General features: G+C 29.5%; 52 protein-coding genes and 1 tRNA gene. 12 read left to right on the top strand and 41 right to left on the bottom strand.

Going from position 1 to position 57,671, the window contains the following annotated elements; genetic code table 11:
- Window positions 1-13 precede the first annotated feature (13 nt).
- The gene (locus ABI549_RS02655; protein ID WP_348074902.1) at window positions 14-361 is read left to right on the top strand and encodes a membrane-binding protein; all 348 of its coding nucleotides are present in this window, start codon (window positions 14-16) and stop codon (window positions 359-361) included.
- Window positions 362-404: 43 nt separating this feature from the next.
- Here the strand turns inward: ABI549_RS02655 and ABI549_RS02650 are convergent, their stop codons facing one another.
- The 4 genes from ABI549_RS02650 to ABI549_RS02635 form a co-directional block, all read right to left on the bottom strand.
- The gene (locus ABI549_RS02650; protein WP_348074901.1) at window positions 405-2,987 is read right to left on the bottom strand and encodes a CHAT domain-containing tetratricopeptide repeat protein; all 2,583 of its coding nucleotides are present in this window, start codon (window positions 2,985-2,987) and stop codon (window positions 405-407) included.
- 10 nt (window positions 2,988-2,997) lie between these two features.
- Window positions 2,998-4,956 carry a PKD domain-containing protein gene (locus ABI549_RS02645; RefSeq protein ID WP_348074900.1) on the bottom strand — a complete coding sequence of 653 codons (1,959 nt, stop codon included), beginning with the start codon at window positions 4,954-4,956 and terminating at the stop codon, window positions 2,998-3,000.
- A 249-nt stretch (window positions 4,957-5,205) separates the two neighbouring features.
- Window positions 5,206-6,189 carry a hypothetical protein gene (locus ABI549_RS02640; RefSeq protein WP_348074899.1) on the bottom strand — a complete coding sequence of 328 codons (984 nt, stop codon included), beginning with the start codon at window positions 6,187-6,189 and terminating at the stop codon, window positions 5,206-5,208.
- A 90-nt stretch (window positions 6,190-6,279) separates the two neighbouring features.
- Complete coding sequence (locus ABI549_RS02635; protein WP_348074898.1) at window positions 6,280-6,891, bottom strand: hypothetical protein; 612 nt, start codon at window positions 6,889-6,891, stop codon at window positions 6,280-6,282.
- 102 nt (window positions 6,892-6,993) lie between these two features.
- Here ABI549_RS02635 and ABI549_RS02630 point away from each other — a divergent pair, with 102 nt between their 5' ends.
- Window positions 6,994-7,605: a sigma-70 family RNA polymerase sigma factor gene (locus ABI549_RS02630; RefSeq protein WP_348074897.1), complete on the top strand. Its 612-nt coding sequence runs from the start codon at window positions 6,994-6,996 to the stop codon at window positions 7,603-7,605.
- A gap of 3 nt (window positions 7,606-7,608) precedes the next feature.
- Window positions 7,609-8,334 (top strand): tetratricopeptide repeat protein, encoded by a 726-nt coding sequence (locus ABI549_RS02625; RefSeq protein WP_348074896.1) that lies wholly within the window; start codon window positions 7,609-7,611, stop codon window positions 8,332-8,334.
- Between the two features lie 8 nt (window positions 8,335-8,342).
- On the opposite strand, the gene ABI549_RS02620 is transcribed toward ABI549_RS02625, so the two are convergent.
- Window positions 8,343-10,760 carry an efflux RND transporter permease subunit gene (locus ABI549_RS02620; RefSeq protein WP_348074895.1) on the bottom strand — a complete coding sequence of 806 codons (2,418 nt, stop codon included), beginning with the start codon at window positions 10,758-10,760 and terminating at the stop codon, window positions 8,343-8,345.
- Window positions 10,761-10,942: 182 nt separating this feature from the next.
- On the opposite strand from ABI549_RS02620, the gene ABI549_RS02615 reads away from it, so the two are divergent.
- Window positions 10,943-13,213, top strand: coding sequence for a cation:proton antiporter (locus tag ABI549_RS02615; protein WP_348074894.1), 2,271 nt, complete (start codon window positions 10,943-10,945; stop codon window positions 13,211-13,213).
- Window positions 13,214-13,216: 3 nt separating this feature from the next.
- Here the strand turns inward: ABI549_RS02615 and ABI549_RS02610 are convergent, their stop codons facing one another.
- The 34 genes from ABI549_RS02610 to ABI549_RS02445 form a co-directional block, all read right to left on the bottom strand.
- On the bottom strand, window positions 13,217-15,394 hold the full coding sequence (locus tag ABI549_RS02610; protein ID WP_348074893.1) for a DUF5686 family protein: 2,178 nt from the start codon (window positions 15,392-15,394) through the stop codon (window positions 13,217-13,219).
- Between the two features lie 165 nt (window positions 15,395-15,559).
- Complete coding sequence (locus ABI549_RS02605; RefSeq protein ID WP_348074892.1) at window positions 15,560-16,447, bottom strand: hypothetical protein; 888 nt, start codon at window positions 16,445-16,447, stop codon at window positions 15,560-15,562.
- A gap of 7 nt (window positions 16,448-16,454) precedes the next feature.
- The gene (locus ABI549_RS02600) at window positions 16,455-17,744 is read right to left on the bottom strand and encodes an MFS transporter (protein WP_348074891.1); all 1,290 of its coding nucleotides are present in this window, start codon (window positions 17,742-17,744) and stop codon (window positions 16,455-16,457) included.
- Between the two features lie 77 nt (window positions 17,745-17,821).
- Window positions 17,822-18,904: an exopolyphosphatase gene (locus ABI549_RS02595; RefSeq protein WP_348074890.1), complete on the bottom strand. Its 1,083-nt coding sequence runs from the start codon at window positions 18,902-18,904 to the stop codon at window positions 17,822-17,824.
- Between the two features lie 156 nt (window positions 18,905-19,060).
- Window positions 19,061-19,624, bottom strand: a complete 564-nt coding sequence (gene frr, locus ABI549_RS02590) for a ribosome recycling factor (protein WP_348074889.1) — start codon at window positions 19,622-19,624, stop codon at window positions 19,061-19,063.
- A 71-nt stretch (window positions 19,625-19,695) separates the two neighbouring features.
- A complete protein-coding gene (gene pyrH, locus ABI549_RS02585; RefSeq protein WP_348074888.1) occupies window positions 19,696-20,403 on the bottom strand; it encodes a UMP kinase in 708 nt (235 codons plus the stop codon).
- Window positions 20,404-20,800: 397 nt separating this feature from the next.
- Window positions 20,801-20,885, bottom strand: a tRNA-Ser gene (locus tag ABI549_RS02580).
- Between the two features lie 55 nt (window positions 20,886-20,940).
- Entirely contained in the window at window positions 20,941-21,969 is a 1,029-nt protein-coding gene (locus ABI549_RS02575; RefSeq protein WP_348074914.1) for an asparaginase, read from the bottom strand.
- Window positions 21,959-23,092, bottom strand: coding sequence for a 1-acyl-sn-glycerol-3-phosphate acyltransferase (locus ABI549_RS02570; protein WP_348074887.1), 1,134 nt, complete (start codon window positions 23,090-23,092; stop codon window positions 21,959-21,961). Before ABI549_RS02570 ends, ABI549_RS02575 begins: the two co-directional genes overlap by 11 nt.
- Window positions 23,093-23,143: 51 nt before the next feature.
- The gene (locus ABI549_RS02565) at window positions 23,144-23,914 is read right to left on the bottom strand and encodes a TatD family hydrolase (RefSeq protein ID WP_348074886.1); all 771 of its coding nucleotides are present in this window, start codon (window positions 23,912-23,914) and stop codon (window positions 23,144-23,146) included.
- 173 nt (window positions 23,915-24,087) lie between these two features.
- The gene (locus ABI549_RS02560; protein ID WP_348074885.1) at window positions 24,088-24,258 is read right to left on the bottom strand and encodes a hypothetical protein; all 171 of its coding nucleotides are present in this window, start codon (window positions 24,256-24,258) and stop codon (window positions 24,088-24,090) included.
- A 117-nt stretch (window positions 24,259-24,375) separates the two neighbouring features.
- Window positions 24,376-25,707 carry a HAMP domain-containing sensor histidine kinase gene (locus ABI549_RS02555; protein WP_348074884.1) on the bottom strand — a complete coding sequence of 444 codons (1,332 nt, stop codon included), beginning with the start codon at window positions 25,705-25,707 and terminating at the stop codon, window positions 24,376-24,378.
- Window positions 25,708-25,710: 3 nt separating this feature from the next.
- The gene (locus ABI549_RS02550; RefSeq protein WP_348074883.1) at window positions 25,711-26,385 is read right to left on the bottom strand and encodes a response regulator transcription factor; all 675 of its coding nucleotides are present in this window, start codon (window positions 26,383-26,385) and stop codon (window positions 25,711-25,713) included.
- Complete coding sequence (locus ABI549_RS02545) at window positions 26,382-26,918, bottom strand: DUF1003 domain-containing protein (RefSeq protein ID WP_348074882.1); 537 nt, start codon at window positions 26,916-26,918, stop codon at window positions 26,382-26,384. The genes ABI549_RS02550 and ABI549_RS02545 overlap by 4 nt, the downstream gene beginning before the upstream one ends.
- 177 nt (window positions 26,919-27,095) lie before the next feature.
- A complete protein-coding gene (locus ABI549_RS02540; RefSeq protein WP_348074881.1) occupies window positions 27,096-27,263 on the bottom strand; it encodes a hypothetical protein in 168 nt (55 codons plus the stop codon).
- Window positions 27,264-27,885: 622 nt separating this feature from the next.
- Window positions 27,886-28,491: a hypothetical protein gene (locus tag ABI549_RS02535; RefSeq protein WP_348074880.1), complete on the bottom strand. Its 606-nt coding sequence runs from the start codon at window positions 28,489-28,491 to the stop codon at window positions 27,886-27,888.
- An 8-nt stretch (window positions 28,492-28,499) separates the two neighbouring features.
- The gene (locus tag ABI549_RS02530) at window positions 28,500-29,270 is read right to left on the bottom strand and encodes a hypothetical protein (RefSeq protein ID WP_348074879.1); all 771 of its coding nucleotides are present in this window, start codon (window positions 29,268-29,270) and stop codon (window positions 28,500-28,502) included.
- Between the two features lie 49 nt (window positions 29,271-29,319).
- Window positions 29,320-30,255, bottom strand: coding sequence for a hypothetical protein (locus ABI549_RS02525; protein ID WP_348074878.1), 936 nt, complete (start codon window positions 30,253-30,255; stop codon window positions 29,320-29,322).
- Window positions 30,256-30,565: 310 nt separating this feature from the next.
- Complete coding sequence (locus tag ABI549_RS02520) at window positions 30,566-31,387, bottom strand: hypothetical protein (protein ID WP_348074877.1); 822 nt, start codon at window positions 31,385-31,387, stop codon at window positions 30,566-30,568.
- Between the two features lie 219 nt (window positions 31,388-31,606).
- Window positions 31,607-32,491, bottom strand: a complete 885-nt coding sequence (locus tag ABI549_RS02515) for a DUF3828 domain-containing protein (protein WP_348074876.1) — start codon at window positions 32,489-32,491, stop codon at window positions 31,607-31,609.
- A 9-nt stretch (window positions 32,492-32,500) separates the two neighbouring features.
- Complete coding sequence (locus ABI549_RS02510; protein WP_348074875.1) at window positions 32,501-35,167, bottom strand: hypothetical protein; 2,667 nt, start codon at window positions 35,165-35,167, stop codon at window positions 32,501-32,503.
- 2 nt (window positions 35,168-35,169) lie between these two features.
- Window positions 35,170-35,646 (bottom strand): DUF4280 domain-containing protein, encoded by a 477-nt coding sequence (locus ABI549_RS02505; protein ID WP_348074874.1) that lies wholly within the window; start codon window positions 35,644-35,646, stop codon window positions 35,170-35,172.
- A 45-nt stretch (window positions 35,647-35,691) separates the two neighbouring features.
- A complete protein-coding gene (locus ABI549_RS02500; RefSeq protein ID WP_348074873.1) occupies window positions 35,692-36,483 on the bottom strand; it encodes a hypothetical protein in 792 nt (263 codons plus the stop codon).
- A 217-nt stretch (window positions 36,484-36,700) separates the two neighbouring features.
- Window positions 36,701-37,282: a CHAP domain-containing protein gene (locus ABI549_RS02495; protein ID WP_348074872.1), complete on the bottom strand. Its 582-nt coding sequence runs from the start codon at window positions 37,280-37,282 to the stop codon at window positions 36,701-36,703.
- Window positions 37,283-37,723: 441 nt separating this feature from the next.
- Window positions 37,724-39,052: a hypothetical protein gene (locus ABI549_RS02490; RefSeq protein WP_348074871.1), complete on the bottom strand. Its 1,329-nt coding sequence runs from the start codon at window positions 39,050-39,052 to the stop codon at window positions 37,724-37,726.
- A 2-nt stretch (window positions 39,053-39,054) separates the two neighbouring features.
- Window positions 39,055-40,902, bottom strand: a complete 1,848-nt coding sequence (locus ABI549_RS02485; protein ID WP_348074870.1) for a phage baseplate assembly protein V — start codon at window positions 40,900-40,902, stop codon at window positions 39,055-39,057.
- A 67-nt stretch (window positions 40,903-40,969) separates the two neighbouring features.
- Window positions 40,970-41,680, bottom strand: a complete 711-nt coding sequence (locus tag ABI549_RS02480) for a tetratricopeptide repeat protein (RefSeq protein ID WP_348074869.1) — start codon at window positions 41,678-41,680, stop codon at window positions 40,970-40,972.
- A 32-nt stretch (window positions 41,681-41,712) separates the two neighbouring features.
- The gene (locus tag ABI549_RS02475) at window positions 41,713-42,285 is read right to left on the bottom strand and encodes a hypothetical protein (RefSeq protein ID WP_348074868.1); all 573 of its coding nucleotides are present in this window, start codon (window positions 42,283-42,285) and stop codon (window positions 41,713-41,715) included.
- Entirely contained in the window at window positions 42,285-43,217 is a 933-nt protein-coding gene (locus ABI549_RS02470) for a polymorphic toxin type 23 domain-containing protein (protein WP_348074867.1), read from the bottom strand. Before ABI549_RS02470 ends, ABI549_RS02475 begins: the two co-directional genes overlap by 1 nt.
- Window positions 43,218-43,223: 6 nt before the next feature.
- A complete protein-coding gene (tssD, locus tag ABI549_RS02465; protein WP_348074866.1) occupies window positions 43,224-43,619 on the bottom strand; it encodes a type VI secretion system tube protein TssD in 396 nt (131 codons plus the stop codon).
- A gap of 106 nt (window positions 43,620-43,725) precedes the next feature.
- Window positions 43,726-44,115, bottom strand: coding sequence for a type VI secretion system tube protein TssD (gene tssD / locus ABI549_RS02460; RefSeq protein WP_348074865.1), 390 nt, complete (start codon window positions 44,113-44,115; stop codon window positions 43,726-43,728).
- A gap of 152 nt (window positions 44,116-44,267) precedes the next feature.
- Window positions 44,268-45,632, bottom strand: coding sequence for a DUF5458 family protein (locus tag ABI549_RS02455; RefSeq protein ID WP_348074864.1), 1,365 nt, complete (start codon window positions 45,630-45,632; stop codon window positions 44,268-44,270).
- 5 nt (window positions 45,633-45,637) lie between these two features.
- Window positions 45,638-46,108, bottom strand: coding sequence for a hypothetical protein (locus ABI549_RS02450; RefSeq protein ID WP_348074863.1), 471 nt, complete (start codon window positions 46,106-46,108; stop codon window positions 45,638-45,640).
- A 34-nt stretch (window positions 46,109-46,142) separates the two neighbouring features.
- The gene (locus ABI549_RS02445) at window positions 46,143-47,081 is read right to left on the bottom strand and encodes a PKD domain-containing protein (protein WP_348074862.1); all 939 of its coding nucleotides are present in this window, start codon (window positions 47,079-47,081) and stop codon (window positions 46,143-46,145) included.
- 237 nt (window positions 47,082-47,318) lie between these two features.
- On the opposite strand from ABI549_RS02445, the gene ABI549_RS02440 reads away from it, so the two are divergent.
- Genes ABI549_RS02440 through ABI549_RS02405 form a run of 8 tightly spaced genes read left to right on the top strand, consistent with a single transcriptional unit; the run spans window position 47,319 to window position 56,201 of the window.
- Complete coding sequence (locus ABI549_RS02440) at window positions 47,319-47,894, top strand: C40 family peptidase (protein ID WP_348074861.1); 576 nt, start codon at window positions 47,319-47,321, stop codon at window positions 47,892-47,894.
- 6 nt (window positions 47,895-47,900) lie between these two features.
- Window positions 47,901-48,827 carry a hypothetical protein gene (locus tag ABI549_RS02435; RefSeq protein ID WP_348074860.1) on the top strand — a complete coding sequence of 309 codons (927 nt, stop codon included), beginning with the start codon at window positions 47,901-47,903 and terminating at the stop codon, window positions 48,825-48,827.
- Between the two features lies 1 nt (window position 48,828).
- Entirely contained in the window at window positions 48,829-49,692 is an 864-nt protein-coding gene (locus ABI549_RS02430; protein WP_348074859.1) for a TssN family type VI secretion system protein, read from the top strand.
- Window positions 49,693-49,705: 13 nt separating this feature from the next.
- Complete coding sequence (locus tag ABI549_RS02425; protein ID WP_348074858.1) at window positions 49,706-50,884, top strand: hypothetical protein; 1,179 nt, start codon at window positions 49,706-49,708, stop codon at window positions 50,882-50,884.
- Window positions 50,885-50,891: 7 nt separating this feature from the next.
- A complete protein-coding gene (tssO, locus tag ABI549_RS02420) occupies window positions 50,892-51,395 on the top strand; it encodes a type VI secretion system TssO (RefSeq protein ID WP_348074857.1) in 504 nt (167 codons plus the stop codon).
- Window positions 51,396-51,450: 55 nt separating this feature from the next.
- Window positions 51,451-53,913, top strand: a complete 2,463-nt coding sequence (locus tag ABI549_RS02415; RefSeq protein ID WP_348074856.1) for an ATP-dependent Clp protease ATP-binding subunit — start codon at window positions 51,451-51,453, stop codon at window positions 53,911-53,913.
- Window positions 53,894-54,325, top strand: a complete 432-nt coding sequence (locus ABI549_RS02410) for a GPW/gp25 family protein (protein WP_348074855.1) — start codon at window positions 53,894-53,896, stop codon at window positions 54,323-54,325. Before ABI549_RS02415 ends, ABI549_RS02410 begins: the two co-directional genes overlap by 20 nt.
- A gap of 7 nt (window positions 54,326-54,332) precedes the next feature.
- A complete protein-coding gene (locus ABI549_RS02405) occupies window positions 54,333-56,201 on the top strand; it encodes a hypothetical protein (protein WP_348074854.1) in 1,869 nt (622 codons plus the stop codon).
- Window positions 56,202-56,375: 174 nt separating this feature from the next.
- Here the strand turns inward: ABI549_RS02405 and tsf are convergent, their stop codons facing one another.
- A complete protein-coding gene (gene tsf, locus ABI549_RS02400; protein ID WP_348074853.1) occupies window positions 56,376-57,200 on the bottom strand; it encodes a translation elongation factor Ts in 825 nt (274 codons plus the stop codon).
- 100 nt (window positions 57,201-57,300) lie between these two features.
- A partial coding sequence (rpsB, locus tag ABI549_RS02395; RefSeq protein WP_348074852.1) for a 30S ribosomal protein S2 occupies window positions 57,301-57,671 on the bottom strand: 371 nt, incomplete at its 5' end.

Here is a 57,671-nt window from a genome sequence, read left to right as displayed (position 1 = left end):
AAAACCCAAAGCTATGAAAAAGTATATAATGTTAACTGTTTTGATGTTGTCAGGAGTTATTTTTGCTCAACCTATTGAACCAAAATATGAAATCGAAGGAAATCTAGTTAAGGTCACTTATTATCATGATAATGGTCAAATAAAACAAACAGGTTTTTACAAAGATGGAAAAGTTCAAGGAAAATGGGTTTCATTTACTGAGATTGGAGAAAAACTATCACAAGGTGAATATAACCAAGGTGTAAAAACTGGTAAATGGTTTTTTTGGAATCAAAATACATTAAACGAAGTTGATTACTCTAATAATCAAATCGCTGAAGTAAAAAAATGGTCTAAAGAATCATTAGTTCAAAGGAACTAATAGCTAATTTTATACAACATATAGATTTTTATTCTTTACTAACTCACATATTAAAGTTCAATTTTTTTCTATATAAAAACCAGAATAAAAAAACAATCAATATTCCAACCACTGAAATCCAAATCCAGTAATTTGTTGTATTTACATTTTCTAAAGTGCCATAATAAATCATAGCGCTCCAATAATAAGGGGATTTTTTAGCATTTGAAATAGATTTATCCTTTAGGAAATCTAATTTTGCTTGCTGGTTAGATCCAAAATAAGAATTCCCTTTTTTTATGTTTTTATAAAATTTATCCATAAAAAGAGAAGTCGTATAATCATTTACTTTCCATAACGAAAATAATATATTTTGAGATCCTGCAAACTGGAAGCCTCTTGCGACACTCATCGCTCCTTCAGATTTATATAGTTTTCCCAAACCCGTTTCGCAAGCGCTAAGCACAACTAAATTAGGGTTAATATTTAAATTATATAACTCAGAATACAATATCTCCTGATCATAAAATCGTATACTTGCAGGTTCATCAACATTACCAGACGATGCATGTGTTGAAAGATGAAGGATAGAAAAATGTGATGCATTAGCCTTAAAATTTTTAAATGTAGCCTCACTTTTTTCTAAATATTTACCTTCAAAACCGTTTTTTAGATTCTCTAATTCCTTTTTCGAAAAAGACAACTCTAAATTTGAGTTTTCAAAAATTGGAAAAACACCTAAAATAGTTTCTTTTGGATATTGAAATGGTTTCTCATCTAAGTAAAATGAAACCGAATTGTTATACCCAATAACAAAATCATTGAGCAAATAATGCATTTTAGCAAAATTTGTGGTAGTACTTTTTTCTGTTATCATTGCTTCAAAAGGAAAGAAATTTAGAATTCCGTCAGGAATAATTATTAGGTTTTTGTCTTCTGATTTTTGTGGTAATTTCAGATATTTATAAACCTGATTTCCCAAATTATTATAACCGCTAACATCATTTGTTATTGCGTTTGCATCACTAAAATAAGTAATAAACCTTCTAATCGAAGAATTAGATTGGTTTGCATTCTCTATTTTTTGAAGTTTTATTTTATGATTTTGCAAAGTAAACGAATACATGTTTTCTGCACCTGAAAAATAAGAAATTAGAATCGCTTTGTCTTTATCCAATTTTTGAAACAGACTTATCAAATTTATATTTTCCTTCGATGAATTTCTATATTTAGACTTAATAGATTTTAACAAAAGCATCAATTCATTCTGCTTTTTTATAGCAAAATTTATTTTTGAAATATCTGCCAATCCTAGTTTTTGTTGTTCTCTTACAATTGTATTATTCCAATTTTGAAGTTGTTCTAAAATAACTTTTTCTTCTTTGGAAATGGTTTTACCTTGACTAATGTAATTTTTTAAAACAATCGATTTCGTTTTTTCAGACAACAAAAAAGCTTTTTCTACATAACTGCCATTTTTTTCTTTTTGATACAAATAATCATAAATCTCAATACATTTTTCGGCTCGACTTCTAATTCTTGTTTGAGATATAATTTTAGAATTCTCATACACTAATAATGACTGAAACAAATCTTCTATGTAAAAAGAAAGCATATAACTCTCTAATGCTGTTTTAGGCTTATTTTCTTTTAGTAAGATTACAGCTTGTAGGTCTAAAACATCTAGTAAAAGAGTTTCGGCATAAAGTGATTTCTGGTTGGGTAAAATATTTTTGCTATTATAATTGGGAATTAAAACTTTATAAACTTCATTAATAGAAAGTTTTGCATCATTAATCCTATTTTGTTCAAAAAACAACAATGCCTTTTCATAAAAAAGTTTGGCTATTTTTCGAGGTTCTTGATTTTTAGTTTTTATGAATTCGGATTGGGCTTTTTCAAAATAAGAATTAGCTAATACAAAGTTTTTTTCTTGACTGTAAATTTGAGATAAATTCCTAAAGGCATTCGATAAATTTTGCGATTGTAATTTATTCCCACTTAATAACTTTATTGATGTTTCTAAAGCCTTTTTAGCTTTCTCATTATTTTTAGTTATTAGATAATTTGTTCCTAGATTATTTAATAACATTCCTTTTTGGCTTGGTGTTAGCTTTTCTGTTTTAAGTGTTTTTTCTATTAATATAATGGCTAAATCACTTTTTCCAGAACTTTGGTATACATTAGATAAATTAAGGATTGCGCTGATTTTTTGTTGCTGATTTTCATCGATATTTGCAATGAAGAAGTATTGTTTTATCGTGTTTTCCGCACTATCATAGTCGCCAATAATGGTATAGAGATTTCCTAAAGGTTTCAAACAATATTCAGTAATATCATAATTAGAAAGCTTATTTTTCTGGTATAGTTGCCAAGCTTTTTCGTATGTTGAAATAGCTTTATTGGTCAAACTAAATTGATTCTCGAAATATGCTTTATTACAGTTTAATATTACTAAAGCTAGAAATTCAGGTTTTGTTTTTGCGTTAAAAAAGTTTTCTTCAATTTCTAGTTTCCTTAAATTTTCAGCATTTGGATTTGCTACAAAAACATCGACAGCATTATAAATTTTATCTTCTAAAGTAACCTGAGAAACTTGAGAAAAAGCCATTTGAGTAAATAAAAAAAGAAGGTGAAAAAATCTCATTTAGATGTGTTTAGAATTTCCAAATTCCATAAAATTGTAAATAGTTAAAATTTTTCTCGAGACTTAAATTATATCTAACACCTAAACTTGGACCTATTCTAGAAAAACCAGCTGTAAAATCTAATAAAACTCCCGATTTATAATTAGAAAAAGATTGTTTTCCCTCAGTTATTTTGTTGTTTTCTTTAAGTAAAACATTGGTATTAGCCCCTTCATAAAGCTTAACATTTGTTAGTAAACTTTGTTTCTCAGAAATATTTATTCCATTTTGTATTCCCACTCCAAAACCAAAATAATTATTAATATTATACTTTATTAAAACTGGTATTTCCATGACTAAATTATCAAAACTTGTCGTTAATGTTGTTTGTTGGAGTTGTAATACAGTACCATTAGGATTTACTAGTTCATTGTTTTTCAATGATTTAGAATCGTATTTATGAAAATTATTTTGCCATTCGATTTGCCAATACCAACGATAGGATTTGTAAGGCGAAATTGTAGCGGCAACAAAATAACTCTTAGAGTTTTCTAAATTTGTAAATAAATTATATCCAGTTTTTGCTCCAATAGAAATACCTGGCAAAAATCTTGTTGTTGCATAATTTGTAATTACAGGTTCGTTTTTATCGAAAATAATAGCAGTTTTACTTCGGGTATTTTGCTTATGAAAATCTTTATTAAAACTCATCGTATATTTTACAAAACCTTTTGTACTATCTTTTTCTGTCACATTTTTTTGTGTACTTCCTGGAAGATAAACATTCTTGAAAGTAAAATATATTTGTTTCTGCTTGATAATAGTGTCTAAACAACTATAATTCACTTCATTTCCTTTTGGACAAATAGGACATTTTGGATAGGAATCAACAATTTGTAATGTTTTTTTGTCAAACATATCAGGAATATCGGTTTCCAATCGAATCGTTCTCGCTGGACCTTCTCCATCATTTTGAAAACGCGTTTTAAAATTTATCTTTTTAAATCTCACCAACCTATAGTTCATAAATGCTGCATTACTAGACATTTTATTTGGATCATGAGAAGTTACAATTTCCATTTCGAGTGTTTTCGTTTTATGATTTTTGTAATTTCTGTCAGGGACATAAACACCTCGCATTTTTACAGTTGCCGAAGTATCTTTGATCATTTCTGGAGTTGTTTTGAATGTGAAAAATAGGTTACGAGTTTCATTAGCATTCATATTATCAAACTCTAAAATTTTTACATTTCTAAATAATGTTTTAGATTCTAACAATGTCAAATCTAGGTTTTCTTCTATTAAAAATGAATTTATAAATGTTGGTATTGAAATTGTAGAAGCTACATTCTCATAAGAATTATTGATTTCGTCCGAACAAGCAAAACCGTCTTCTATTACTTCTTTTTCTCCAAAATGGGTTCTGGTTTCTAGCAATTCGAAATTATTATTTTTAAATTCCTTATCGTTATAAAAGAAATATAATTTTCCGTTAGTTACATAATTTAAGGGATTTTTGTAACTAACAACAATAACCATTTCTTCTTCTGGAACTGGTTCGCGATTATTGAATATTTTATATTGTGTGGTATCTTGTAATGAAGCAATTTCAGAAAATTCTGTATTGCTTATGTCATTTACTACAACTGTTCTAGGTCGAGTTTTGGGTGGCTTTCCGTTGTCATAATTATTCGTAACTGAAAGGTTTACCTTATACTCTCCTTTTTTTTTGTAAACATGTTTGGGCGTTACTTCTTTGCTATAATTTCCGTCTCCCATTTCCCATAAATAGGAATAGCTTGCTTTTGGCGCACCAGCTATTTGTATTAGCGGCGGTGTTTCAGGCTTTAGAGATACTTGATTTCCGTTCTTGTCGTATCCAATAGTTGCTCTACGAGTTATAGTATCTTTTACTTTTGTTTGTCCTTTAGCGAGTTCAGGAAAACAAAAAAATAGTATAAGAATGGTGATTGATAGAAACTGTTTCATAATAACTCATTTTTTTCAGCCCTAATTACTTCACTTATATCTCTATTACCAAAGGAGTTCAGTGAACTTCGTTTGAAGTGAAAATCCTTTTTTGAGGTTTTTCTCCGAAAAAAAGATTGCAACGCATTGCTTCGCCAGTTCGCACTTTCAGGCTCGTGTGCAGGAAATAGCATCAAATTATTTATAAATGTAAGAAAAAGTGACAGAGAAACCATCACTTTTTCTAAATTAACCAAGCAAACTAAACTTTTATTGTATTGCATTTATGGCCGCAATCATTTGGGCTTCAGTTCCTACCGTTGTTTCGGCAAGTGAGAATGAATAAACGGCTCCTGCTGTTGTAGTTACTGCTTTTATACCGTATCTCCATTGTCCGCTTTCTTCGGTTACAAAAATGACATGACATAATAACCCAATCGGAATTTGACCATAATGTTCGCTAAACTGATGTGTTGTTGCATTGTATGTATCAAATTTTGCTAATTGATTTTGACCTTCACCATCTACAGATAAGTAAATAGAGCTATTTGTATTATCATATCCTGCCGGAACAGTAGCTAGTATTTGAGTTTTTGGTCTAGGGTCGTTATAAAAACGGTCTATATTTGTCCAACCGAAGTTTCCAAAAGACATATTGTAACTATTTTGATTGAATCCCACAGCTCCACCTTGAACTCCTGTTGCTGCTCCTGCATCTCTTTTCCAAACTAAATTATCGGCATCTGTTGTATCTCCTGTCCAAAACATCATTGTGTTATCTAGAGGGTCTCCTGATAGGCTATTTGGTACATTTAGCTGTATCGATGACAGTGTTGCTAATTGTACTCCACCTTGTGTTGCATTTATGTAAAATTCTCCACCCGAAATTAGAATTCCTTTATCACCACTTGGCATAACTCCCATTGTCGGTTTGTTTGTTACTAACATAGTTCCTTTGTCGAAAAGTTCTATAAACTTTATATCGAAACTTCCTGTTACAGGATTACCATTTTTTGTAAGATTGTTTCCGTTTAGAGTTATTGTAACTCCTTTTGCCGATGTTAATGTAATAACTCCTGTTCCTGCCGTTGCAGTAAAAGATTGTGTTTGATGTTGCAAAGCTGTTTCTCTAATTCCTTGAAATTCTTGAGATGATGGTGGTAATTCTTGAATAGGTTCATCATCATTCTTACTACAACTTATTAATGACGCTGTTGCTAATACTGCTAGTGAAATGTTTTTAAAATTTTTCATGATTTCTAATGTTTTAATATTGTTATTATTTGTTTGTATAGTTATATCAATTATGGTTTGATATTGTTACCTCTTTTTTAAATTATTTTTTTATTGAAATACAATGTCTATACAAGGAATTCCGTAATTAGGTACTGGACCTCCACTTCCATAAAAATTAGAAGCCGTAATAGTCAATACACCATTAGTAGCAGGATATTGGTTTGGACCAGCGTTTTTTCTGCAAATTCTACCTATTGTGTTTCCAATGTTTCCAAGATAGTTATTAGCATTTCGTCTAATTGTGTAGCTATTTCCAGCAACAAGAGGCGTTGGCGTAATAGGTTGATAATCGGTCGAGGCAGAATTAAAGACAATGTTTCCAGAATAAACCATAGTACTAGTTGTATTATTATAAATCTCCATCGTGTAAGGAATACTACTCGCAAAAAGAGTTGCGTTCCCTTGATATCCAAGTGTACAAACAGTTTTATTTGTACTAACTGTAAAAGTATATTCGTGAGTAACTAAATCCATTGTGAGATAATTATCATAAAGAGCATTGCTTGCTAGAGTTGCAGCATACAAGTTTTGAAAATCTGTTCCTACCGTATTACAAGCCGAAGGAGGAGGAAGTGGCAATGGTGGATTACTTGGTGAGCAACTTGCTAATGTAATGGCTAATAAAGCTAATGTTCCTACTTTTTTAATTTCTAATTTCATGATTTCTAGTTTTTGATGTTGTTATTCATCGTTTATATATTCATATCAACAGAGTATTTATTTTGTTACCTTTTTTTTTATTATTTTCGAAAAAAGTTTTTTATGCCAAACAACACTATTACTCCGTCTGGTTCTCTTTCAGGTTCTAGCCATGAGGATCAGCTTTATGTTGACGGCCTTGCCAATAACAATTCAGTTGTAATTCAATCTATATATAAAAAATTTACGCCTAAAGTAATTTACTATATCAAAACAAATTCTGGAGATGAAGATCGTGCCCAAGATGTCATTCAAGATGTACTGATTACAATTTATAATCAAGCAAAAACTAAAGGATTACAACTCACATGTCCTTTTGATGCTTATTTTTTCTTATTGTGTAAAAGGCGTTGGCTTAACGAAATAAAAAAAGCTACAAATAAAGAGGTAACAATAAGTGATGATAGTGTATATAAAGATGAATCGACAGCAGAAATGGCAAACCAAACTGAAATTTTTGAAGAGAAACAATCATTATTTGAAGAAATGTTTGGAAAATTAGGAGAAAAATGCCAAGAAGTACTCAAGCTAAGTTTTGTAACAAAAACAATGGAAGAAGTAGCGCAAAAGCTAAATGTTACCTATGGCTATGTGCGCAAGAAAAAATCACTTTGCACAGGACAACTTACAGAAATGATTCAGCAATCAAATAAATACAAATCATTAAAATCCTAAATCATGAACGAAGAATTATACCTGTCATTTGAAAATTATCTTAGTAACGAATTTTCATCGGAAGAGATAATAATATTTGAAAATCGACTTCAAAATGATATAGATTTTAAAGAAAAATTTGAAACCTACAAAGAATCAAATCGGTTTTTAAAAATTAAATTTTCGCCAGAAACAGTTGCATTCAAAGAAAACTTGAAGGCGATTGCTAAAGAATCATTAGTAGAAAATAAATCTAAAAAAGGTAAAACAATTCAATTAAGAACTTATATATATGCTATTGCAGCAGTTTTTGTTTTATTTTTTGGTTTACACCTTTTTCAAAATGACAATCCGGAATATGGAGATTTTAATAAACATGAAGAAGCTCATTTTACAGAACGCGGTGATCTTGTTAAATCACTAAAGCTAGCACAAGATGCTTTTAACAAAAAAGACTATAAAAAAGCAATTATTAATTTTGAGTTGGTTATAAAAGAATATCCAAGACCAGAAATTAAATATTTTTATGCCATTTCATTACTTGAAGAAAATCGATTTGCAGATTCTGAAATAGTTTTAAATGACATTATAAATGGGAAATCTATTTATAAAAATACTGCAACTTGGTATTTAGCATTATCTAAACTTAAACAAAAAGATTATAAGTCTTGTAAAGCAATCTTACTAACAATTCCTTCAGATTATGAAGATTATACTCAAGTTGAAAAGCTATTAAAATCCTTAGATTAGGTGAAAATTTACTTTTTTCTTTCTAACTCATCAATTTCTTCATCGGTATGTTCCAAAACATCGATTCTAGGTTTTATGAATTCTTGTTCGTTTGCTAATCGTTTATTTAATGTTAGAACTAAAGCTGGTAGTAACATCAAGTTAGACAACATTCCGAATCCTAAAGTCATGGCGATTAATCCACCTAATGCAATTGTTCCTCCAAAACTAGATAGCATAAAAACTGAAAAACCAGAAAATAATACGACTGAAGTATAAAACATACTAACACCAGCTTCTTTTAAAGTAGCATAAACTGATTTTTTTATTTTCCAGTTGTGATGGTTTAATTCTTGACGGTATTGTGCCAAAAAGTGTATTGTGTCATCTACAGAAAGTCCAAAAGCGATACTAAATACTAATATTGTTGATGGTTTTAATGGAATTCCAAAATATCCCATTAAACCAGCAGTGATTACTAGAGGTAAAATATTTGGAATTAACGAAACTACTACCATTTTGAAAGAGCGAAACATAAAAACCATTAACATGGCGATAAGGAAAATGGCAAAAAGTAAAGAAGTAACCAAATTGTCTAATAAATATTTCGTTCCTTTTTCAAATACAGATGCTTTTCCGGTAATGTGTACTGTAAATCTATCTGGAGGAAAAACCTGATTTATTTTCTTCCAAAGTTTGTTTTCAATTTTGGCCATATTTCCTGTGCCAATATCTCTCATAAAAGTAGTTATTCGAGCCGTTTGACCACCTTTGTCAACATAGCTTTTCATGATATCTTTTTTGTTTCCTTTAAAAGTATTTTTGGCATAACTCGCTATAAATGCTTGCTCTTGCGAGGAAGGCAATTCGTAATATTCTGGATTTCCGTTGTAATAGGCTTGTTTGGAATATTTAACCAAATTTAAAATAGAAATGGGTTTGGATAGTTCTGGAATTTCTTCGATTGTTTTTTGAAGCTCATCCATTTTTCGCAAGGTAGAAAGTTTTAAAACCCCTTGTTTTCTTTTGGTGTCAATGGTTATTTCTAAAGGCATCACTCCATCAAATTCTTTTTCGAAGAAAACAATGTCTCTAAAAAAATCAGTCTTTTTAGGCATGTCTTCAATTAAACTTCCAGAGGTTTTTATTTGTAAAGCGCCAAAAGTACTTACGAAAAACAAAGTTATGGACACAATATAGATTTGTGTTCTTTTATACTTAACCGTTTTTTCAATCCATGACATGAAAGCACGAGTATAATTTCGGTTTAAATGTTCTAAATGTTTGGGTTGAGGAGCTGGTTGATAACTATAGAAAATAGGAATGATACTCAAACACAAGAAGAATAATGCGATGATACTAATAGAAGAAATGATACCAAATTCTTTTAAAATTTCACTATTGGTAATAATAAATGTAGCAAATCCAGCAGCTGTCGTTAGATTTGTCATTAAAGTTGCTGTTCCTACTTTTGTAATAACGCGTTGCAAAGCACGTCCTTTGTTGCCATGATTTTGATATTCTTGTTGGTATTTATTGGTGAGAAAAATACAATTTGGGATTCCAATAATAATAACCAAAGAAGGAATTACGGCGGTTAAAACTGTGATTTGATAATTTAATAATCCCAATAACCCAAAAGTCCACATCACGCCAATAATTACAATCAATACTGATATTAATGTGGCTCGAAGTGATCTGAAAAAGAAAAAGAAAATTAATGATGTTATAAATAATGCTGCGCCAACAAATAAACCAATTTCGTCAACAATACTTTGTGCATTCAAGGTTCTAATGTAAGGCATTCCAGAAACACGAAGATCAACTCCTGTTTCTTTTTCGAAAGCTTTTATTTTAGGGATAAACTTATCTAAAACATATTCTTTTCGGATAATGGTATTTACAATTTTTTTATCTAAATATATGGCTGAACGAATAGACCCGCTTTTTTTGTTATAAAGCAATCCTTCGTAAAAAGGCATTTTTTGAAATAATTCATTTTTTATATCCCGCAGGTATTTTTTATCTAACGTTTGTAATGGATTAATGAAAGGAACCAGTTCAAACGATTTTCTAGTTTCGTTTTTTTGAAGCTTTTTTAAATCATTTACAGAAACAACGAGCTCTACTTCTTTGTCGTTTTGTAATTCGGTCATTAATTTATTCCAAGCCTTAAATACTTTTGGAGTAAAAAAAGTTGTGTCTTTTACGCCAACAACAATAAGATTTCCTTCTTCGCCAAATTTATCAAGAAAGGCTTTGTATTCAATGTTAACTGGATGATCATCAGGCAAGAGATTCGCTTCTGAATGAGTAAATTTGATGTTTTTCCATTGCATAGCAAACAGAACAGTAATAATTACAATTCCTGATAAAAAAACAATTCTATTTCTGAGGATTACTCTGGCAATAAACTCCCAAAATCCTATACTTAACATTTTTTTCATAAAGCTTAAAAAAGAATGCAAAGGTAATTAAAAGCACTAAAATTTAGTTAAATAAAACAAAACTTTTATTTAGATCATTATCTAACAATAAATTTACATGATTAATCTAATTTATGTTTTTATTTGTATGGTAATTTCGTCATCTTTGTAGAATATAAAGCTGATAATTGTCTTATTTTTTTATGAAAAATTTAAAAAATGCATTGTTCTATTTTACCGTTACTGGTGTTTTTACAGCTTTAATTTATTGGGTTGTTGGTCAAGGTAAAAACCTTGAAATTGGGAGAAGCGTTATAGCTCCTACATCAAAAAACACCCAATGGAATCAGTTTTTAGAGTCACTCACTCACAATCTTCATCATCCTTTAGCTATTTTATTAGGTCAAATAATCACCATAATTATTGTCGCTCGTTTTTTTGGTTGGATTTTCAAAAAAATTGGTCAACCATCTGTAATTGGAGAAATAATTGCAGGTATTTTTCTAGGTCCATCCGTTGTAGGAATGTACTTTCCTGGGTTTTCATTGGCATTATTTCCAGCAGAATCACTTGGAAACCTTCAATTCTTAAGCCAAATTGGGTTAATCCTTTTTATGTTTGTCATAGGAATGGAGTTAGACCTAAAAGTACTAAAAAATAAAGCTAATGAAGCTGTCGTTATAAGTCATGCTAGTATAGTTATTCCGTTTGCACTGGGAATCTCACTAGCCTATTTTGTTTATTATAAGTTTGCACCACAAGGTGTCGAATTTCTTTCTTTTAGTTTATTTATGGGGATTTCTATGAGTATCACTGCATTTCCTGTTTTGGCAAGAATTGTACAAGAAAGAGGCATTCATAAAACAAAATTAGGCAGTATCGTTATTACTTGCGCTGCAGCCGATGACATTACTGCTTGGTGTTTGCTTGCTGCAGTTATTGCCATTGTAAAAGCAGGAACATTTATAAGCTCTCTTTATGTTATAGGTTTAGCTATACTTTATGTTTTACTCATGTTATTTATTGTAAAACCTTTTTTTAAAAGAGTTGGAGATTTATATTCCAATAATGAAAATCTAAGCAAACCAGTTGTAGCTATTTTTTTTCTAACACTTATCCTGTCCTCTTATTGCACTGAAGTAATTGGAATTCATGCACTTTTCGGAGCTTTTATGACAGGTGTTATTATGCCGGACGTATCTAAATTTAGAAATGTATTTATCGAAAAAGTTGAAGATGTGGCCTTGATTCTTTTGCTTCCATTGTTTTTTGTTTTTACAGGATTGCGCACACAAATAGGATTAATTAATGATCCATATTTATGGGAAATTACGGGATTTATTATTTTAGTTGCAGTTGTCGGGAAATTTTTAGGAAGCGCACTTGCTGCAAAATTTGTAGGGCAAAACTGGAAAGATAGTTTAACCATTGGCGCATTAATGAACACACGTGGACTAATGGAACTAGTGGTTCTAAATATTGGATATGATTTGGGTGTTCTAAATTCAGAAATATTTACCATGATGGTCATTATGGCATTAGTTACTACATTTATGACTGGACCTGCACTAGATTTGATAAATTATATTTTTAAATCTAAAAACCTACTAACTAATGAAGAAGATATTGATTCTAATAAATATAAGATCCTTATATCTTTTGGAAACTACGAAAAAGGAAAATCATTACTTCGATTAGCAAATAGTTTAATTAAAAAACAAAAAGATGTATCTACCATAACGGCTATGCATTTATCTGTAAGTGATGAAATGCATGGCTTTAATCTTGAGGAATACGAGGAAGAAACCTTCATTCCTATTCTTGAAGAATCTAAATTATTAAACCAAGACATAAACACCATCTTTAAAGCTACAACAGATATTGAAACCGATATTGCTGAAATAGCAAATCAAGGAGACTATGATTTACTTTTGGTAGGTTTAGGAAAGTCTATTTTTGAAGGAACTTTGCTCGGAAAAGTACTAGGATTTACAACAAGAATCATAAATCCAGATAGATTACTTGACAAAATAACAGGAAAAGAAGGCTTATTTACTAATTCAATTTTTGACGAAAGAACACGTCAAATTATTGCTAAAAACAAAATGCCGTTAGGTATTCTTGTGGATAATGAATTAAGCTATACTGATAAAATTTTCGTCCCATTTTTCGGAAATGAAGATGCTTTTTTAGTAGACTATATTCAAAAGTTTATTTATAATAATAATTCTAAAATCAAGATTATTGATGTAAACAATCAGATTAAAAATAATTTTTTAGTAAAAAATGCTATCGAAACCTTAGAAGTGACCTATCCAGATAACATTACTTTAGTTAGTGATTATCAAATTTTAAAACCATTCTTAATCAAACAAGATTTAATGATGATTAGTCTTGATAGCTGGAAAAAACTAGTTGATTCTCAGAGCGTCTGGCTAAGTAACTTACCATCTGTACTAATTATAAAGCCTTAATTACTAAAGACCTAAATCTATTTTAACACTTAGTTTTATTGCTATATTGTCTTCAAAATTTGGCAATTGATTAGGTCCGTATCTGTAAAAAGCTACAAATCCCAAGCCTCTATAAATCTGGTTTAACTCAAATCCAGATTCCATATAACCTTTTTCTAGGGTTTTAAAGTTTATGTTTAGATGTCTCTCTGGATTATCTAGACTTCCAATACCATATTTAGTAATAAGAGAGAAAACTGGCTTTATTCTTTTAGTAATTTCGAATTTAGGAAATTGATGTTCTAATTGAAAAAAGGCATACTTATTAGAGAAAAATTCATTAAAATACATTGTTTCAAAACTATCTCTCCCTGCAAAAGTAATTCGTTGTATAATCTTGTCTTTTAATAAATTATTTGGCGAATGATTATAAACATGTGTAATTGGAATGTCTCCAAAAGCATAACCCCCTTCAAAAAGAAACTTTAATTTATGGTTTGAGTTAATTTTTTTTTGATAATCAAATCTAAAATCTACTTTACCAAAATCGAAATCATTATTCCATAATTTAGGTATTGTTTTTGAAAACTGAAAAGTAAATTTTGGATATCTTTTATTTATTTCGATTGTTTTATTTGGTGTTTGCATGTATTTACTAAACGGACTCCATTGTAAGGAAACTGTTAGTAAAGTAGATTTGAAATTTGTATATAAATTATCGTTTAGTTTGTAATTATAATCGAATCTGGGAGTTATATCGCTTTGTGTAATTTGCCAAATACTTTCGGTTTTTGGAATAATTTTAGTTTCTACAAATCCTTTCCACGTAACATGATTATAAAAAGTACTTAGATTAAGTGGTCTTGGATCGTAAATTTTGAAAGTTGGTTTGTCTATCTCAAAAGATGTGCTTGCAATTTCACTTACATCGTCTTTATATGATAAACCCAACCAAGTTTCCGAACGATTATCTACTCGAAATGAATTAGAAATAAAACCTTTAAAAAAACCATCTTTTGTTCCGTAAACATAATATCCTTCTAGCTTATAATTCTTGGCTAATTTTTCGTTAGTTACACCTCCCAATCCTAATCTAAATCCTTCGTAATTGTTATAACGAAAAATATAACGCAAATCGACATCGAAAAAACCAATAGGATAATAGCCTTTTAGTACTTTTCTACCAATTTTAATCTTTTTTTCGTACTTTCTTTTCTGAATTAAACTATCTAATGAAAAATAGGTTGCGCTACTTCTCACGTCTGTCGAATCATTAAAATAATTGTACCAAAGTGATTCATTTTTTGAAATAGCATTTTCGCTTATTGTTATAGCAATATCTGGATGTTTTATTTTTGATACTTTGTTGAATTTTGGATCAAAATAGTTTGTATTAGATCTTATCTCAACAAAATCTGAGGCATATTTTTTGCCCTCGGGATTTAACTTTGAATCTGTTCCTTCAAAAGTAATTGTTTCTCCAAGTATTTTTATTGGCGCTTTACTGTTCCCTTTTCTTATAGAAAGATTACTTTTTATTGGAAACCAATTATCTAGTTCTTTATTATACTCAAAATAATGATTGGATTTTATTTGTATTAATCCCGAAATTCTTAACTCAACTTTAGCGATACTAAATTTTTCTGCATCAATAAAAAAAGTACCCGTCAACTGGTCAGTTTTAGATTTTTGTTTTGGCAAGAATGAAATTTTATAAACCTTTCTATTTTCTAAAAAAGAATTTCCTAAAAAAGTGTAATTGTATTTTTTCAATCCTTTTGCAGAAATTGGACTTACATATTCTTTTTCTACCAGCGAATAATTATCATCATAAACAGAAAAAGGTTGTAATTGAAGCGCAAAATATTCAAAAATAGGCTCTCTAAAACCTGCCATTTTTGTAGTTAGAATCCTTTCTTTCCGTTGGTTATTAATTATTTGATATTTTGATGTTTTTTCTACCTGATATAAGTGCTGCTTCGAGACAATTCTTTTAAAATTATAATCGGAAGAATCTATTCTAGATAAAATTTTCTTATCTCGTTTAGTAATAAAAATAGAGTCTATCCTTCCTTGTATTAAGTCAGGGTTTGCAGTTATAATGAGTTTATTATAGGCTATAATTTCATAGTTTTTGGCTTCATTATCAGATTTATAAAGATTTACTTTTTTGATAATACTATCGCCCGTAGATGAACTCACTTGTCCAGTAGTTTTTATATTAACAAAGAGCGTAATAAAAAAGCATATAAAAGGAAGCTGTCTTTTTAAGATCATAATTTTTTAATCCCTTTTTTGAAGGAATGTACAAATATAGTTGTATTAAATAATAAATAGAAATAGTTATGTGATTTTAAAAAAAACTTGTTACGATAGTGTAACAGTGGATTTCAGGATTAACTTAGATTTATCGAAAACATTAATAAATAAGACCCCTTCATTTAAATTTGTTACAGGTATTTCCCCTTCAACTTTTATAGTTTTATTCTCATACTTAACTTTTAATAAAGCACTGTAAGTTAAAATGTCATCTCCAAATTTTTGAATATTTTTATCCCCCAAAACATTGCTTTTACTATCTATTATTTGCACATAAAAATCTTTGGTAGTGGATTTACTCAAATCATTTTCTGCAATCATAAAACTAATTTTTATTAGATTTACCCTACTTGCTTTATCTGTTTCGGTTTGTTTTCCAGAGCTTTTTAATTTTAGAAATACTGTTTGTAAATTATAAAAATACAATTTTGTTGCATCGGTAATTTTCTTTGTTAATTTTTTATTAGAAACCACCAGTGTATCATTTTTTATTTTCTCTTTAATTAAAACAACATTAGTTTTATTTAACACAAGGTTTGTACTATCTATTTTATCTTTATAAGAGTCTATTTCATTAAGTAGTGACTTAATCCTATTATCTATATCGCTTGTACTTTGTTTATAATCTATAATTGTTTTCTCAGTAACTTCTTTCTTCTGTAAATTGATTATAAGTTGTTGTACTTTATTTTGTTCTGAGAGTAATTTTCCTGATAATGATTTATTTGAAGTGATTACTTGTTTTAAAAATAATTGAGATTTTTCTAAATCATTGAGCATATTTGCTTTTTCTTCTCTAAGCTCTATAATAGTTCTTTTAGACTTGCTAGATAATTTAGAAATATAAAAAAGACTTCCAAGCATTGATAAAGCTAGTAAAATTATTATGATTTTAAAGCTTTTATTATTCTGACTTTTTTTGACTTTTTTTGACATTCTTTTTTTATGCTATTTTTTTGATATTGTTATTTAAATCACTAATTAATGTAGGCTTTTGAAGATCTTTAGCAATTCTTTCAAATTTAATATTTTTATCTAATTTATAATAGAGAGAGATCGCTATTAATCCTATAAAACCCATTAATAGCCAATTTGACAAATAACTAAATTTTTCAATTACACTAAATCCTACTTTTGGACTTAATATTTGCGCAGCACTAAAACTCATAGCGTAAAAAGCCATATATTTTCCTTCCTTTCCTTGAACAGCTCTACTAAATGCAAAAGTATTAGAAAATGAAAAAAGCAATATCTGTCCCAAAGTTATGAGAAAAATACTTATAACTAACACCGGTACAGACTTAGAAAAAAGTAAAAAGAAGAATCCAGAAGTCATAAATACAGACCCAAATAAAATAATTTTAGTTGGTTGAGCAGTAGTTTTTTCTAGGAAACCAATGAGTGGCATTTCAAAAAGAAAGATCAACAACCCATTTAAAGCTAAAAGCAATCCTATTTGAAACTCATCAAGTTTTAGCTTATCAGAGTTATATAGTGGAATTGTTGTAAATAACTGAAAGAATAAAAAGGCAGTTAAAAAACTAGCAAATAAGAAAATTATAAAACTTATATCTGCTTTTCTATTTATTTCTATTACTCCTTCTTTTTCCCTGTCTCTATTTATTTTTTTTCTGGCTTTGTATATTTTACTTTCATCTATTACTAACATAAAAATAGAAATTGCAAGCACACAAGTTAAACCATCTATCCAAAAAAGCATATCATAGTTATCTTTTTGTATAACTAGTCCTGCAATAATTGGTCCTGAAACTATACCTAAGTTTACTGCTAATCTTACTAGTGTTAGCGCTCTAGTTCTATTTTTTTTATTTGTAAAATTTGACACAGCAACATACATTGCTGGTTTATACATATCGGCAATAGCTGTTACTATAAATAGACCAACGCATATTTCTACAAAATCATATAAGAACATTAGCGAAATAATACCAAAACCCGTTAGAAAAAGACTCGCTAACATGATTGTATAAAACCCTAATCGATCTGTTAGCTTTCCTCCTAGCCAGTTCCCAAACAAAGCCCCAACTCCTATACAAACGAGCATCCATCCTATTTGATTTAGGCTAAAAAAAAGATTTTCGTGCATATATTTTGTCAAAAACAACATAACCATTGCGCCTGCACGATTTATGAAAGTAATTAACGTTAAAACCCAGACTTCTCTCGAAAATCCTCTAAAGTTATCAAAGTAGGTATTTAAATAACTTTTCATGTTATTTGTTTTTTTATCAATTAGACATTATGGGGACTCTGTCTATACTGATGTTTTTTTGTTATAATTTAATCAATTTAGTAAATTTTTTTAATTTTCTTAGACCTGTCGGCAATATAAGATACTAACCATGCTATCTGGCCTTCTTTAGCAAAATATAACTTTTTATCATTGATCTCTGGAATTGCTTCCAGACAAACTAGAAGAATATTACTTCCTGAGATTAAATATTTTTGCGAATAGGTTTTTAAAACACGCTCTGCATCTTTGTCAGTTTTTGCTAATTCTTCAAATTTTCTAAAATTATTTTTTAAAATCGCATCGTAATTAAGAACATCCTCTAGATTAAATTTATTAAAGGTTTCTTTAGCAACACCATTATAAAGCGTGTAAAAAGCCCACACTGCACCACCGGACATGAATACTTTTTCTTTCTCTAAAGCTACCGGACTAGTGCCATACATGGCATTTATCTGATCTCTTAATGTAGGAAGAAATCCAAATGATTTTTCATTATATTCTGAAATGTCATCTTTTCTTGTTTTTTTTATTACCGCTTCTGTTAATGTTATGGTTCCGTAACTTACACTTAATGGAAAAAATACAAAAGCATCATTATTTCTTACATCGATATATCCTCCTTTAGTATTTCCTCCACCTATATCCAAAATCATAGAATCTTTATAGTCTGAAGGTGGCACACAACCTTTTAGCAGCATTTTTCCTTCTGTCTGCGCATCAATAAAATCTAATGTTTTATTCGTTAATAATTTTATCTTATCAGCTAATTCTTGAGTATTTTTTGCCATTGCAACTCCAGAAGATCCAACTATAAAAATATTTTCGTCAGTTACTTTAAAATCATTTTTAATTTTTGAATAATTAGATAAAACTACTAATGCCGTCTTTTCAATATCTTCTTTAGCTAAATTACCATCTATAGCTATTCCTCGTGCAATACCAACATTTTCAGACCAATAAGACTTAATGACAAAATCCCCTCTTTTAATATTTTTGACATCTAAAACGGACATTTTTATACCTTTACTACCAATTTCGATTCCTGCAAATAAGTTTTCGGTAGTTTCTTGCGAGAATAATGCGCTTTGAAAAAAGAATAATAAAAAAAGAGCATTAAGAAGTATTTTTTTTACATTCATCGTAGGTGAATTTTAAAAATCAAAAATAGATTTATGTTGTAAGGATATCAAAAATATTAAAAATATCAATACAAAACCATTATTTTCTATTTAATATAAAAATACCGTTAAGTTTTTTCAAACTTAACGGTATTTTGTACTAATTGTTAGTAAAAGTTAAACCTTCATTATCTCTGTTTCTTTAACAACTAATAATTCATCTATTTTTCTGATAAAGGTATCGGTTAGTTTCTGAACGCTTTCTTCGGCTGTTTTACAAATATCCTCAGATGTTCCGTCTTTTTCTAATTTTTTGATATCCGAATTAGCGTCTTTACGAACGTTACGAACACCTATTTTAGCATCTTCGGCTTCAGTTTTAGCCTGTTTTGCTAATTCACGTCTTCTTTCTTCAGTTAGTGGCGGAACACTAATTATGATAACATCTCCATTATTCATTGGATTGAAGCCAATATTGGCTATCATAATTGCTTTTTCAATTACTTGTAACATATTTTTTTCAAAAGGTTGCAATGTAATTGTTCTAGCATCTGGCACACTAATTTTTGCTACTTGCGAAAGTGGTGTTGCCGAGCCATAATAATCTACAAAAACACTTCCTAACATAGCTGGAGAAGCTTTTCCTGCGCGAATATTTAAAAACTCTTTTTCTAAATGAGCAATAGAACCTTCCATAGATTCTTTTGTACTATCTAGTATAAATTCAATTTCTTCAGTCATTTTATTTTGTTGGATTTTTGGATTGTTAAATTTTTTGAAAAATCGAATTCTCTAATAATCTAATAATTGTATTATATATTTACTACTGTTCCTATATTGTCTCCCTTGCAAATTTTAAGTAAATTCCCTTCTTTATTCATATCAAAAACAATAATAGGTAATTTATTTTCTTGACTTAAGGTAAATGCCGTGGTATCCATTACATTTAAACCTTTTTTGATTACATCTTCAAATGAAATGTAATCAAATTTCACGGCGTCTTTGTTTTTTTCTGGGTCTTCAGAATAAATACCATCTACACGAGTTCCTTTGAGGATGACATCTGCATTTACCTCAACACCTCTTAAAACTGCCGCTGTATCGGTTGTGAAATAAGGATTTCCTGTTCCTGCTCCAAAAATTACAATTCTATTTTTTTCTAAATGTCTTACTGCTCTTCTTTTGATGTAAGGTTCAGCAATGGCTTCGATTTTTAAAGCTGTTTGCAAACGAGTAAGCATACCTTTTTCTTCGAGTGCCCCTTGCAAAGCCATACCGTTTATAACCGTAGCAAGCATTCCCATATAATCTCCCTGAACTCTATCCATGCCATTACTAGCACCTGCAATACCTCTAAAAATATTTCCTCCTCCAATAACTATAGCTATTTGAACTCCTAAATCATGAATTTGTTTTATTTCATCAGCATATTCTGCTAAACGTTTTGGATCTATTCCATATTGACGGTCGCCCATTAGCGCTTCGCCGCTTAATTTTAGAAGAATTCTTTTGTATTTCATTGCGGTTTTGTACTTGTTTAGTCTTGCAAATATAAAGATATTCTTCCATTTTATAAAATTGGTTTTTATTATTTACCAATCTTTCGAAATATGCTTTTTTATTACATCATGTGCTAAATAAATGACTAGATTTAAAGCAATTGATCAGGGTATATTCCTTCCAAAACAACAAGAAAAGCTCTCTTTTATTTTTGAACATAAATTGATATTTTATCAAAGTTAAAAAATTTTAAATAAAATAGATTGATATTGTTCAAATAGCTACACCTAACTGATTAATTAAAAATTTTATTTCATTTAGTTTTAACTCGATAACTCAAATTTACAATCCATACCCATAAATAGAATAAGTATGAAAAAACAAAAAAACCTAAACTTACATTTAGGTTTTTTTTAGCAGAGGAGATGGGATTCGAACCCACGATATGTTGCCATATACACGCTTTCCAAGCGTGCGCCTTCAGCCACTCGGCCACCCCTCTCTTTATATTTTGCAAATAAAAGAATAAATTTCTTGAGAAGTAAACAATTATTGTATTAATTCATCTCGCCACGCAAAGAAGTTTCAAATATGGTTTTGAATACATTTGGCGCTACTTTTTGTCCTAACAAATACATGAGTTTTGTAATAGCTGCTTCGGTAGTGATATCTTTTCCCGAGACAACACCAATTTGTTTGAGTTGTGAACTAGTTTCGTACTGACCCATATTGACACTTCCACCTGAACATTGGGTTACATTTATAATATACAATCCGTTTTTGATGGCGTTTTCAAGTAAATTGATAAACCATTTTTCGGTGGGAGCATTGCCTGAACCATAGGTTTCTAATACGATTCCTTTTAGATTTGAAATGGATAAAATAGTTTGAATCACTTTTTCATTAATACCGGGGAAAACTTTAATAATGACTACATTGTCATCAAAATTGGTGTTTACTTTTAGTTTTTTAGTAGATGTATTTTTTAATAAAATATTTTCATTAACATTCAAATGAACCCCAGATTCTGCTAATGCTTGGAAATTTGGCGAAGCAAAAGCACTAAAATGTTCGGCACTTATTTTTGTGGTTCTATTGCCACGATACAATTTGTATTCGAAATACAAACAAACCTCATTGATGATTGACTTGTTTTTGTTTTTTAGCGATGCAACTTGAATAGCTGTGATTAGATTTTCTTTAGCATCAGTTCTTAAATCTCCAATAGGCAATTGAGAACCTGTAAAAACAACTGGTTTGTTTAGGTTTTCTAACATAAAACTTAATGCTGATGCGGAATATGACATGGTGTCTGATCCGTGTAAAACAACAAAACCATCATAATTATCATAATTGTCTTTGATAATAATCGCTATTTTTTTCCACTTCTCAATATTCATATTCGAAGAATCGATAGGCTTGTCGAACGAAACTGTTGCGATATTACAGTCTAATAATTTGAGTTCGGGAATGTTTTTTAGTAATTTCTTAAAATTGAACGCCTTGAGAACACCAGTTTCAAAATCCTTTACCATTCCTATGGTTCCGCCCGTATATATGAGAAGTATATTGGCTTTAGACAGCATCATTATATTTCATTTTGTTCACTACAGGATTGGCATACATAGCAAGGAAACTTTCTACCATTTGTGTGTTTTTAGCATCTATTTTTAGCTCTAAACGACGTTCAAATAATGATTTTTCATTTTCGGTATAATGGTTCGAAAATTCGTCTGTTTTATATAATATATCGTAAGCTATAAAATTTGTTGTCCACAATTTATAAGACTTCAAAATCGATTCGTCAACAATTTGTGTCAAAGCCTGAATTTGCTTATTTGTATTTGAAAATTCTTCTTTAATTATATCTAATTCAGCATCTAAAATATCCCCAATATGTATGTGAATTCGTTTTTTCTGACCCAGAATGCCGCTCAAAATATTTTGAAAATCTTCATTCCCACTTTTAACGTAGGTTTCCTGATTGGCTTCTGCCATAAGTTGTGGCATTTTTAGTGCATCGGTAGGGTCATATTCGTAAGAAATAGAAACGGGAACTATTTTTATTTCCTTACAATAATCCATAGCATCTTTATTGGAAGCCATCGTTAGCATTTTTAGCACGCCAGAATTGGTTGCATCATTACCATCTTTTGTTCTTCCTTCACGTTGCGCAATCCAGACAGAACGGTTTTCGTGTAATAATAATCGCTCAATATATTCCGACATTAAATGTGAACTTTGCAGCAATTCTCTTGGTGATAATCCTCTTTGAACAATAAAATTTCGATTTAATCTTGAAAGTGATTTCAAAAAATCTTTCTTTACTAAATTGTCTCCAATTGCAGATGCTGTCATAACTAATTCATGTTCGAAAAGCGCGGCATTTAGCAAAGAAGTATCCAAAATTATATCGCGATGGTTTGATATAAAAAGGTAAGCTGTATTTTTTTCTAATTTCTCGAAACCTGACGTAGAAAGACCTTCGGAACTTTTTTCAAGTACTTTTTGAATAGTTTCGTATATAAAATTACATTGAAAATCTCTTATAGAATGCGTTTTACGAAGTTGATTTTTCCAGACTTCATCATCAACTCCTGGAAAAGCAAAATTCATCATTGCTTTAAGCATAGGATGTTTTAAAGATGCTTGTAAAGCTTGGTTTACTTCGGCATCATAATAAGGACGAATATTATCAAATTTTGACATGTTGTAACTTAAATTATTCCTACAAAGAACGGATTTTTTTTTCAAATATAATTAACAGTTTCTAAAAATGGACAAAGCATTTTTAGTCGTAATTCTAGCAATTTCTTCTACTGGAAGATTGTAAATTCCCGATAATTTCTCGGCAACCAAAGTTACATAAGCGCTTTCATTTCGTTTTCCACGAAAAGGAGCGGGTGCAAGATAAGGAGAATCGGTTTCTAGAACGATATTTTCAATGTCTATTTGATGTAAAAACTGATCTATTTTTCCGTTTTTGAAAGTGACAACACCCCCAATTCCGAGTTTCATATTATAAGAAATAGCTTTTAAAGCTTGTTCGTAATCTCCTGAAAAACAATGAAAAATCCCAAACAAATCGTCACTTTTTTCAAGTTCAAGGACTTCGAAAATTTCATCGAAAGCATCGCGTCCATGAATATTTATCGGTAATTTATACTTTTTTGCCAATTGTATTTGGTACTGAAAAGCTTTTTTCTGAATATCTAAAGTGGTTTTGTCCCAATATAAGTCTATACCAATTTCGCCAATAGCAGAAAATTTTCTTTTCGTTAATTCAGTTTCTATATGTTGCAATTCTTCGAGATAATTTTCTTTTACATAACACGGATGCAAACCCATCATTAGAAAAATATTTTCAGGATATTTTGCCTCTAAATCATACATTTTTTGAGTATAACTAGCATCTATCGATGGAATAAAAAGTTTAGAAACTCCTTTTGAAATCGCATTCTGAATCATTTTGTCTCGATCGGAATCGAATTCTGAGGAATATAAATGGGTATGAGTATCTATTAGTAACATTTGATTGTTTTGATTTGCAAAATTACTTTAAATCTTGATTCAATCTAAAATAATTTATTCGATTTTTTGAGATGTTTATTAAAAAGAAAAGATAGTATTCGAAAACACTTTTCGAATACTATCCTTCATGATTTAATAGCTTAACCTTAATACAAAGCAATTAGAAAATTAAATTATTTTTTTGCTGGAGTTGCCATTTCTTGTTTTGCAGCAGCTTCTTTTTTCATCTCAGTTTTGTGGTGTTTTCTGTGGTGTTTTTTAGCTGGTTTTGTAGCCGAAGCATCTTGAGCGAAAGACATTGCAGAAAATCCTATTACTGCAACTAACATTACTAATTTTTTCATCTTTTTTAGATTTAATGGTTATTTTTTTAGTTTTATAATTATTGTCCCCATAATTATAAATCAAATGTATAATCAGAAAATGAAGTTTAGATGAAGATTATAAGGCTTAAGAGAAATTTAACTTTTACCGAAATCAGGGAATATTAGGCAAAAAGAACTTCCTATATTAGGTTCTGAAATAACATTGATTTCTACCTTATGAAAGTGAGCAATACTACTAGCAATTGCGAGCCCTAAACCATGTCCTTCGTGATTGTGACTAAATCTAGTAAAGCGCTCAAAAATATTTTTTAACTGTAATTCATCGATTCCAATTCCTGAGTCTTTTATTATAACGCAGTATTTTTCGTTTACAAATTCGTCTGAAATGGAAATATTTCCGTTTTGATTATTGTATTTTATAGCATTTACTAATAAATTGTATAACAAAACGTGCATGAGGGTTTTGTTTCCTGTAAAATTAATTTCGTGTTTGATGTTTTTTGTTACAATTAATTTTTTTTCGTTAATTCGATCTTCTAAATTTTCTATTAATTCCGAAAACAATTCTTCCAAATTAACTTTTTCATTTATTAAATATTGATTGTTTTCAATTCTAGAAATTAACAACAAATTATTAATGACTTTCTTTAATAAATCTAGCGTTTTTAGCGAACTAGAAATTTTATCTATTGCATTGTCATCGAGCGATTCATTTTGAATTAAGTTTTCAAATTTGCTTTTTAACAATGCAATTGGTGTTAATAATTCGTGTGAAACATTAGCAATAAATTGTTTTTCTTTTTTGAAAAGGTCATTAATTCTGTTCATCATTTCGTTAAGAACAGTGTCTAACTCCTGAAAATCGGAAGAATGAGCAATAATTGGAGCACTGTCAAAATTTTCGGGTTCATTTACATGACGAATTTTTTTATCAATAATTTTATAAAAAGGTTTTAGTAAATATTCGATATAAAAAGTATCAATCAAGAAAGTAAAAACGACTATTACAAGCAATACTGCGATGATAAAAAGCCGAATTACATGTGTAAAATCGTTAATTTCGGAAAGATTTGAACCAATTTCGAGTTCGTAGAATATTTTGTCATAAACAAAATCATGTTGCAGAATTAAATATTCATTTTCTTCATTTTCGATGGTGCGGTTTTCTTTCAAAAAAAGATCTTTTTTCGAAAAATCTTCTTTCGATATTTGATATAATTGTAAAAACTCGCTATGTAAAGTCGAAAAACTGGAATACGTTTCGGTCGTGTCATTTCTAACTATAAAATCATAAATTTCTTGTTTATCAAGGTTTTTTACAAACTTTTCTTTCTTCTCTAGTAAATTTTTATTTGTGTTATGATAAACTACTTTTTGAACCAAAATAGGCAATACAAACCATAATATTAGTATGAGAATTAATCTCGAAATGGCATTAAAAATGGCAAGTTGGTGCTTTATTTTCATTTCTTAAATGTTTATTCGATAACCTACATTTCTAACGGTTTCAAACCAATCTATTTTAGAATGTTTGTCTAGTTTTTTTCTCAGATTACGCACATGAACATCGATAAAATTAGAATCAGAATTAACCTCAAGAATATCTCCCCAAACATGCTCAGTAAGTTGTAAACGGGTAATTACTCTATTCTTATTTAAAACTAAATACTGAAAAATATCAAATTCCTTTTTGGTTAAATTGATTAAAATATCATTAAAACTAACTTTGTAATCTTGCAATTGAATACTGAAATCATGCACTTTTAATTCATTATTTGTGAACCCATGAATTCGTCTAATTACCGCAAATAATCGCGCTTGAAGTTCGGTAAGCGCAAACGGTTTGGTGAGATAATCATCGGCTCCTAAATGCAAACCATTTATCCTATCGTCAAGTTCGCCTCGCGCTGTAATGATAATGATTGCCGTTTTAGAAGCCGTTTTTCGAACGGATTTAAGAATATCGAATCCGGTTCCATCTGGTAAGCCCAAATCTAATAGTATAACATCATAATCATTACTATTTATTTCTTCATACGCTTCATTACAATTGTTTGAAATTTTGCAAATATGTCCTGAATTAGAAAGAAAATGACTTACTTCTTTTGCTAATTCTATGTTATCTTCTACAATAAGAATATTCATATTTTAATCTTTTTTTCGATCGATTTTAAAATTTCAAGTTGTTTTGCTTGACTTTCAAATAAAACTTTGATTTGTTCTTCTAAAAGTAAATCAATTTTTTGATGCAGACTCCTTAGTTCTAATTCAGATTTTAAATTAATTAAATAATCATTTTCTGCTCGTTTTCTGTCTTTTTCTTCTTGTCTATTCTGGCTCATCATAATAATTGGAGCTTGTAATGCCGCAATACAAGACAAAATAAGATTCATTAAAATAAATGGATACGGATCAAAATTAAATATTTTAGGTGTTATTGTGTTAAATAAAATCCATACAAAAAGAACGATGCCAAACAGAATGATAAATTTCCAACTTCCTCCAAATGATGCTACTTTATCCGAAATAGATTGCCCTTTTGTAAGTATTTCTTCGGGTTGATGTAGCAAATTTTTTATAATTAACTTTTCTTCATCAATAGTATTATTTACTATATTTTGAAGTTTTACTAGTTGATTTTTTTCGGATTTTAGAATATTCTGGGTGTCTGTCTTCATAATTTTATATATTTTTGATTAAAGTTAATGAAGTAATCGCCTTCTTTTCAATACACAATAAGTATGTTAACTTATTTTTATGTTTTAAGCTGGATTTCTTAGAGGAGTTTTAAGTTTAAAGCAACAAAAAAACCGACAAATAATTTTGTCGGTTTCAAAGCAGTTAAACAAGTTTAATTATTTTTTTGCCTTTACAGCCTCTGTTGTAGCTTTCACTTCTTTTTTTACAACTTTTTTAGTTGCTTTAGCTTCTTTCTTTACTTCTTTTTTAGCTGGTTCAGTTTGTGCGTTTACCATTGCAGTTGTTCCTAAAAATAATGCTGCTAACAAAAATACTTTTTTCATGACATTGGGTTTTAATTTATAAATTGAATTATTTATAAACCAAAAGTATTTCTGTTAGATGAAGATTAAATGAAGATTTTCTAGAAAATAAAAAATTAACCTTTTTTTAATGATCCTTGCTCCCTTATAGTTATCAATAGTGGTATTGTTATCTTGAAATTTACATTTGTATTGCTCAGTAGTTTCAGAGTCTTTTTTTTTAAATTCTTCCTTAGCAAATAGTCCACAACAATCATTATAACTTAGGAATTCTCCTATCATCTAGAATCGCTTCTCTAGTCCCACCAAAGTTACTTTGTTTCAACCTACAAGTCCTTTTATTTTTGGCCGAATTTACTCGAGTATTAGAGGTTTTTTTGGTTTTGGTGATGGTGCAGATTTTTTTAGGGGCATTAGGATCTAATACTATTTCCTTATTTTACACTGCAACCGTGTTTGATATTTTAGATTTTTTGTCGGCTTCTACTAGTAGGTAGTATTCATGCTCGCCGCCTTCCATCAAACTTTTATTGACTAAAATTGTCATTCCTGCTACTATTGTACTTTTATCTTATTCTAGAAAATTTCAAAGAAAAAAAACGGTTGTTTAGACCGTTTTGAGTTATTTAAACATATTCATAGATTAATTAATTCTTTTCAAAACACCATGCTCAAAAATCTCAAACCTTAAATTTTCTTTTATAGAACTTTGACCACTTTCAATAGCATTTGTTGTAATTGTGATTGTATAATCTTCATCTATTGTAAAACTAGTAACTTCTTTATAGCTATCATCACCAGGTTCGTACCATTCCCCTTCAACATATTGCTTTGAAACTACTTTATTTTGAAATATAGTAACTAAAAAATAACGATAATTAAAATCCCCACAATCCATAGGTACAAGAATTACTTTTATATTTTTAAAACTTGGCAAAGATATATATCGCAGATTTTTTTCTCCACATAATAACTCTTCAACACCACGTATATTGCACTTCAAATTATTATAGGCAACTTTTTTTATGTCTGTTTTTTTTGCGTAAGGGAGTAAAAAATTACTTTCAATGATACAATTATCTTTTTGTAAAGTATCCTTAGTACCTTTAATTATTTCGAATTTTATCTTACTATCATCCGTCTTTGTTGTTTTTGTATCCTCTGATTTAGTGTCATTATTTTTACAACTAGTTGTAACAGTAATTAATATCAAAAATATTAATATAAGTTTACTTTTTAAGTGTTTCATTTTTAATTTTATTGTTTAATAAAAGACAGATACTTTTCATCACATTGAGTAAAGTGTGCATACTCATTCATAGAATTGCCATAATTTTGAATCTGTATCTTATTTGCATCATCATATATTCCTTGTATTTTCCCAAAAGTTAAATACGTTTTATTTTTATCCTTTTCAATTTTAACTAATCCTTTACTTATTGATTTTTTTTGATCTAAAATAGAATACTCGAAAGCGTTATCTTTTTTAATGATTTTTATTTTAAACCTTGAGCCTTCACATGTTTTTAAAACATATAAACCTTCGATAGTATTTTCACTTGATTTGACAGGATTTAAAATAGCTTTTTTAGGAGCAAAAATTTCGCCTTCTACACTAATTATTTCCCATATTAGATTGTTCCCTTCATAATAAATTTTTGCTTTTCCCTTTGCTTTAATGTCAAAAAAACCTTTGAAATCTACATAAGCAATATTGTTTTTTATATTACCATTTATGTTATAAACTACCTTGTCGTTACAATCAATTTTACGACCCCCTTTAGTTATAGCACAATACTGAGCTTTAATAATATCTTTTTCAGTTATTAATTTCAACTCAAAAGTTTTATTAAGTAATTCATTTTCATCAGAATTAAATTCATAATTCCAAATACCATTAAAATCTTTATTTATGGTATTCTCAATTTTGAGATTCACTAAATTTATTTTATCATTATCTACAGTAGTTTTGTTTTTGCTACATATAAAAAATAAACCTAGAATTAACAAGTTAAATATTTTAATCATGGTTATTTTGTACTAATCCTATTATCACACTTATAATAGATTATCTTATTTATATTCTTTTCAAAGGGTACTCATCATTACCCGGATTGATGTTTGATATGGCGTCTCCTGAAATTATATAATCATTTTCAGATTTTTGTATATATATAATACCCATGTCTCTATACTTTTTATTAAAAGTAATTTTTATTTTATCATCATCAAGTTTTTCAGCTTTAAGATTTTTATATGTTTCAGGTTTTTCATCATCACTAATATAAATTAGTGATATTAAATTTAAATCATTTATTGTGATGTTAAAGCTGGTTTTCAATTCATCTCTATTTGTTTTTTCGAAAAAATATTTGCCAGTCCAATTATTACTTGTCTCAGTTGCAACCTCTTTTTTAACCTTTATATTTTCTTTTACTAGTTTAATTTTTCCAGTTTCTTTTTCAATTTTGTATTGATTCCAAGATTTAACATATATTCCTTCTTCATCTTCTTCTATTCCTAATGTCCATAAATTTAAATTACCATCTACATAAAAGTATTGACTAACCGCAACCAATGCTTCCGCATAATTTTCTTGTTTGTAAACGGTAAGTTTATCTGTTTGCTTATTATTTTTACTAACAATAAGTCCTATATTAATATAAATATCAGCATCATTTTTAATCTGGCTCTCCTTTTTAAATTTTAAACCAATATCCTCAAGCTGTTTTTCTTCTGTTGTATTGTCTGTCCAGGAGGTATATTTGTTGAAATCATATTTTATTTTTGATATCGTAGCTCTTTTTTCCTTAAAATCAATGTTTGAATTAATTTTATTTACAAAATCTGACTGAGAAATTAATGAGTCTCCTAATGAAACAGAAGCTACCTCTTTACTTTCTATATTACCATCAATTTGACTGTTAACAATTGATGCTGAATCATTTTTACACGAGATTATTAAGATAAAGAGCGTAAAAATTCCTAGGAATTTATAATTAAGTTTGTACATAGAGTAAATTTATAATTGTTATTAATTAATTTGAATTCTCCATCACTCCGTGCTCAAAAATTGAATAATCAGAAACTTTCAAAATTTCTCCTTCATAACCACAAATTCATTTTTTTGTTGTTTTACTTCTATCCATTCTCCAATATAATCTTTTTATTAACCTGTGAATTGCAAGAAATTACTATATTTAATAGCAATAATGCGCATATTAACTTTCTCATGTGTGCTTAATTCATTCTCGTTAGTCGCGTTTTTAAAACTATTTGTACTTATAGTTAAAATTAAGATTGCAGTTAATATATCTCATGTTTTATTTGACATCGTAATTATTATCTATTCTAAAATATTTAGTCTCCTCTCCAATGCTTCCAATCTCCTTATAAGATAAGAATTTGGTGTTATCAGATTTTATAATTAAAAAATATTGGGAATCTCCTCTAGAAATAGAAACCAATAAGTCCGAAGATTTTTCTGATATTTTTAAAAAATTACAACTATAATTTTCCCCTTCATAACCATTTTTCACTAAATAATCTATCAAACCATTTGATGGATTATAGGAATTCTTAATTTTTTGTGGTAAATTGTCAATATACTTTTTTAAATCAAAAGGAACTTCAAGTAACTTGTATGGTTTTTCTTCTACAACAAATTTAATTGTGCTTTGCTGTGACGTATCTAAATTATCATCTCTAAAAAAAATACTCCCTATTTCTTTGAATTTATTTTTAATTAATGAACTTTCGTCCAATAAAATATTTTCATCTTTACCTAACAAATGAATGCTTTCTAACCTTCCATTAATATTTTGTTCAAAAACATAAGTTTCAAAATATTCATCTTCAATTTTTTCATTAACATACTGGGTCACTTTATATTTTAATTCATAACTTCCTTTATTTTTCTTTCTAGAAATTTCATCATAGGTCATAGCGCAACCTGAACCACATTCAAAAGTAAAAGATTTTTCACTGTTTTTTGGTAAAGTTATATTCGTATCAGATATTATTTTTAAAGAATCAATTTTTAAACTATCATTTCCCTTAATTGAAGCATTATCTAACTCTTGATTTGATTGTTTGCAACTAAAAAAAAGTAAAATTAATATGTATATTAAAAAATTATTTTTCATTTGTTATTCTTCTTCATAATCACAAATTAACTTTATTGTTGTTTTACTTGAATCAATTCTCAAATATAATCTTTTTTCATTAACCTGAGAATTGAAAGAAACTACTGTGTTTAATAGCAATAAGGACATGTCATTTATCATTAGTCATGTTTTTATTGCTATTTATGCTGATAGTTAAAAAAGATTGCAAATAATAAATAAGTGTATCTCTATACTAATTTATTGACATTTTCTTAATTCAACTAAATTAGTTTTAATCTCATTATTAAATGGATTTTTGACCATTTCTCTCTTTTTGGTTTTCTTGTTATAGAAACCTAGCCATTCTAATTCAAGTTCATTTTCATTTGTTCTTTTAACTTTACAAACTATACTGTCATTTGATATATAAAGCCAATTAACAAACTTATTGTATCTAGTGATACCAGTAAGAACAGAGTATTTTACATCAGTATTATTGACTATTTCTACAGCAACTCTAGCATAATCATTATTAATATAAACATCAAGATAACCATGTGAAGAATCATTAGCTAATAAAGCAGTTTTATTAGCTTGACAAACTGTCTTCCATATACCAGTAACTTCTTCTTGCGAGTAATTTTCGATTTTATCAGCAACAATTGTATTATTAGGCAAATTAGCTATATCGTCAATTTTATACTGATTTTGTTCTTTTTTAAGAACTAATAAAATATTAGTTCTTACACCATTATCTGTAATAATTACGTTATAGGTATTTTCTTTTGAATTATCTTTAATTATTCCTAAATTTTTTATCCATTCGGAATTATAATCTTGTGCATTAACGAAAGGATCATAATCTAATTCTAATTTTTGAAGTTTGTTTAAAAAACTTTGTGTTACATATTTATTTTTTAACTCTTTTAAAAAGCTTCTATCTACCACATTTTTGGCGTTTTCTGAAATGTATGATGTATAAAAAGATTTCAAATCTTTAGCTACTGAATCACTAACTTCAACCAATTCAATAGCATTTGTAGTTGCTTTTAAAACTTGATCATCTGTTTTAACTACGTTATCTGTTTTTTTAAAACAAGATTGTGTTATTATTATAAATAAAAATAGTGCTGCTTTTTTCATAATTATTGTTTATTGCCATCTAAAAATTGAACTTTGACCATTATTGTATGCGGTGTTTACGATTATACTATTTTGTTTAAAATCAGAAATCCATTGCGTACCTGTCCACATAGCAATGTGTCCGTATTGATGACCTTCGACTCCGTCAAAAACTACAATATCTCCTTTTATATAGCTAGTTGTTTGAAGTTCCGTAAAACCTAAATCTTTTAGAATTGTAAAATAGTTTAGTGCATTTCTTGGTGAAGCATTTGACGTAAGTCCTCCAGCTTCAACAGCCTGTCTAACATATTTTGCACAAGCAGAAGTTGAACTAGCCTCTGCATGAGATTCAATATACGTTACTGCTGCATCTATATCATATCCTGTCTTTGCTGATGCTTTTTTACAATTACAAACAATATTAAATTCTTTGGCAAATCCATTTTTTAAATATAAATTCGTTTTTCCTTCTAATTCTTCTTTTAAAAATTTTTCATATTTAGACAAGGCATTTTCCATTGTTTGTGCTGGCTGTCCATATCTACCTGGTGGCAAACTAGCCCATTCATAACTACCATATTTTTCTAATGCTTCCTTCGTTTTATTAGACGTTATTAACTCAATACTTCCTGGTCTTTTATGCTTTAATATAATGACGCATAATTTGTCTTGAGATTCTTGAGTAAAATCAGGAATGCTATACTTTTTAATATAATCATGATTTTCTTCATAAACACCAGCTTTTGTATTGTTTTCAGTCAATTTTTCCCCACCTAACCACCACCATGTATACCTCATGATTTGATAAGCTCCTGCAGCAGAAGACGAATAGTTGCCAGCTGTAATAACATTTTCAGGATGCTTGCTCATATCGCTAAATTGTGTTCCGCTATATTGAGTTGTGTAACCTCCATCTCCTTCTGTTCCTTCTCCAATACGTAACATTCTCATAAAAGCTTTTATTCTTGCTTCGCATTCACACTTTTGACCAATCACAAAATACTCTCCATCCCTTTTCAAAAACTCTCCTTTATGCTTTTTAGTGTCACCTTGACATTCCGCGTTTAACCATAGATTTCCTATAACACTTTTATATACATCAAAAGTAATTTCCTCGTCTTTGTTATATACTGACTTTGTTAAAGATTTTTCAATAGCATCTACTTTTGTAAATTTTTTCTTTCCAGCAAGTGTGTCTTTTATTTTATTAGCAATAGCATTAGCTGCAATTTTCTTTTGTTCAGATGTAGTAGTGGTATTATTATTGACAAATTTATACTTGTAGGTTCCGTCTTTTATTCCAGTTAGTTTTTCTTTCCAAGTAGCTAATGTTTCATCTGTCTTAGGGCGAATTTTTATTTTTACTTTGGCAATTCCTTTTTCTACTTTTGTTTTCAATATTGTAATTTCACTTCCATTTTCTTTTCCTTCTAACACAGGTAAATTTGCATCAGCACCAACCAAAATTACTTCTTTTTCTTTTATTTCAATAGTAACTTCTTTTCCATCTAATAAATATGTATTTACGACAACGTATAACACTTCTTCTAAAGGAGCATTTGTTATTTTTACAAAATTAGCTTCTAATTTATATAAATTAAAAGAAATAAAATCTCCTTTTTTGTATGTAGTTATTGTTAGTGCATTTTTAATATCCTCATGTTTGGAATACTTTTTATCAACTTTTACATCTATATCAACCCTTTTTTTAATGATTCCTGCTACCTTGTCTTTGTCAATATTAGTATTACTACTTTGAAATTTGTATTTATATTGCCCCGCAGTTTCTGAACCTTCTTTTGTAAATTCTTCCTTAGCAAAATAGGCAGTAATAATACCTTCTACCTTAGGGGTTTTTCCATCCTCAACAACTGCTTTATTATTCCCTCCTGGTGGTTTACTGTCCCAACCTATAAGATCTTTAATTTTTAGCTCAATTTGCTCAAGCATTGAAGGTTCTTGTGGTTTTGGTGTTGGTGCTGGAACAGATTTTTTAGGAACATTAGGACTTAATACTATCTCCGTATTTTGTACTGCAACCGTATTTGATATTTTGGCTTTTTTTTCGGCTTCTACTAATAAGTAGTACTCGTGCTCGCCGCCTTCCATCAAACTTTTATTGGCTAACATTGCCATACCTGGTGTTAAAACTACTTTTTCTTTGGCAATCCCATCATTTTTAATTTTGACATTACCATCCCATAATTTTGTATTTCCCTTAGGATCGTGACCTTCGTCTGTAAGTGTGTCGCGTTCCCATATGCTCATTTTTAGGTTTTCGCCTAACATGTTTTCGGTAGTGGCTTGCACCATGATGCTTTCGCCATACTTGGGCTTCTTAGTTAATGCACCACCATCGGCATTTTTGATCTCTACTTTGAGTAGTTTTCTTTCGCCCATTACTGGTTTTACAATCATTCCTGGAGGTGATTTTATTTCAGGCTCAAATAAATAAGCTTCTACTAATACGTCCTTACCGTAAGAATGTTGGGAAAAGTTAAATGTTACTTTTTTTCCTGTTTTTTCATTTCCTTTGGCCTCAACCCAATGATTGTCTTTTTTCTTAAAAATTTTCCACTTTATAGTATTTGGATTCACGACTACGGTTCCTTTATGAAACTCTACTACTTCATAAACAGCATCTTTCCCAACGATAGGGTTTTTAGGACCTTTAATTTTTGCTATTCCTTTCATAATTAACTGTAATAAGGTGCGTCTTGGTCTTCAAATTCCTCCATATCGACCATTGGATTAAGTGCTGACATAATTTCTGGGTTGGCATTTTTTGCGCTACTTGCCTCTGGTGCATTTACTTGTCCGTGAAAAGTAATTTTTATACAATCTGAACCACCTATTGGACAGGTTGCTTTTGCATCTTCTAATAGTATTTTCCCTTTGTTTTCAAGGATTACTTTTTCATAAAATCCGCTCCACTTTGTTACTACCGCCTGGCAAGGTTTGTAACTATTGCCCATAGGTTGTTTCTGACAGGGTCCAAAGGTGTTTTTCTCGAAGGTTGGTCCAAGTTCTTTGTCTGAAGCAATTAATTTTTTGCTCCCGTTCTTATCATTGATAAATTCCTTCTTATGGGACTTTACCACTAACTTGTCTGGTGTTGCACCAAAATTGCACATGCAAATTGCTCCGTGGCACACTATATGTTTTTCTGCCATTTCTTTTATTTTATTTTAGCAACTGAAATGAATTGCTTCATTATTTTATACTTCATTTTCTATAGTGTAAGAATAATTCATTCCGTTATTTGAAAATTTTCCTTGTATTTTTTCTAACGATAAATCATTGTCTAAAATATATTGTGCTTCATATTCCTCTATTGGAATTTGTTCTGTATTACTTTCTGTTCTAATTATTTTTTTTGAAATTGTAACTTTCCTCTCTTTGTCGAATTTTCCTTCATTTTCAATTTCTAAAAGTACTTCTTCTTTATAATCAAGATTGAAAAAATTAAATTCTTCAATATTTTTTTTCTTTAATCCGTGATAGTATTCTTCAAAAATAGGAAAAAAATACTGGTTAATGAATAGATTTTTCTTGATTCTTAATAGTAAAGTATCTTTGTTTTTTATACTGTTTTCAAATAAATAAATATACTTTTCAAATGTTTGTCCTTCATTTTCTTGTCTTAATTGTTCTTTTATTTTTTGCCAAGCTCCAAGAATTTCTGAATGGTTGTCAATATCTAAAATTTCGTTTTTACTGCTTACTCTAAAAATACATTTTTCAATTGCTTCTCTACATCTTAATGCTAGTTTTTCCATAGCCGAATCTGGTTCATTAAAATTAAGCAAAAAATCTTTTATAATTACTTGAACCAAAAAATAAGAATTTGTAATCTCTTTAAAATAAGAAACATACGATTTATAAGTAATTATGTTTATATTTTCGTCATCGCTTTTAATGGTAATTTCTACATTATAAACTTTATTAAAGTCCTGAAAATTAGAATAAATGGTGTTGTTTATTAATATATCCTTTGTGTTTATTGCCATTCGATAATAATGTTTTTGATTTAGAAAAATATTGTTATTCTTATTAAAATTTACAACAATCGTCCAATGAATTCGAACTATAAAATTATTTTATTTCTTTTTATTTATAATATTTAAAACTATTAAAAATCTTAGTTAAATCATCCATGTTTTTTTATCATATGTTCGGATATTTTCAACTCAGCAAATTTTGCCTTTAAATCATTTTCATAAAAAATCACTTACTTAACCTGCCAAGAATTCTGTCATTATCTAATAACCATAAGTTATTATTTACTTTCAGCATAATAGTATCTCTTGAGTTTCTAAAAGGACCTGGATTTTGTTGAACAATTTCAATATAATTATTTTCCACTTTGGAAACAATGGCTACATGACCGTAAGAATTTAATATTGATTTATCAAAAATAATAATATCATCTACTTTTGGCTTGACTTTACTAGGATTAACATATTGCAAAAGGTCTCTTTTAGTATTCATTTCTCCATCTTTAACACCTTTGGCAAAAAAGTCTTTGGCATTGCCATATGTGTCAGGCATTTTATGATTAAAATGTTCATAATAGTATCGTTTTACAAATTCGACACACTGATATTTCATGCCAATATTGTAGCCGTCTTTAGTCATATTTCTTCCTTCAGTATTACTTACTCCACCATTGTAATATACTTTTACATCATTATAATTATCGAGTATCTCTCCTACTTCATGTTTTGAATTCCAGTTGATTTCTTTGACAATTTTTAAAATAAAAAAAAGTACTATAATTACTGTTGTTATAAATATAATTTTTTTCAAAATTAAAGAATCAATAGTTAGACTTTAAATAAAAAAACTTCAAATAAAAATAAAAAATAAGTCCAAAAAAAGATCCAGAAATAATCATTTTTCTAAACACTGAAATATATAATTCAACATTAGTATAAGTACTCCAAGAAGCAACTCTTGCATCAAAAAGACTAGTGTTTACTACAAATAAAAATATGATAAAAAAGAATGTCAGTAAGATTATTTTAGTTTTATTGGTTGTTTTAACCCTATTTGCAATAATCAGTATTGGAATAAGAAACAAAGAAATAAAACTATATCTTAGTATTTCTTCAATATATGAACATCCAAAACAAGCAGAAGATGAATTGTTTGAATATTCATTCATACTTAAATAAGTATGAATGAATGTCAAAACGTAAACTAACAGAATGGTAAAAAAAATCTTATATATATTTAGTTTTTTCATAATTATTTACTTGGTTTTTTACCTTTCTCAAACACATACATTCCTGAAGGCAAAAGTCCTCCAGGGGTCTTTCCAGATGCAGGTTTTGAATATCCGCCTTCAGGATTCCACAAAGCATCATCCCAACCTTTTCTAAACCAGTCTTTAGGATTTATAGGATTACTAACCTCTTCATCTTCTATTGTTATATATTTCTTTTTGTAACTTTCATCACCGCCCTCTACCCAAGTAGATGTATAATTACTTCTTCTTAAAAAGGCATGTACTCTAGCATCTAAATGATCACTTAATTTTTGAGCCAAACTCTCCTCAGGTTTTACAATCTTAACCCAATCTTGCTCATATTCATAATTATCGCTATAGGCTACAAGTCTATCATCGGCATTACCTGTCCTACATGCGTAAGAATAAATTTCTGCTTTTTTGGTAAATGAGTCAACTTTTAACTTTGCTATATGAGAAATTTCAAATCTTTGTGACTTGCTATTACTCCCATCTAACCCAAAATCAAGAATACTGGGTAAACCGTGAGAAAAGATTTTAACAATACCTACTTTAACTTTATCCCTAGTATTTGAACCTTCTCCATTATTTATATAGCTTATTAATTGTGTTATGGAATTAATTTTTTTAAAATTTACTAAACTGTTTATTTTTTTGGAATCTTTTTCTATTGTACTTAATTCTAAAGCATTAAATCCATCAGTGAAAATAACAATAGTTACTTTTTTATTGTGTTTATAACTTTCCCTAACCTCTCTAACAGCTTGTGCTGGAAACATTAGTTTATTACCATAAGTTTGAGAATGTTGTTCTGTACCTACAATCAATAAAATTTCAATATTTTCCACATCTGTTACAACACTTGCTTTTTCATCTTCTTTTTTATAATAAGCATAGATTCTAACCTTATCACAATCTTGATTTACTGCAATTCCAATAATTATTTTATCTTTTACTAATGCATTGTGTGTTGAAACACCTGATAATTCATTAGTTTTTCCGTCATCATTTTTTGATGCCCATCTTAACATTTTTATTTCTTCGGGTTTTGGTTCTCTAGACAAACTTGCCTTATATGTATAAAAAAATCCTTTTTTGACAACTTTTACAAGTTTATCTTTTTCATCATATGGCCCTTCAACTTTTGTTACAAGTAAATCAGTTTTAGGTTTATAACTTTTTGGTTTCTGGAAACTCACTCCTTTTTCTTCTCCTTTTACACTTATAGCTTTATGAGAATTAAGCACAATACTTTCTTGAGCATAAGAAATATCATTGCCTCCAGTGGTTTCGGTTATTTTACCTTGTACATTTCTAATCCTTGTCATTCTTAAAAAAGTTTTGACTTTTCAGCGCTATTGAGTTTTACTTCTTTTTTGGAATGTTTCGCCATTTCTCCTTCAGTGGTAGACTCTATGCCTTTTTTACTGTTAGTTACTCTATCTTTTTCGGTATGTGATTCCATATTACCTGTAATATATTCGGTTAAATTACCTACAACATTTACCATGCTGTTTCCTCCTACAAACATATTATGCATCATTCCCACTGAAGATGATTTGTCTACCCCAGCGCTTTCAACAATATTTAAACTCGCAGATGAATTAATGTTTTGTCCTGCCGTCATACTAATACTTCCTCCTGCGTTCATAGTAATATCATTAGGTGCATTCACATTAATATTGCCTTTACCATCCATGATCCAAGTGTTACCTGAAGGATCTTCAATAAAAACACTTCCTTCGGCATCATTCATAATGATTTTAGTCCCTGAACGGGTTTGAATGACTTTTTGGTCATTACCAGAGCTTGCATAACTAGAACTTTCTGCTCCGTTATACATTGATCCAAGAATAAAAGGTTTTTCGGCATTACCATTTTCAAAAGCAACCAATACTTCTTCACCTATTTCTGGAATGAAATACATTCCTTTACCTCCTCCTGCATGGGGATTTATCATTCTTAACCATGGTGTATCTTTACCTTCTTGCCATGCAAAAGTTACTTTTACTCTTCCTAATCCTGCTGGGTCATTATTGTCTACTACTTTTGCGGGTTGTGTGTTTGCAGTTGGAATACTGTAAACATCACCGTAAGGTGGACACAGCACGCTTTCTGGTACTGCATCGAAGGTGTTGTGATATGATCCAGACTCATCACATACATGGGTAATATCGGTAAGGATATAGTTCCCGAAATTTTGCTCTTTTAGTCCATCTATTGCATTGCCTGTCATTGAAAAAGCAGGTTCATGTATAGATACCACATCACCTATTCTCAATCCTGTTTCGTCACTTTCGCCTTTGGCGGTAACTAAATCGGCTGCCCGTGATTGCAGTTGAGTGGTTACTCTATCTACTAAGTGTGTTCGTGAATTTCCTTCTTCTATAGCATTGTTATACAACAAAGTAGAGACTTCTGGAAACATTTTTTTTGAAGAATCAAAAACAGACTTGGCATAACCTTGCGCTTGGTAATTTATTTCTGTCGAATTGGCTTTTTGTGTTTCTGCAGTACTGGCATCATATCCTATATACTCGAAACCAAGTGGCTTGGCTCTCATTTCGATATTAAAACTATGCAAAGAGCGTCCATACTCTAAAGTGAATGTTTTTGATTTTGGTTTACCAAAAAAAGATTCTTCTCCATTATAATAAAACCATTGTCCTTTTTTTTGTGCCATTCTAGCTAAAAATCCATAATCACTTTCTCCGTATTGAACTGTATACGGTAAGGTGGTATCATTTTGAATAGAAACTGAGGGTTGAACGCTTTTTTCTTTATACTTTCCTGCAACTTCCTTAACAATATCAGAAAGGGATTGTGTACTAAATGATTTTATATTGGGCGCTCCTTCCATCAAGATAGTTGGACTATATCCGTTGATAATGATTCCTCCAGCGGCTCCTGAAGCACGTACCATTTGTGCTTCGGTAATAACACCAATAAAACTTAACGGGGAATTTGTACGCATGTTATTTGGCTCTATTTTTATGACAATAGTCTTCCCTATATAACCTTGTGTTTTATTTATCGCCTGGTCTATAAACTCTTTTGGAAGGGGTTGCAAAAGTGAAAATTTGTGGTGTGTATGCACTTTTTGATTGATAACCAATTTAGAAAATCTTGTCAAATCTTCCCCGTCTATTTGTATCGAAATTTTTGTACTAATTGGCATAGCGTAATTTTTAGTTAATTTGTTGTTGTTTGTTCTTTAAAAAGAAATGTATAGATTTTTTATGAGCTTATTTTGTTAGAAAATTAATTCTCTGATTTGCAATTTCATAATTAGGCTGAATAGATAATGCTTTTTCAAAATCTGCTTTTGCTTTATCAATTTCATTCTTTTCTAAATATACATTACCTCTATTTGTTAGTACTTGAGCACTATTGGGTTCAAGTTCTATAGCCTTTGAATAGGCTAAAATTGCTTTGTCTTTTTGATTAATATTTGAAAATAGTGCTCCTTCTATATTATAAGCGATAAACCAGTTGGGATATTTTTCTATTAATATATTTATAGTTTGTAGCGCTTCACTATTTTTTCCAATTTCAGAGAGTGCAATACTCTTATTTATATAAATCCACTTTGCTAATGGGTTAATTCTTAAAGCTTCGTCGAAATAGAATAGAGCCTTTGAACTATTACCTAATTTAGAAGACATCTTACCTAAAAAATTTTTCACATCTTCATTGTTAGGCATCATTTTGTCTATTTTAACACCAAGTTCGTAAGCTGCTGTGAAATCTTTTTTCCGTAATGCTATTTTTGTTTCCTCATTTAACCTAATTATATCTTGAGGGAATTTTAAAATTCTTTCAGAAAGCGCATTGTTTTCTAATAAAATTTCTTTTTTATAAACATCATCAAATTGCTGTATACTAGTATTTTGACAAACACTCTTACTACTGGTAAGTGTAACAATAATTAAAACTATGATGGTTATTTTATTCATAATTTCTATACATTTTAAAATTTAGAGGACTTTTACCAATTTGGAATTATTTTTTTCGTGGTTTTTAGTTCCTTAAATATATAAGTTTCTTTATAGGTATTTGTGAAATATTTGTTGTCAAATTTTCCATTTCCTTCAATAATATCCTCTTTAACAATAATGAGTTTATTTGATTCAATAAAACCGTAGGTATAATTAAATCTTTTCAAGGAAGTATTTACATTTTGAATGATAATTTGATTTTTATTGATTTTATAATAACCTTGAAATAAAGTACTTTGACTATTACTACTTTTAATATTTTCTTTTTCTAAAAACAACAGATAATCATCATTAGATTTTAAACCATTATCAAACCAAAAATTTGATTGTCCTGTTTTGTAAAATTGATATATTTTATTACTCTTAATAGGTAAAATTTCTCCTCCATTTTTGCTAGACCAAATATTATCTAATACATAAATTCCATTTGTTTTTAACAAAGAACTTTCATCTAATTCGAAATTTTTATCAAAAAACGTGAAATCATTTTTTACATAAAATTTTGGACCGCAAGATTGTAGAAAAAGAACTGGTAATAATGTTTTCCAAAACATTTTTTTCATTAGAACTCACTATTTATATTTGAAGCCCCTTGAAATTCCCATTGATTTTCACGTTCCGAAGGAATTAAATGAAAATTTATAGTTCTATGAATCATATCTTGGCTCCACATATCATTACTTCCAAGATGATTTGCTCTAAATGACCCTTGTGGCGTTTTTAATCCGAAAGATGTTCTTCCTTGATTTAGATTAAAAGAGTGTTGATTAGGAGTCCATGTGTCATTTCGCATTTCTTTTACGAAAGTTTCATCTACTTCTGAAGCTTTAGTTGGTGTATATCCAGTAATTCTTTTTTTGAATTTCTCAAATCCTCCGTTTGGATTATTCTTGTTAAACTCTGCTAAATTATTATCAGCATTTTCTCTGTCTAATCTATTTTCAGAATCAGTATCTGCGGTAAAAACATCACTTGCAACTACAAACTGATAATTACTATTTTTAGCTCCTAAAGTTATGTTTCCGCCTCCAGTCCACCAGCGATCATAACCGTCGCTAATTCCTATTTTCTTGAAACCCCCAAAATCGTTATAAGTTTGAAAACTAAAATCTTCTACCCTTAACTGAAGAAATCCTACCTGCTGATTTCTGCCACTATTATTAAGAATAAAATTGGTTCCTAATGTTGCTGAATACTTATAATTATCTACAAGTCCTGTTCCAGAATCTATATGTAATGGGTAAATATCCATAGGATTTCCTTTACCTGCTCCTGCGGTTAATTTCCCGGTTAAAACAGTATCAAAATGAACTTTATTTGAATTTTCTAACGTTCCTATTCCTCCGTTATAAAAATTTACAGCTAAGTTTACACCAGGATCGATAGATCCAAGTTTTTTACTCACGCCCATACCGGCAGTGCCACTAAAATAGGATTTACCCCCGCCAAAATGAATACTTAATGACAGAAAGAAATTAGATTCAAGTTCGTCCATAACAAATTAGAATTTCAAAGGCCAGTTTCTAGTCAATTTCGAACCATTCATAGCTATTTCCTTAGCTGAAATAGAAAATTGAATTTGCATTGGTGTATTGTTGTCTGCTATAAATATTTCGTCATAACTTGCACAATAGGCTTCGCTAAATTCGAGTTCTCTCATTTTAGAAACAGCATCTCTTCTATAAAAAGTAACTTTACCATTTTTAGTTTGAGAATGACTTACCATCCAATCAAATAACAAAGTGCTTTTTGTAGATTCAACTAACAGTCTAATATTTCCTCCATTAGGATCTGCAGAAGGCTTTCCGCTTTTATCCAATTCTTGTCGTATAGAACAATTGAACTCTAAGACATTCATTGTTTCTCCATCAATTTCAAGCTTTGCTAAAAAAGACATAATAAATAAGGTTAAATTAATATTAAAAGTAACACATCTAATAACAATAAAGGGAAAGCCTAAACGATCCCTTTATTATTACTATAATATTAGAATGACTCTTTTATTATGATGTCCATTCATTAACAAGTTTACCTTCTCCGATTGTCATTTCACGTGCAGAAATTGTAAAAGTTTCTGTTAATGGATTGTTTCCAGAAGCATCAAAGTTTTCTCTGTACTTAACCATATAGGCTTCTGTAAATTTTACTTCTTTTAATTTTGCATCAGTATCACGCTTTACATATAAAATTGACCCATCTTTTCGGTCAAAATTATCAGTCATCCACTCAAAAAAGAATGAATCTCCTGTAGATTCTACTGTAACAGTGATTGACCCGCCTCTTGTTACAGAAGATGGACGACCTGTAGCGTCAATTTCTTGAAAAAGCTCATACGAAGCGTTTAAAATGTTAAGCTCTTTTCCCCCAACGCTTAATTTAGATTTAAATGACATAATTTTAAGTTTATTTGATTTATAAATGTTTATTTGATTTGAACTATGCTAATATATGACCTTTTATTTTAATACAAAATTATTATTTTTACAAATAATTGATTTTTAACGATTTAATAACACCGTTAAACGATTTAATTGTTTGTGTGTGTTTAAACGTTAGCGTATTCTGTATCCCATTCGTTTCCATCATCTCCTTTTTGTCCGTCCATACGGATTAAAAAGTTTTTAGCTGGAAAATATGGTTTTAACCTTATATCTACAAAAATCCTGTCTTTTTGATTAGGGTCTTGCTCGAATCTTTTGATATCAAAATCTTCAATTAATTTTCCTGGACCAGAAACGCTGTCTAAAAATTTAACAATTTGTCCCAAAATTTCTTTTTTGGTTGTTGAATTAAAGTTTTCAAAGGCTCTACGATTTAAAAAATCCATTAAAACTTTAGTAACATAATCAAAGACACGAACAACTGAGTAAGTTTGTAGCCCTAAGTTATCTCCATTAAATAAGGTTTTTGCTGAAAATGCCATCACTTTACCATATTCATTTACCATAGGAATTAATCCCATATTTTCAAGATTAGCTATTTCGCTTTTCTTTAAATCGAATTTAACGCCATCTACTTCATTTATTCCTCCGTGTTTTTTACCTGCTGTAACTTGAGACATCAATGTATTGTATACTTTCCCAGCTAATGCTGCTGATGGTGGCAAATATAAATCTTCTTCCTCATCAATTTCGTCGTGTTTTCCTCTACCTACTAACCAGTTACAGGCCATCATGACATTAGATCTATAAGTATCACCTCCTGTTAAGTTAGCTGCTTCAAACATTTCCATAACATCATCTGGTTCATCTAAATGCTGAAAGTCGGTAATTAACATTACTTTATTTTCATAAGCTATTTTTCCCCATTTTTCAATAACTTTATTTGAACCTAAATATCCTGGAATTACTAGTAATGAATAGTTTTGTCTTAAATCTAGTCGGTCAAAACCATTTACTAATTCTTCTTCTATATTGTCTATAAAACGAGAATTGTCTAAATCTTTAAGTTGATCTAGCTCGGCATTCATTATAGAAATATTTTTAATCTTACTTTCTTCTGTATTTTTATAAAACAATGAAATTGTTCGATAATTTTGCTCTAGTTCTTTTATCTCTTCTACAGCAATTGCTAAATTCTTTTTTAAAGTTTTTTCAACTGCGTCTGCTTTTTCAGAACAATCATTTACTAAGTCAACTAAATTATCAGATGCTTTTAATGAATCTGCCCAAAGTTGCAATGTTTTTTTAAGAGTTTCTCTTTCTGCTTTTTTTCCGCTTTCACTTAAAAAAATATTTTTTCGTGCTTTTCTCTCTGGATTCAGGTTTTGAACACCATCTATAGATCCTTCTAATAAATCAAAACCACCATATTGTATAAACGATTCTAATTGTTGTTCTAATGATAAAGAAGATACTTCTTTAGCTTCTTTACTACTATTTGCAGCCGAATTTGCTTTTTCTTGACTCATATCGTTTATTGTTTATCAGATTGTTCAATTTCTTTTATTAAAGACTCTATTGAATCTAGTATTGCATTTTTTGCCTCTGGATCTTGTAAAGCTAATTTTAAAATTTTATTTGTTTTAAGTTGTTTGATCAATTTTTTATATTGCTCATTCTTAATTTGCAAATCGCTTAAAAAAGGGCTTTGATTAGTCATTCCACTTAATGAAAAATCACCAACGTTTTTAAATATAAGTTGCTCTTTTACATTTTGTCCTTTTTCATCTTCGAAAGCCAAATCTACTTTAGGATCAAAGTGCTCAAAAACTTCATCCATATTTTTTAAACCAGTAACAATTTCTGGTCTTGTAGGTGTTTTTGTGGTAAGCTTTTGTGCGATTAAAGTTTTGTTTTGTTGAATTTCAAGCATCCCCTCTTGACCTTCAACTCTAACTTCATTTCCGCCTATCCCAAAGCTTGAGGAAAATCTATTTGTTGCCATTTTTTAGTATGTTTAAGTTATTATTTGTTGTTGTTTAATTTTTGTAGTTTGCATCAATTCTAGTCACACAACCATCATCATCTTTTTGAATGACTATTTTCTTGATTTTTATACTTTTCCCTCTAATATTTTCATCTAACTCTTTTAGTGATAATATTTTAGCGTCTTTTAAATGCACTTCTGGCATTGCGTCTTTACAAAAATATCTAGAAAAATTCCTATAGGTTAATTGATTCTCTGCAATTCCATTCATCATGGCCTCAATATCAAACTCCGTAACTCCTTTTTTCTCAGGTCCTCTTTCTTTTTTTGCTTTCATTTTCACAACCTCAACAACCTCTTCTTTCACTTTAGGCATTTGAACAAATACGTCTATTTTTTTTACGTATTTATAATTCCCATTTACTGCAAGAGTTACTTTTTTTGCTCCAGAAGTTTTAAACACATAGGTAGGGTTTTTTTCTGTTGCATCAAATTGTCTTCCTTCACTACTTCCATCTCCAAACTTCCATTGCCAAGAATTTGCGTGGGGTGTTAAGTCTTTAAATGTTGTAGGTTCTCCAACTATAATTTTTGATGGCGCATAAAAATTAGGCATTAATGAATTATCTATTTCCTCTTCAAACGGAAAAATTGTAATTTCCTTATCTACAACACAAGATTGACCAACCATTAATTTTACAGTATATTTTCCTTCTTTTTCATAGGAGTGAGATACTTTTGAAAGATATGATGATTTACTCCCATCTCCAAAATTCCATTCCCATTTAGATGCATTCTTTGTGGTATCCGAAAATGTTATTAATTCTTTTGCTTTAAATCCTTTTGATTCTATTTCGAAACCAGAAATATCGCAATTGTCTTGATTTTGCTTTTTATACAATAGTAGTAAACAAGATAAAGTAAAAAAAACCATAAAAAAACCTAAAATTTTATTGTCAAAATGCGTTTTAATTTGAGTGTTCTTGTTCATTACTAATTTGATATTTATTCTTTTGTTCAAATTTATAAAAAATATTGAATATTCAAACTTTTTTATCGCCATCAAACGTTATTATATTCTAGTATAGTCAAAAAAATCAGATATTAACTAATTAATAAGTCTATGCATTTTAATTAATTGTAAAAAACGCATATTTGATTTGATTATTTCATTGTAATTGTTGACTTTTGTAAAATAAGCTTTATTTTTTTTGTAAATTATCACAATATGTTAAGATTTTTATCAATTATTATTATTATTTCTCTTCTTTCATGCAAATCAAAGCCTATAATTACAGACAATGATGTAAACAGACTTAATTTTAATAGTAATGAAAGAGTAGTATATGATTACAAGAAAACCCTTTCAAATGAGGAAATTACTTATTTTTCAAAAAAACTTAATGTTGATAAAAAAGCAATAACAAACGAAAAATTATATATTTTTATAAAAAGCTGGGAAGAAACAACTTATTTATTAGGCGGAGTAAATAAAAATGGTGTAGACTGTTCTGCTCTTATGCAAGAACTCTATAAATATGTTTATGATACAAAATTAGCTAGAACATCAACTGAGATGTATGGTGACAAACGTTTTAAAATGATTAAAGAAGGACAACCACTGGAAGAAGGAGATTTGGTTTTCTTTAAAATTAAAGACGACCAAGTGGTTTCTCACGTTGGAATTTATTTAAAAAACGATAAGTTTTTTGGAGCAAGTTCTACCGAGGGTTGTTCTATTGGGAGCTTAAAAAAGCATTATTGGCAAAAATCTTATGTTGGAGCTGTAAGGCTAAAAAAGTGATGCTTTATGAAAAAAAACACATCAATTATTACTAATCATAGACATTTAACTTCGTTTGATTTAAAAGCGGAAATTATTTTCAATGCCTTACTTGAAAGTAATGTTATTGACTCCAATATTGTTGTTAAATCAAATGGTCTTTTTTATAGAAATTTTAGAAAAGACAAAATGAATATCGATTATGACGCAATTAACAAGGACGTTGTAAATATCGAAATTAGCAGGGATGGTTTTTATGACATTTTACCTGAAAGCATATCTCATGATTATAGAGACCGAAATAAAGGAAATAATCCTGTAGAAGAATTTAAAAACAGAAAAAAAGAAGAAAAAGAAGCTCGCCATTTTTTTAACCCAATAGAAAATGAGTTTTTTCGATTTAGACATCTCATAGAAAGTTTTGAATCTGAGTTTTTTTCAAAATTAAATTCTAATGAAATTGCCGATATTATTCGAACAATACTAGCCGTAGATAATAGTATTCCTGACAAACTAATTGTCAAGCTCTTTTATGCTCTTTTAAAACAAAATCAAAGTAATGACCAAAGCATTGAAACGGTTGTAAATATATTAGAAAACATAATACAAGAAGAAGTAAATTATACTTCCTCATATATCAAGCTAGATTATGCGTATGATGTGAATTCTATAAGTTCAGATATGCTATTAGGAGTCAACACAACGTTAGAAAGTAGTGAACGAATTTATCTAAAAAAATACAATTTTAGTGTTGGTCCACTTAAAGAGTCTGAAAATTTAAAATATTTTTTTCAAAATCAATCAATGGAAATCTTCATTACTACATTTTTTAATTTATTTTTACCATTTCATGTGCAATTTTCGTTTGACATCAAATTAAACTCGGATGATGAAAAATTTACAATAGAAGAAGACAGCTACAAATCAAGATTAGGAATTTCAACAACAATATAAAATGAGACGTTTTTTACCGAAACTAAATGGAGGCGAAGCATTAATTTATGCACTTATAATTATAGCAATAGCAGTTATGCTTACAATGTTAATAAGTGCTAAAACCCCAAAGTTAAAACAAGAAAAGAAAAAATATTTTTATTACATACTCGCTCAAGTATTAGTCTTTGTGGTATTTTCTAGCATTTTATATAATCTAAAAGATGTAATAGTTTCGCAACGATTTGTAGCATTTCAAGTCTATTTTGCAATTACAGGAGCAATTCATTTTAGGTTATTTCGAATTTATTTTAAAAAATTTGAAGCGAAAAAAATATTTACAGAAATAGCAATTTCATCTGTAACAGCCTTATTTATTGCTGCTTTTATATCAATCATTGCGAGCTTTTTTGGAGAATTAGACTATTTAACCTATTTAATAGCTACCTTGTTATTTTTTATAATTCCAACTTTGTGTTACATTTTATTTGAAACTGCTATCTCGATTCCTGCCAAGTTACACAAAAGATGGTTTTATCCTCTAAATTCAGTATATCCAGCTCCACAGGCATCAGAGATGCGTAACGTTATTATTTTGAATCTAGTTTTTCAAAAAAAATCAAATGATAAAGACATTATTAATTTTAAAGTAAAGGCGCCAAGGGCATTTGATTTTGGTCGATTATTTTATTATTTCATCAATGATTATAACGAAAAAAACCCAAATGGCAAGATTAATCATCTTGATGAAAAACAGCAACCCTATGGATGGTATTTTCATACCAAACCAAAATGGTTTGGTTCAGCAGAATATATAGACCCCGAATTAGCCATAGATACTAATAATATTAAAGATGGAGAAACAATAATTTGTCAAAGAATATAAAAAAATTAGAAGTATGGCAGAAAACATAAAACACTTTCCAGTAAACTGGATTGAAGGAATGAAAATCAATAAAAATCATTTTATTGAATTGCAAGACAATATTGAAGATTTAGTTCGTGATGCAAGAAATCTTGAAACCAGCGATTTAAACTACGGATTGTTAAGCACTAATTTATCGAGCCCTTTTCAATATTCAATTTCTATTGATACACACAATGAGTTGAGTATCGACATAAAAATGCTTAAAGCAGTAACTCCTTCTGGAGGACGAATAGAGATCACCGATTTAACAGGTTCTTTTTCTGAAAAGATAGAATTGAAAGATTTTGATTTTAAAGAAAATAACTATTACTTGCTTCTAAACGTAGACCCGTATCATAGAATCCCATCTGGAGAACAAAATATGTTAGAAACTCCACCTAGGTTTCCTTACGCGAGGTCAAAATATTTTTTTACAACTGTAATAGAAAGTGATGTAAATCAAAATAATATTGGTGCTTTACAATTCCCAATAGCAAAATTTAAAACATCATCAGATAGTTATGAAATTCTAACAGATTATATTCCACCTTGCTTAACTGTAAATAGTCATTCAAATTTAATTAGTTTATTTGAAAATTATGATTTGTTTTTTAAACAAATAGAATTCTATTCCGTACAAATCATACAAAAAATAAAGTTTAGAAGCACCGCAGAAGATGAAAACGTAATTGCTAGTATGGTTCTTGAAGCCTGTAACAAGTCATTAAATTATGTTGAAAAACATATTACAATGAATAAATGGACAAATTACAACACAAAACCCATAGACATTTTAAGCAATATAGTAGGATTTGCTAGAACCTTAAAAAATTGTTTTGACACTTTTTCAGGTGACGGTAAGGAAATGTTATTTAATTATTTTTCAGAATGGACTGATACAAAAAGTGGGGACTTTGAACGTTTGTTTACAGATGCTATAAATGTTAAATATAAACCTTTTGACATTAGAGAAACTGTAGATCAAACCAATTACTTTATTTCAAAAATAGACAACCTTTATTCTATTTTAAATCAATTAGATTATATAGGAAGAAAAAGAGATACTGGAATTTTTGTAAACGAAAATGTTTTAAAAAACGACAAAAGCACTTCAGTCTTTAGCAACGATAACAAGCCATCAAATTCATCACCAACATTTTTAGCAGATTAATTTTATTATGGATATTTTAAATAAAAAAGAGCGTTACTCAGCATTTTTAATGTTTCTTGGAATGTTTGTCATTTCAGCAGGAATTTTTGTTTTTGCATTATTTTTTAACTTCAAACTTCCTATGAAAGAAAATGAGGTTTTACGAAGTGAAAACGAAAGAATGATCAAACAACTTAATTATCAGCAAAAATTTTCTGATGAGTTTAAAAACATTACTAAGCTATTAGATTCTATGCAAAAAACTCCCGAAAGAGCAACTTATATAGAACAAAACATTAGTCAAAAACTAGGTGATTTAAGCAAAGAAATCCCGGATGACACATTAAGTTCAAAATTATATGAACGTATTATTGTGAACGTACAAGATTTAGTAAATTCTAAAAAAGACGTGGTACAATATTCCGATTGTAAAAGTACGATTGACCAACTTACTCAAGAAAATAGAGACAAGCAAAAACGCATAGACGATCTTATCATAGACATCAAGGTTGCTAATGCTAAATCAGAATAAACAAAACATTGCTTGATTATTTGGGGATAATTAAACAAACACAAACTAAAAAACTATGGGGCAAGAAGAAATACCTCAGGTTGTTCACGTTGCAAAACAATTTGCTAAAGAAAATCTGAATCAAAAATATAGTGCATCGCATATTTTAAAAGCTTTATTAAACCCGCAATTTGATTTTTTAAAACTATTAGACAGCAAAGGTGTCGATGTTTTTTATATTGATGAATGGGCAGATGTACGCATCAATGAATTGCCAAAAGTTTCGAAACCAACAGAAGATCCAGCTGCCGATAATGCGGCAATTGCTGTTTTTGAAGAAGCCGAAATTATTGCAAAAAACTTTGGTACCGAAGTAGATTTTAATACCTTGCTTATTACCTTAGTAACCCCAGGAATAGGATTTAATCACGACCAGTTAAAATCCTTACCTATAAATCCAACCTCATTAAAAGATATACTGATTGAAGGAAATACAATTTCACAAAATTCAGGCTCTTCATCTTCTTCAACGAACTCATCCTCTAGAGGAAATTCGTCAGTATTAGATAAATACTGCATCAATAAAATAAACAAAACAAAAACAGACGATATTTTTTCGATTATTGGTCGCGATGAAGAACTAAAAATAATTACCGAAATCTTAAATAGAAGATTAAAACCTCACGTTATCATTACTGGCGAACCTGGTGTAGGAAAATCGACTTTAGTAGAAGGATTTTGTCATAAAATTGCCAATAAAACTATTCTATCTTCATTTCACAATGCTTCAGTATTTGAAATAAATATTGGAGCGTTATTTGCAGGCGCTTCTTATAAAGGAGAAGTTGAAGATCGTTTGCAAAAAATATTTAATGAATTAAAAAAATACGACAAACCTATTGTATTTATTGATGATATTCACGAATTATTTGACTCAAATCAAGGAAGCGGCATTGCGAGTATTATAAAATCTGAACTTTCAAAGGGTGACATTACTTTTATAGGAGCCACGACTACCGAAAAATATAGAAAAACATTGGGTAAAGACGATGCTATATCAAGACGTTTCGAAACACTAGAAATACAAGAACCTCAGCAAGATTTAGCCTTTAGAATGATTAATAATGTGATTAGTCATTATCAAAAACATCATAATTTTTCAATAGATGAAGATGGTATTAAGGAAGCTATTCGATTATCTAAACGATATTTAAAAGAAAAATCATTACCTGATTCGGCTTTAGATTTGATTGATAGAACTATGTCGTCACTTAAAGTGGCTAAAGAAACTATTAAGAAAGAACTTCCTGAATTAAAAATTCAATTAGAATCATTACCCAATCTCAAAGAAGATGAAATTGAAAAAATAGATTGGTTATACAACGATGTTATAAAAAAGTCAGGTAACTTATTTAACGAAGTCGACGAAAGCATAACTATTTATCCCACTTTACACGAAAAAGATAAAAAATTAGATCATATAAAAAGCTTGCTTAATACTCTCGAAGAGTTAGAAAAACAAGAAAACAAAGTATTCCCGTCTCACTTATCACTTGTCGTTTCTGGAATCACAGGAATACCTGCAGGCAAAGTAAAATCTGACGAAAGAGAAAAACTACTCGATATTGAAAATATGCTCAAAAAAAGAGTAATAGGTCAAGATCACGCTGTAAAAGTAGTTTCTGATGCTATTTTAGAATCACGATCAGGACTTACAAAACCAGGACAACCAATTGGCTCATTTTTCTTTTTAGGGCCAACAGGAACAGGTAAAACAGAATTAGCAAAATCGATGGCAGATTTCCTTTTTGGAGACGAGAATGCAATCATTCGATTGGACATGTCTGAATTTAAAGAAGAACATTCCGCAGCACTACTTTATGGTGCGCCTCCAGGATATGTAGGATATGAGGAAGGTGGCTTATTAGTAAATAAAATTAGACAAAAACCCTACTCAATAGTACTATTTGATGAAATTGAAAAAGCACACAAATCGGTTTTTGACGTTTTCTTGCAAATATTAGATGAAGGGAAATTACATGACAGATTAGGGAAAGAAGGCGATTTTTCAAATTCTGTAATCCTATTTACCTCAAATATTGGTTCAGATTTTATTGTCAAATCATTTGAGAAAGAGGTAATCCCTAAATCGAATGATTTAATTCAAATTATGACAGGTTATTTCCGTCCTGAATTTTTAGGTCGATTGACCGAGATAATCCCTTTTGCACCTATTAGTTCAAAAAGTGTGGCTCGTATCTTTGATATTCATCTAAAGAAAGAACTTCTTCAATTATTAGAAAAATTAGAGATTTCCTTAGAGATTTCTGCAGAAGACAAAGAAAGAATTGCATTAATAGGATTTAGTAGCGAATATGGTGCAAGACCAATCAAAGGAAATATAAGAACACTTCTAAAAAGACCTTTATCACGAATGATAATTTCTAACGAAATTCAAAAAGGAGATCATTTAAAAGTAACTTTAGATGAAAATAACGAAATTAAATTCGAAAAAATAAATGAAGGAGCTATTTTATAAAATCCCATTTGATTTCAAAAAACTCACTATAGGGGAAGATTCTAGAAAAGTAACCATCGAAGAATCTTTAGCTCAATTTATTTCTTTGATCATCAGCACAACATTTGGCGAATATAAATATGACGAAGATTTTGGAACCGAAATTTGGGAAACTGATTTTAATCAGTTAGCCAATCCAAATCAGTTAAAAGATCTAATTAAAGAATCAATATTTGACAAAGTAAAAAAATACGAAAAACGCCTTATAATTACCAATGTAGAGTTAGGAGTTGTTGAAGATACATTAAGCCATGAATTAAGCATTAGAGTAAAAAAAAGATTAGATATTATCGTTTATGGCATTATCAAACAGACGAATCAACCTTATTATTACAAAAGTTCCTATTATTTAGCTCCATTTTCTTTTAAGTAAATAAATTATGAATCATTTATCAAAAGACCAAATTAAAGACCGATTACTTAAACGAGCTGCTAAACAGTGGGGCTATACTGATGTGGAGCTTGAAAATGTTTTTGACCCCATTGTAAATCTTCTTTTTGACGTTTGTGCTAAAGAACTTGAGAATATATCACATGAAATTTTCTCGAGTCGCAGACGCATCACAGAAAGACTTATTGAAATTCTAACTCCTGTAACTTCTTCAAGAGCAACAGGAGCAAGAGGGATTTTAAGAGCTTATCCTGTAGAAAACGATACTATTACAAATGACTACCACCAGTTTTATTTTCAGCGAAAAGAACTAAATCCATACAATCCAACGGAGAGTACAATAAAAAATTACTTTTTTGGGCCTACAAAAGCCGTAAAATTAAATCGAAATAAAATAAACTACGTTGTACTTCCAAATGGAATTCAAGAAGTTGTTAAAGAGCAATTTCGCGAAGTTTTATCAAGTAGTAAATATAAAAGTCCGTATCCACATAGCACTATTTGGATTGGACTTCAACACGAAGGCGAAGGAATTATAAAAGATTTAATGTTTTATTTTCATCTTAAAAATAGCATAGATAGAGATGTTTTTTATCATTTTTTACCAAGAGCAAAATGGTTTTTAAATGATTTGCAATTATCTACAAAAAAAGGGTATAATTACGAAGAAACTAAAAAAACTTATGAAAATGAGTTAATGCAACAGGATTTTCACTACATAGATAAAGTTCAAGAACATATTAACGAATATTATAGAAGCAATTTTATCACTATCGAAGATATTATTACCATCGATGACGGAAAATATGACTTACCAAAAGAATTTAAAGATTTATTTGCAAAAGAAGACATTAAGAAAATAACCGACGAAAAATTACTTTGGCTAAGAGTTGAATTCCCTAATGTAATAGGGCCAAATATTCTTTCTGAAATATTTTGTGCCAATAATTGCTTTCCAATCATCAATAAAAAATTAAATGAAACACAAGGAAAAATAAAGGATTTACTTAATATTTATCCTCTAATTCTAAATGATGATTATTTTTTAGAATTATTTTCAGTTTCAGATGATAGTAATAGAGAAGTAATTATCGTAAATAATAAAGATAAAGACTCTTCGGACGAGGATGATTTTGCCTATTTGCGTTTTGGTGGTGTTGCACGTTTTGATGAACGAAATGCCACTGAAGAAATTAATTACTTAATTGATTTAATTCGAGATGAAGCTTCGGCTTTTACAAGATTAGGACATGATTTTACAGACAATAATCTAAAAGAAATTAACCAAATTATATCACGATTTAAAAATAAAATTGCAGCAATAGGTTCAAAAAACAGCAATACTCCCTATTTGGTATTTGATTCCAAAAGTAAAAAAGACAAAGGTAATTTATTTACAAAATATTGGACCACAAATGGTGAGGCTGCAAATAAAATTAACACTTTTTCAAAGTTTGCCCTTCATAAAGGCTCTGATTTTGAAAAAGACAACATTATCCTTTTGTCAACAACTCAAGGAGGTAAAGACGAGTTATCTAACTCTGATAAGATTTATGCTTATAGAGAAAACCTCATATCCAATCATAGAGTCGTAACTAGACAAGATATTATTATCCTATGTAAAAACCATTTTGGAGACAAAATTGAAAATATTGAAATTAAAAACGGAATCCAAAACAGTTTAGACAGTACAATTGGGTACACTCCTACTTTAGACATTTTTATAACAAAAAAAGATAATTCTATTTATAATGAAGACGAATGGGAATTCTTAAAAGAAGATTTAAAACTCTTGATAGATTTACGCGCAATTAATATTGTGCCGTTCAGGATTTTTTATAAAACTTTAGAGCTTTAAACATAAAGATATACACTTATTTTAGTCTCTTTATGTTTATTTCCCTCAAAGCTTTACTTCGGTTTTTTTCAGACATTCATTAGAGTACTTAAATAAAAAAAGAGTTAAAGCAAAATAAAAAGAGACCGTCTAAAAAATTAGACGGTCTCTTTTTATTTTATGCGTTAAAAGGAATTATCCTAAAGCTGCTCTTTTGAAACCTGTTACAACTAAGTTAGCATCGATAGATTTAACATAATTAGCAACGCTCATAGAACTGTCTTTAATATAATCTTGATTTACTAGAGTGTTGTCTTTAAAGAAACGTCCTAATTTACCTTTTGCAATATTTTCGATCATTGCTTCTGGTTTTCCTTCTTGACGAAGCATATCTTTAGCAATTTCTATTTCTTTAGCAATAACTTCTGCATCTACACCTTCTTCGTTTAACGCGATTGGGTTCATAGCAGCAGCTTGCATTGCTACGTTTCTTGCAGCTTCTTCAATACCGTCTGCTTTTGCAGAGAATGCAGTTAAAGTAGCAATTTTGTTTCCTGAGTGAATATAAGATCCAACGAAAGCACCTTTTAGTTTTTCGAAAGTTCTAATTTCTAATTTTTCTCCGATAACTCCTGTTTGCTCGATTAGTTTATCAGCAATAGTAATACCATTAAAATCAGAAGCTAAGAATTCTTCTTTGTTGTCAAAATTTAAAGCAAGATTTGCCATTTCAACAGCCATTTTAACGAAGTTTTCGTTCATTCCTACAAAGTCAGTCTCACAGTTTAATGTGATAACAACTCCAGCAGTATTGTCAGCGTTTACAACAGCGATAGCAGCTCCTTCAGTAGATTCTCTATCTGAACGGTTTGCAGCTACTTTTTGTCCTTTTTTACGTAAGTTTTCGATTGCTAAATCAAAATCCCCGTCTGATTCAACTAAAGCTTTTTTACAATCCATCATTCCGGCTCCGGTGATGGTTCTTAATTTATTTACGTCTGCAGCAGTGATAGTTGCCATATTTTTTATTTTAATTGGGTTATAAAAAAATTACGAATTACAAATTACGAATTACGCTAAAAACTCGTAATTGATAATTCGTAATTCGTAAATTAGATAATTACTCTTCTGTTTTAGCTGCCTCAGCTACAATTGCTTTTTCTTCAGCGATTGTATCAACAACTACTTCTTCTTGAGCAACTTCTTCAGTAGTAGCGTCAGCTTCTTTATCAGATGTTCTGTTTGCAAGACCATCAATAATAGCTTCAGTTACTAATGTTAAAATTTTATCGATTGATTTAGAAGCATCATCATTTGCAGGGATAACGTACTCAACAAGACGTGGGTCAGAGTTGGTATCTACCATTGCGAAAACTGGAATGTTTAATTTTTGAGCTTCTTTAATTGCGATGTGTTCAGCTTTGATATCTACTACAAATAATGCAGCAGGTAATCTTGACATATCAGCGATAGAACCTAAGTTCTTCTCTA

Origin of the sequence: Flavobacterium sp., assembly GCF_039932285.1 — a bacterium.
Taxonomy (GTDB): Bacteria; Bacteroidota; Bacteroidia; order Flavobacteriales; family Flavobacteriaceae; genus Flavobacterium.
The sequence above is the reverse complement of the archived record's forward strand: the minus strand, read 5'-3'. Positions and strand labels throughout refer to the sequence as shown.

Coding starts and splice junctions, on each gene's coding strand:
- ABI549_RS02655 (WP_348074902.1), top strand. CDS start 14: ATGAAAAAGTATATAATGTTAACTGTTTTGATGTTGTCAGGAGTTATT.
- ABI549_RS02650 (WP_348074901.1), bottom strand. CDS start 2,987: ATGAGATTTTTTCACCTTCTTTTTTTATTTACTCAAATGGCTTTTTCT.
- ABI549_RS02645 (WP_348074900.1), bottom strand. CDS start 4,956: ATGAAACAGTTTCTATCAATCACCATTCTTATACTATTTTTTTGTTTT.
- ABI549_RS02640 (WP_348074899.1), bottom strand. CDS start 6,189: ATGAAAAATTTTAAAAACATTTCACTAGCAGTATTAGCAACAGCGTCA.
- ABI549_RS02635 (WP_348074898.1), bottom strand. CDS start 6,891: ATGAAATTAGAAATTAAAAAAGTAGGAACATTAGCTTTATTAGCCATT.
- ABI549_RS02630 (WP_348074897.1), top strand. CDS start 6,994: ATGCCAAACAACACTATTACTCCGTCTGGTTCTCTTTCAGGTTCTAGC.
- ABI549_RS02625 (WP_348074896.1), top strand. CDS start 7,609: ATGAACGAAGAATTATACCTGTCATTTGAAAATTATCTTAGTAACGAA.
- ABI549_RS02620 (WP_348074895.1), bottom strand. CDS start 10,760: ATGAAAAAAATGTTAAGTATAGGATTTTGGGAGTTTATTGCCAGAGTA.
- ABI549_RS02615 (WP_348074894.1), top strand. CDS start 10,943: ATGAAAAATTTAAAAAATGCATTGTTCTATTTTACCGTTACTGGTGTT.
- ABI549_RS02605 (WP_348074892.1), bottom strand. CDS start 16,447: ATGTCAAAAAAAGTCAAAAAAAGTCAGAATAATAAAAGCTTTAAAATC.
- ABI549_RS02600 (WP_348074891.1), bottom strand. CDS start 17,744: ATGAAAAGTTATTTAAATACCTACTTTGATAACTTTAGAGGATTTTCG.
- ABI549_RS02595 (WP_348074890.1), bottom strand. CDS start 18,904: ATGAATGTAAAAAAAATACTTCTTAATGCTCTTTTTTTATTATTCTTT.
- frr (WP_348074889.1), bottom strand. CDS start 19,624: ATGACTGAAGAAATTGAATTTATACTAGATAGTACAAAAGAATCTATG.
- pyrH (WP_348074888.1), bottom strand. CDS start 20,403: ATGAAATACAAAAGAATTCTTCTAAAATTAAGCGGCGAAGCGCTAATG.
- ABI549_RS02575 (WP_348074914.1), bottom strand. CDS start 21,969: ATGCTGTCTAAAGCCAATATACTTCTCATATATACGGGCGGAACCATA.
- ABI549_RS02570 (WP_348074887.1), bottom strand. CDS start 23,092: ATGTCAAAATTTGATAATATTCGTCCTTATTATGATGCCGAAGTAAAC.
- ABI549_RS02565 (WP_348074886.1), bottom strand. CDS start 23,914: ATGTTACTAATAGATACTCATACCCATTTATATTCCTCAGAATTCGAT.
- ABI549_RS02560 (WP_348074885.1), bottom strand. CDS start 24,258: ATGAAAAAATTAGTAATGTTAGTTGCAGTAATAGGATTTTCTGCAATG.
- ABI549_RS02555 (WP_348074884.1), bottom strand. CDS start 25,707: ATGAAAATAAAGCACCAACTTGCCATTTTTAATGCCATTTCGAGATTA.
- ABI549_RS02550 (WP_348074883.1), bottom strand. CDS start 26,385: ATGAATATTCTTATTGTAGAAGATAACATAGAATTAGCAAAAGAAGTA.
- ABI549_RS02545 (WP_348074882.1), bottom strand. CDS start 26,918: ATGAAGACAGACACCCAGAATATTCTAAAATCCGAAAAAAATCAACTA.
- ABI549_RS02540 (WP_348074881.1), bottom strand. CDS start 27,263: ATGAAAAAAGTATTTTTGTTAGCAGCATTATTTTTAGGAACAACTGCA.
- ABI549_RS02535 (WP_348074880.1), bottom strand. CDS start 28,491: ATGAAACACTTAAAAAGTAAACTTATATTAATATTTTTGATATTAATT.
- ABI549_RS02530 (WP_348074879.1), bottom strand. CDS start 29,270: ATGATTAAAATATTTAACTTGTTAATTCTAGGTTTATTTTTTATATGT.
- ABI549_RS02525 (WP_348074878.1), bottom strand. CDS start 30,255: ATGTACAAACTTAATTATAAATTCCTAGGAATTTTTACGCTCTTTATC.
- ABI549_RS02520 (WP_348074877.1), bottom strand. CDS start 31,387: ATGAAAAATAATTTTTTAATATACATATTAATTTTACTTTTTTTTAGT.
- ABI549_RS02515 (WP_348074876.1), bottom strand. CDS start 32,491: ATGAAAAAAGCAGCACTATTTTTATTTATAATAATAACACAATCTTGT.
- ABI549_RS02510 (WP_348074875.1), bottom strand. CDS start 35,167: ATGAAAGGAATAGCAAAAATTAAAGGTCCTAAAAACCCTATCGTTGGG.
- ABI549_RS02505 (WP_348074874.1), bottom strand. CDS start 35,646: ATGGCAGAAAAACATATAGTGTGCCACGGAGCAATTTGCATGTGCAAT.
- ABI549_RS02500 (WP_348074873.1), bottom strand. CDS start 36,483: ATGGCAATAAACACAAAGGATATATTAATAAACAACACCATTTATTCT.
- ABI549_RS02490 (WP_348074871.1), bottom strand. CDS start 39,052: ATGACAAGGATTAGAAATGTACAAGGTAAAATAACCGAAACCACTGGA.
- ABI549_RS02485 (WP_348074870.1), bottom strand. CDS start 40,902: ATGCCAATTAGTACAAAAATTTCGATACAAATAGACGGGGAAGATTTG.
- ABI549_RS02480 (WP_348074869.1), bottom strand. CDS start 41,680: ATGAATAAAATAACCATCATAGTTTTAATTATTGTTACACTTACCAGT.
- ABI549_RS02475 (WP_348074868.1), bottom strand. CDS start 42,285: ATGAAAAAAATGTTTTGGAAAACATTATTACCAGTTCTTTTTCTACAA.
- ABI549_RS02470 (WP_348074867.1), bottom strand. CDS start 43,217: ATGGACGAACTTGAATCTAATTTCTTTCTGTCATTAAGTATTCATTTT.
- tssD (WP_348074866.1), bottom strand. CDS start 43,619: ATGTCTTTTTTAGCAAAGCTTGAAATTGATGGAGAAACAATGAATGTC.
- tssD (WP_348074865.1), bottom strand. CDS start 44,115: ATGTCATTTAAATCTAAATTAAGCGTTGGGGGAAAAGAGCTTAACATT.
- ABI549_RS02455 (WP_348074864.1), bottom strand. CDS start 45,632: ATGAGTCAAGAAAAAGCAAATTCGGCTGCAAATAGTAGTAAAGAAGCT.
- ABI549_RS02450 (WP_348074863.1), bottom strand. CDS start 46,108: ATGGCAACAAATAGATTTTCCTCAAGCTTTGGGATAGGCGGAAATGAA.
- ABI549_RS02445 (WP_348074862.1), bottom strand. CDS start 47,081: ATGAACAAGAACACTCAAATTAAAACGCATTTTGACAATAAAATTTTA.
- ABI549_RS02440 (WP_348074861.1), top strand. CDS start 47,319: ATGTTAAGATTTTTATCAATTATTATTATTATTTCTCTTCTTTCATGC.
- ABI549_RS02435 (WP_348074860.1), top strand. CDS start 47,901: ATGAAAAAAAACACATCAATTATTACTAATCATAGACATTTAACTTCG.
- ABI549_RS02430 (WP_348074859.1), top strand. CDS start 48,829: ATGAGACGTTTTTTACCGAAACTAAATGGAGGCGAAGCATTAATTTAT.
- ABI549_RS02425 (WP_348074858.1), top strand. CDS start 49,706: ATGGCAGAAAACATAAAACACTTTCCAGTAAACTGGATTGAAGGAATG.
- tssO (WP_348074857.1), top strand. CDS start 50,892: ATGGATATTTTAAATAAAAAAGAGCGTTACTCAGCATTTTTAATGTTT.
- ABI549_RS02415 (WP_348074856.1), top strand. CDS start 51,451: ATGGGGCAAGAAGAAATACCTCAGGTTGTTCACGTTGCAAAACAATTT.
- ABI549_RS02410 (WP_348074855.1), top strand. CDS start 53,894: ATGAAGGAGCTATTTTATAAAATCCCATTTGATTTCAAAAAACTCACT.
- ABI549_RS02405 (WP_348074854.1), top strand. CDS start 54,333: ATGAATCATTTATCAAAAGACCAAATTAAAGACCGATTACTTAAACGA.
- tsf (WP_348074853.1), bottom strand. CDS start 57,200: ATGGCAACTATCACTGCTGCAGACGTAAATAAATTAAGAACCATCACC.